The organism is Idiomarina sp., assembly GCF_048260185.1.
Classification (GTDB): Bacteria; Pseudomonadota; Gammaproteobacteria; order Enterobacterales; family Alteromonadaceae; genus Idiomarina.
On record NZ_JBLXHB010000006.1, the window covers coordinates 1 to 48543 of the forward strand.

Annotated in this window: 36 protein-coding genes and 1 riboswitch; of the genes, 31 read left to right on the forward strand and 5 right to left on the reverse strand. The window is 45.8% G+C overall.

Annotated features, from left to right (window positions below):
- The first annotated feature begins 188 nt into the window (after positions 1-188).
- The 11 genes from ACN0RF_RS12505 (at position 189) to ACN0RF_RS12555 (ending at position 17487) form a co-directional block, all read left to right on the forward strand.
- Complete coding sequence (locus ACN0RF_RS12505; protein ID WP_417439283.1) at positions 189-455, forward strand: DUF4212 domain-containing protein; 267 nt, start codon at positions 189-191, stop codon at positions 453-455.
- Between the two features lie 6 nt (positions 456-461).
- Entirely contained in the window at positions 462-2177 is a 1716-nt protein-coding gene (locus tag ACN0RF_RS12510; protein WP_417439284.1) for a sodium:solute symporter family protein, read from the forward strand.
- A gap of 106 nt (positions 2178-2283) precedes the next feature.
- Entirely contained in the window at positions 2284-4116 is a 1833-nt protein-coding gene (locus tag ACN0RF_RS12515) for a DUF294 nucleotidyltransferase-like domain-containing protein (RefSeq protein WP_417439285.1), read from the forward strand.
- Between the two features lie 2 nt (positions 4117-4118).
- Positions 4119-4766: an exonuclease domain-containing protein gene (locus ACN0RF_RS12520; RefSeq protein WP_417439286.1), complete on the forward strand. Its 648-nt coding sequence runs from the start codon at positions 4119-4121 to the stop codon at positions 4764-4766.
- Between the two features lie 146 nt (positions 4767-4912).
- Positions 4913-7816 (forward strand): TonB-dependent receptor domain-containing protein, encoded by a 2904-nt coding sequence (locus tag ACN0RF_RS12525; protein ID WP_417439287.1) that lies wholly within the window; start codon positions 4913-4915, stop codon positions 7814-7816.
- A gap of 310 nt (positions 7817-8126) precedes the next feature.
- Positions 8127-10865: a TonB-dependent receptor domain-containing protein gene (locus tag ACN0RF_RS12530; RefSeq protein ID WP_417439288.1), complete on the forward strand. Its 2739-nt coding sequence runs from the start codon at positions 8127-8129 to the stop codon at positions 10863-10865.
- Positions 10866-10935: 70 nt separating this feature from the next.
- Positions 10936-12240, forward strand: coding sequence for a 2OG-Fe(II) oxygenase family protein (locus tag ACN0RF_RS12535; RefSeq protein WP_417439289.1), 1305 nt, complete (start codon positions 10936-10938; stop codon positions 12238-12240).
- Positions 12241-12252: 12 nt separating this feature from the next.
- Complete coding sequence (locus ACN0RF_RS12540) at positions 12253-13170, forward strand: SAM-dependent methyltransferase (protein ID WP_417439290.1); 918 nt, start codon at positions 12253-12255, stop codon at positions 13168-13170.
- A gap of 150 nt (positions 13171-13320) precedes the next feature.
- On the forward strand, positions 13321-16191 hold the full coding sequence (locus tag ACN0RF_RS12545) for a TonB-dependent receptor domain-containing protein (RefSeq protein WP_417439291.1): 2871 nt from the start codon (positions 13321-13323) through the stop codon (positions 16189-16191).
- Between the two features lie 121 nt (positions 16192-16312).
- Complete coding sequence (locus ACN0RF_RS12550) at positions 16313-16879, forward strand: FlgO family outer membrane protein (protein WP_417439292.1); 567 nt, start codon at positions 16313-16315, stop codon at positions 16877-16879.
- Positions 16880-16893: 14 nt separating this feature from the next.
- A complete protein-coding gene (locus ACN0RF_RS12555) occupies positions 16894-17487 on the forward strand; it encodes a FlgO family outer membrane protein (RefSeq protein WP_286822710.1) in 594 nt (197 codons plus the stop codon).
- A gap of 70 nt (positions 17488-17557) precedes the next feature.
- On the opposite strand, the gene ACN0RF_RS12560 is transcribed toward ACN0RF_RS12555, so the two are convergent.
- The 5 genes from ACN0RF_RS12560 to ACN0RF_RS12580 all read right to left on the reverse strand — a co-directional run bounded on the left by ACN0RF_RS12560 (position 17558) and on the right by ACN0RF_RS12580 (position 21222).
- The gene (locus ACN0RF_RS12560; protein WP_417439293.1) at positions 17558-18280 is read right to left on the reverse strand and encodes a DUF1499 domain-containing protein; all 723 of its coding nucleotides are present in this window, start codon (positions 18278-18280) and stop codon (positions 17558-17560) included.
- An 83-nt stretch (positions 18281-18363) separates the two neighbouring features.
- A complete protein-coding gene (locus tag ACN0RF_RS12565) occupies positions 18364-19155 on the reverse strand; it encodes a DUF547 domain-containing protein (RefSeq protein ID WP_417439294.1) in 792 nt (263 codons plus the stop codon).
- A 12-nt stretch (positions 19156-19167) separates the two neighbouring features.
- A complete protein-coding gene (locus ACN0RF_RS12570) occupies positions 19168-19566 on the reverse strand; it encodes a hypothetical protein (protein WP_417439295.1) in 399 nt (132 codons plus the stop codon).
- Between the two features lie 51 nt (positions 19567-19617).
- A complete protein-coding gene (locus tag ACN0RF_RS12575; protein WP_417439296.1) occupies positions 19618-20157 on the reverse strand; it encodes a carboxymuconolactone decarboxylase family protein in 540 nt (179 codons plus the stop codon).
- Positions 20158-20298: 141 nt separating this feature from the next.
- Complete coding sequence (locus tag ACN0RF_RS12580; RefSeq protein WP_417439297.1) at positions 20299-21222, reverse strand: AraC family transcriptional regulator; 924 nt, start codon at positions 21220-21222, stop codon at positions 20299-20301.
- Between the two features lie 208 nt (positions 21223-21430).
- Here ACN0RF_RS12580 and ACN0RF_RS12585 point away from each other — a divergent pair, with 208 nt between their 5' ends.
- The 20 genes from ACN0RF_RS12585 to ACN0RF_RS12680 all read left to right on the forward strand — a co-directional run bounded on the left by ACN0RF_RS12585 (position 21431) and on the right by ACN0RF_RS12680 (position 48457).
- Positions 21431-23740 (forward strand): TonB-dependent receptor, encoded by a 2310-nt coding sequence (locus tag ACN0RF_RS12585; RefSeq protein ID WP_417439298.1) that lies wholly within the window; start codon positions 21431-21433, stop codon positions 23738-23740.
- Positions 23741-23802: 62 nt separating this feature from the next.
- A complete protein-coding gene (locus ACN0RF_RS12590; RefSeq protein ID WP_082815442.1) occupies positions 23803-24057 on the forward strand; it encodes a type II toxin-antitoxin system Phd/YefM family antitoxin in 255 nt (84 codons plus the stop codon).
- Entirely contained in the window at positions 24047-24334 is a 288-nt protein-coding gene (locus ACN0RF_RS12595) for a type II toxin-antitoxin system RelE family toxin (protein ID WP_034819583.1), read from the forward strand. The genes ACN0RF_RS12590 and ACN0RF_RS12595 overlap by 11 nt, the downstream gene beginning before the upstream one ends.
- A 5-nt stretch (positions 24335-24339) precedes the next feature.
- Positions 24340-26532, forward strand: coding sequence for an FAD-dependent oxidoreductase (locus ACN0RF_RS12600; RefSeq protein ID WP_417439299.1), 2193 nt, complete (start codon positions 24340-24342; stop codon positions 26530-26532).
- Between the two features lies 1 nt (position 26533).
- A complete protein-coding gene (locus tag ACN0RF_RS12605) occupies positions 26534-27601 on the forward strand; it encodes an ABC transporter substrate-binding protein (protein ID WP_417439300.1) in 1068 nt (355 codons plus the stop codon).
- Complete coding sequence (locus tag ACN0RF_RS12610; protein ID WP_417439301.1) at positions 27580-29181, forward strand: ABC transporter permease subunit; 1602 nt, start codon at positions 27580-27582, stop codon at positions 29179-29181. Before ACN0RF_RS12605 ends, ACN0RF_RS12610 begins: the two co-directional genes overlap by 22 nt.
- Entirely contained in the window at positions 29165-29833 is a 669-nt protein-coding gene (locus ACN0RF_RS12615; protein WP_417439302.1) for an ATP-binding cassette domain-containing protein, read from the forward strand. Before ACN0RF_RS12610 ends, ACN0RF_RS12615 begins: the two co-directional genes overlap by 17 nt.
- The gene (locus tag ACN0RF_RS12620) at positions 29826-30464 is read left to right on the forward strand and encodes a CDP-alcohol phosphatidyltransferase family protein (RefSeq protein WP_417439303.1); all 639 of its coding nucleotides are present in this window, start codon (positions 29826-29828) and stop codon (positions 30462-30464) included. The genes ACN0RF_RS12615 and ACN0RF_RS12620 overlap by 8 nt, the downstream gene beginning before the upstream one ends.
- Positions 30457-31260, forward strand: a complete 804-nt coding sequence (locus ACN0RF_RS12625) for a sterol desaturase family protein (RefSeq protein ID WP_417439304.1) — start codon at positions 30457-30459, stop codon at positions 31258-31260. Before ACN0RF_RS12620 ends, ACN0RF_RS12625 begins: the two co-directional genes overlap by 8 nt.
- A 68-nt stretch (positions 31261-31328) precedes the next feature.
- Positions 31329-32138: an alpha/beta fold hydrolase gene (locus ACN0RF_RS12630; protein ID WP_417439305.1), complete on the forward strand. Its 810-nt coding sequence runs from the start codon at positions 31329-31331 to the stop codon at positions 32136-32138.
- Between the two features lie 3 nt (positions 32139-32141).
- Entirely contained in the window at positions 32142-33377 is a 1236-nt protein-coding gene (locus ACN0RF_RS12635; RefSeq protein ID WP_417439306.1) for a sensor histidine kinase, read from the forward strand.
- Positions 33367-35052 carry a sensor histidine kinase gene (locus tag ACN0RF_RS12640; protein ID WP_417439307.1) on the forward strand — a complete coding sequence of 562 codons (1686 nt, stop codon included), beginning with the start codon at positions 33367-33369 and terminating at the stop codon, positions 35050-35052. Before ACN0RF_RS12635 ends, ACN0RF_RS12640 begins: the two co-directional genes overlap by 11 nt.
- Entirely contained in the window at positions 35049-37499 is a 2451-nt protein-coding gene (locus tag ACN0RF_RS12645) for an EAL domain-containing protein (protein WP_417439308.1), read from the forward strand. The genes ACN0RF_RS12640 and ACN0RF_RS12645 overlap by 4 nt, the downstream gene beginning before the upstream one ends.
- Positions 37500-37628: 129 nt before the next feature.
- Positions 37629-37724: riboswitch (cyclic di-GMP riboswitch) on the forward strand.
- On the forward strand, positions 37704-45644 hold the full coding sequence (locus tag ACN0RF_RS12650; RefSeq protein WP_417439309.1) for a hemagglutinin repeat-containing protein: 7941 nt from the start codon (positions 37704-37706) through the stop codon (positions 45642-45644). (Overlaps the previous riboswitch by 21 nt.)
- A 2-nt stretch (positions 45645-45646) precedes the next feature.
- Complete coding sequence (locus tag ACN0RF_RS12655) at positions 45647-46021, forward strand: hypothetical protein (protein ID WP_417439310.1); 375 nt, start codon at positions 45647-45649, stop codon at positions 46019-46021.
- 385 nt (positions 46022-46406) lie between these two features.
- Positions 46407-46730, forward strand: coding sequence for a hypothetical protein (locus tag ACN0RF_RS12660; RefSeq protein ID WP_417439311.1), 324 nt, complete (start codon positions 46407-46409; stop codon positions 46728-46730).
- A complete protein-coding gene (locus tag ACN0RF_RS12665) occupies positions 46720-47022 on the forward strand; it encodes a hypothetical protein (RefSeq protein WP_417439312.1) in 303 nt (100 codons plus the stop codon). The genes ACN0RF_RS12660 and ACN0RF_RS12665 overlap by 11 nt, the downstream gene beginning before the upstream one ends.
- Positions 47006-47329: a hypothetical protein gene (locus ACN0RF_RS12670; RefSeq protein WP_417439313.1), complete on the forward strand. Its 324-nt coding sequence runs from the start codon at positions 47006-47008 to the stop codon at positions 47327-47329. The genes ACN0RF_RS12665 and ACN0RF_RS12670 overlap by 17 nt, the downstream gene beginning before the upstream one ends.
- 113 nt (positions 47330-47442) lie before the next feature.
- Positions 47443-47859 carry a hypothetical protein gene (locus ACN0RF_RS12675; RefSeq protein ID WP_417439314.1) on the forward strand — a complete coding sequence of 139 codons (417 nt, stop codon included), beginning with the start codon at positions 47443-47445 and terminating at the stop codon, positions 47857-47859.
- Positions 47860-47977: 118 nt separating this feature from the next.
- The gene (locus ACN0RF_RS12680; protein ID WP_417439315.1) at positions 47978-48457 is read left to right on the forward strand and encodes a hypothetical protein; all 480 of its coding nucleotides are present in this window, start codon (positions 47978-47980) and stop codon (positions 48455-48457) included.
- The last annotated feature ends 86 nt before the right edge of the window (positions 48458-48543 follow it).

Here is a 48543-nt window from a genome sequence, read left to right on the forward strand (position 1 = left end):
CCCATGCGAGAGTAGGTCACCGCCAGACTACTAATAAAACAGCCCTTCGCTTATGCGAGGGGCTTTTTTTATGTCTGAAATTCTCCTTTCAATCAGCTACGACCAAAGTCCAATTCCCCTTGTTAACAATTGCACTTACATTTGTTAGCGATCAAAAACAATAATGTTGAACAACTGGAGGGAACGTTATGGCATTCGAAAGTGAATCCCATGCCAAAGCGTATTGGAAAGAAAACCTCAGCTTGATGCTCAAGCTGCTAATTGTATGGTTTGTCGTTTCCTATGGCTTTGGAATTATATTGGTGGATGTGCTTAACGAAATCACTTTCTTCGGCTTCAAGCTGGGATTCTGGTTCGCACAGCAAGGCTCCATTCTGACTTTCATCGTGCTTATCTTCATTTATGTGAGAGGCATGGCCGCGTTAGATAACAAATACAGTGTACACGAGGACTAAGGCGCTATGGATATTCAAACGCTCACCTTTATAATCGTCGGCCTGACTTTCGCGCTATACATAGGTATTGCGATTTGGTCACGTGCCGGCTCAACTAATGACTTTTATGTAGCAAGCGGCGGGGTTAATCCTATTGCCAATGGTATGGCAACGGCCGCAGACTGGATGTCAGCTGCTTCTTTTATTTCAATGGCGGGTATCGTAGCCTTTGCCGGTTATGATGGCTCTGTTTACCTAATGGGGTGGACTGGTGGCTATGTACTTCTGGCTATGTGTCTTGCTCCTTACTTACGTAAGTTTGGCAAATTCACCGTGCCTGATTTCATTGGGGACCGCTACTATTCTCAAACGGCACGTACCATTGCAGTTATCTGTGCCATCTTAATCTGTTTTACTTACATTGCAGGTCAAATGCGAGGTGTTGGTGTCGTATTTTCCCGCTTCCTGGAAGTTGACATCGCAACTGGTGTTATCATCGGTGCCATAATTGTTTTCTTTTATACCGTACTGGGTGGCATGAAAGGGATAACCTACACTCAGGTAGCACAGTACATTGTGTTGATGTTCGCTTACATTGTGCCTGCGGTATTCTTGTCGTTAATGATGACCGGTCATGTACTGCCTCAAACGGGTTTTGGTGGCACTATAGCCGATGGCGTTCCCGGTTCCGGACAGTTCTTACTGGAACGACTGGATGGATTATCGACCGAGCTAGGTTTTGCTGAATATACCGAAGGTGTACGTAGTAAAGTCGATGTGTTCTTCATTACTGCAGCATTGATGGTAGGCACCGCTGGTTTGCCTCACGTTATTGTGCGTTTCTTTACAGTACCGAAAGTACGTGATGCACGCCGTTCAGCTTTCTGGGCTCTGACTTTCATTTCAGTAGTTTACTTAACAGCTCCAACTATTGCTTCGTTTGCTAAAGTAAATATTTTCAACACCATCAATGGCCCGGATCTACAAGGTGTTGAATACGATAATGCGCCAAGCTGGATTAAAAACTGGGAAAAAACCGGTCTTATCACGTGGGAAGACAACAACAACGACGGCAAGATGTTCTACTCAGGTGATGAACGCAATGAAATGACCATTGACCGTGACATCATGGTACTGGCGAATCCGGAAATTGGCGAATTGCCGGCCTGGGTTGTCGCTTTGGTTGCAGCAGGTGGTGTTGCCGCAGCACTTTCCACTTCGGCAGGTCTGCTACTCGTTATATCAACCTCCGTTTCGCACGACTTACTGAAACGAAATTTGGCGCCGAATATAACGGATAAACAAGAGTTGTTCTACGCCAGGGTTGCAGCTGCGACGGCAATTGTCATCTCAGTCTACTTTGGTATATATCCGCCCGGCTTCGTGGCGCAGGTGGTCGCCTTTGCCTTCGGCTTAGCCGCAGCAAGCTTCTTCCCTGCGATAATCATGGGTGTGTTCCATAAACGTATGAACAGCACAGGTGCGATAGCTGGTATGGTTGTTGGTATACTATTTACCTTCTGCTATATCGTGTACTTCAAATTCGTTGCTCCTGAGCTGAATACTGAGGAAAACTGGTTGTTTGGAATTTCTCCTGAGGGTATTGGTACCTTAGGCATGATCATCAACTTTGTTGTTGCAGTTGTCGTGCATAAGTTTACTGGTGACGCTCCGGAAGAAATTCAGGAACTGGTTGAGTCTATACGGTATCCAAAAGGATCCGGTGAAGCTCAGTCTCACTAACGAGATATATCTCAATTGAAGCCCAGCCCCGCGCTGGGCTTTTTATTGACTAACTCAAGTTAATACACAAGACTGAAATCAGCTTTTCTATAAATTAGGATTAGCCATGGAAGTTAATTCATTTCTACAAGACTGCCCTCCTTTTGACACGTTACCTGAAGAGCAAAGAAGCTGGGTCGTATCTCAGTTGCAGTCCGTTTATATGAATGATCAGAACTGCAACGATATATTAAAAGATATGAGACCGGCGCTGTTTATCGTGCGTTCAGGTGTGTTTGATTTACGAGGAGCCGACGGACGACTGATAGAGCGTTTGGAAAGCGGCGATTTGTTTGGTTACCCATCTTTGCTATCAGGCCGTGAAGTGGTTAATAAATTGCAGGCGATAGAAGACGGTATTGTTTATGTGTTGCCACAGTCGGCGTTTGATCGGCTTCGTAACGCATCAAAACCTTTCGAACAATACTTTATAAGAGCTCATGGCCAACGTTTATTAACAGAACAAAAAAGTGATGATGGCACCGATAGTGACTGGAGTGAGCAGACGGTAGGTAGTGTTGTGTCCATGCCTCCGGTCAGTTTATCCAGTAGCACATCGGTGCAAGAAGCCGCTAAGTTAATGGCTAGCCATGGAATATCGTCTGTTTTGGTCGTTGATGACACCCAGTTGGTCGGCATTTTAACGGACAGAGACTTAAGAAACCGGGTAGTGGCTGAAGGCTTACCGCTGGATGTGCGCGTTTCTGCGGTAATGACACAGTTGCCTGAATCGGTTTACGAAAATCGCTCGTTAATGGATGCGTTAACCACTATGACCTCCAGTAATATTCATCACTTACCGGTGGTTAATGACCAGAACCAACCCGTAGGGATGGTAACGGCAACCGACTTAATTCGTCAGCAACGCAGCGATCCAGTCTTTCTTATTAGTGCCATTCGTAAGGCAAGTAGTAAGTCTCAATTAATAGAAGAAGCGCAGAAGCTTCCGGAATATCTACAGACCTTTGCCAGCCGCGTAAAGCAAACATCTGTTTTAGGTCGGCTTATGGCATCGGTTACTGACGGCATGACACGTCAGCTAATACAGCTGTATGAGCAGGAAAACGGCGCCGCACCAGCCGCTTATAGCTGGTTAGCATTTGGCTCACAGGGCAGAGAAGATCAAACTTTAAGTTCAGATCAGGACAACGGTCTTTTGCTTAGCAATGGTTTGTCCGATAAGCAAAAAGACTGGTTTGCAGGTTTAGGAAATTACGTCTGCGAAGGGTTGAATGAATGTGGTATCCCATCTTGTCCGGGGAATATTATGGCATCCAATCCGGAGTGTCGGGGGACTATAGACCAATGGAAGGAACGTTTCCGGAACTGGATTGAAAGCCCGACACCAAAAGCACTTATGTATTGTCAGATATTTTTTGACAGCAGGCCGGTTGTTGGCCCGGAGAAATTTTATCAAGAATACCGCGAACAGATTGCGAACTTAGCGAAGAACGAAATGTTCCTGGGAAATTTAGCCATTCTGGTTAACCGCATAGCCGTACCTTTAGGGTTGTTTAACCGCTTACGCACAGAGGATACCGATGACGGCGATACCATAGATATTAAACGTTACGGCATTGCATTAATTAATGACATAGCACGTATTTACTCATTGCAGGCCGGAATTACGTCACCAGGCACTGCTGCACGCTTAAACGCACTAAAAGGTAGCCGTTTGTTAAATCGTCGCGATAACCAGTCACTGCTGGAAGCCTGGGAGTTTTTGACGCAGCTCAGGTTGAACCATCAGTTAAAAGAATGGGGCAGCGACAAACCAAAGAATGCCATAGACCCTGATGAACTGAGCACGCTTTCAAGGCGCCAGTTAAAAACCGCTTTTAAAATTATAAAAGAAGCACAGCAGGGCGTAGGTCTGAAGTTTAGCCGGCAAGGTTACTAATTATGTCTCAGTGGCTGCAAAAACTGGCTCATTGGTACGACCGGCGACAGAAATTAAAACAGCCGTGGCAAAGCCTGCGATACGTAGCACTCGACATTGAGAGCACTGGGCTAGATCCGAAAAAGCATCAGATTTTATCTATTGCCTGGATGAGCATTCATCCCCCGGTGATGCACCTGGGTAATGCTCAGTATCATGTTTTCGCTCACGGGCAAGAGCTTGAACTAGGCCAGAGCCCGACCATTCATGGTTTAACCAGGCAAGATTTTTTGCACAGTTCTGAACCTAAACAAACCTTTGCTATGTTAAGCCGAGCTTTGAATGATGCCGTGTTAGTTTGTCACCACAAAGGTATGGACTGGCGTTTCCTGAAACACATAGAAGCGCAGTTTGGCATTCCCTTTAAACCTTTGGCTATTTTCGACACTTTAGCGTTCGAAAAGCATAAGCTTGAGCGCAACCCTCATCAACCTGTTCACGGCGGCCAGCTTACCCTTAGCGCCTGTCGTAAACGCTACAACTTACCTGATTACAATTCCCATCATGCACTGACCGATACCGTTGCTTGTGCAGAGCTTTTTTTGGCGCAGTGCTGTCAGGGTACTGATTTAAATGCCTCCCTATTATCTTTGTTAATATTTCGAGATTGATTAACATATTTTCAAAGAATGGTTACATCAACTAAATCAACATATTAAATACAATTAGTTTACATAAAGTTAACTTGTTGGTAGATTATGAACTGTTGGAGGTCGATCTCTAACCAATAATAATAAATCTCCGGGGGATTTAACTTATGAATAACACTAAGTTTCGCAAAAGTTTAATTGCGGCTGCAGTAGCAGGAACAATCAGTTTTCCTGTTTTGGCGCAAGATCAGGAATCTACAGATGTAGAAGTGGAAGAATCGGTTGAGCGTATTCAGGTAACGGGCTCTCGTATTCCACAATCAGCTAACGTAGTTAGCTCAAGCCCAATTTCTCAGGTTACATCAGAAGAATTTGAATTTAGCGGTAACGTTCGTGCAGAGGACTTGGTAAATGACTTACCACAGGTTTTCCCTGGCCAAACGTCAACTGACTCAAACGGTGCCACGGGTACAGCGACGGTTTCGTTACGTGGTTTAGAGCCTCAACGGACTCTGGTTCTAATGAACGGCCGCCGTTTGGTTATGGGATCACCTCTCGTTGGTGGTATTTCTCCCGACTTAAACCAAATTCCAAGTGCTCTGGTTGAGAATGTGGAGCTATTAACGGGTGGTGCGTCGGCGACTTACGGTTCAGACGCGGTTGCTGGTGTCGTCAACTTTATTATGAAGGATGACTTCGAAGGCGTTAAGCTTGATTATCAGCATAGCTTTTATCAATACAATAACGATAATGATAATGGCGTTGCACAAGCCGCCGAAGAAGCAGGTTTTCCTTTAGCGCCGGGTTCTGGTCGTGATGGTCATATGAATGATTTCTCGATCACTATTGGTGCAAACTCTGATGATGGCAAAGGAAACATAACAGCTTACGCGACAGTTCGTAACATTGAAGCTATTACGCAGGATAATCGTGATTACAGTATTTGTGCTTATGACCGCGATGCTGATACGGGTGAATATTTTTGTGGTGGCTCAGGCACGATTCCAGATGGCCGTTTAACGGACTTTGAGGCTGGTGGCTATGATTATTATATTGGTGATGGCACATTTGAGGAATACGATGGGCGTCTTTATAACTTTGGACCTGTGAACTATTACCAACGCCCTGATGAACGCATTACCTTGGGCGCATTCGGTAAGTATGAACTGAATGACCATGTTGAGTTCTTTACTGAACTTGGCTATGTGAAAGACCGCAGTGTTTCACAAATTGCTGAATCAGGTGCGTTCTTTCCACAAGTTGACTTAAGTTGCGACAACCCTCTTTTCTCTGCTCAACAACGAGATACAATTTGTGGTGCTGACGGCCCTGCGCAAGCCGAGGGCGACCCGAATGTGTGGGAAGGTGCCTATATTGGTAAACGAAACGTTGAAGGTGGTCCTCGTCAACAAGACTTACAGCATCTTTCATATCGTGGTGTCTTCGGTATTCGTGGTTTTATTGACGATACCTGGAGTTATGACTTATCCGCTAACTTTGGCAACGTAACACTAAGCTCTGTTTATGAAAACGACTTCAGTATTACTAATATTGGTCGTGCATTGGATGTAACTACTGATCCGGATACTGGAGAAGCGGTTTGTAGTGCAGCATTGAGTGGAGTTGACCCAGATTGCGTTCCTTGGGATATTTTTGGTCCTGATGTTTCGCAAGAAGCATTGGATTATCTAACTCTACCACTGTACGCAACGGGTGAAACTAACTTACGTGACGTAACGGGTTATGTTATCGGTAATTTAGGTGATTATGGCATTAAAACACCATGGTCTTATGGTGGTGTTGAGCTATTAGCCGGTATTACAAGTCGTAAAGAAAAACTGGTTTTCCGTCCCGATAGTAACTTTGAATCAGGTGACGGTGCTGGTCAGGGTGGACCAACAATTGGTACAGAGGGTTCTCTCGGTGTTGAAGAGTTCTTCAGCGAAGCGAAAATTTACGTCGTAGACGGTGCCGATTGGGCTGATAGCCTTGTTGTTGATTTAGGCTATCGCTATTCAGATTACACCACAGATCAATCAACAGACACTTATAAGATCGCTGTAGGTTGGGATGTTAATCAAACAGTGAAATTACGTGGTAGTTTCCAGCGCGCGGCGCGTCATGCCAACATTCGTGAGCTTTTTGATCCGCAAAGCTTAGGTTTGTACGATATGGATAGTGATCCATGTGCTGGCGCAAACCCTGAAGCGAGCTTGGAAGCTTGTCAAAATTCAGGGGTAACAGCAGGTCAGTATGGCAATATCCCTCAGAGCCCGGCAAGCCAGTACAACGCAATTTTTGGCGGTAACCCTGACTTAGATCCTGAAACTTCTGATACGATTTCAGCTGGCTTTGTATATCGTTCTATGGATGGTAACTTCGATGTGTCAGTCGATTATTTTGACATCAAAGTTGAAGATGCTATTGGAACGGTTCCATCAGAGACTACACTTGATCTTTGTTTAGAGACAGGTGATCCAACTTTCTGCGACCAAATTAGCCGAGGTGAAAACAGCGGTTCACTATGGTTAGGTGAAGATAGCATTGTTGAGACTAACGTGAACATTGGTTTTGAACAACGTACAGGTTTCGACATTAACTCTACTTTCACTCAAGAGCTTAATAATGACTGGGGTCGTCTTAAGTTCAACCTAGTGGGTACTTACTTTACTAAGTTTGACACTCAGCCTGTCGTTGGTCTTGCAGTGACAGAGTGTGCTGGTAAATGGGGCGGAACTTGTGAGTCACCCAGACCAGAATGGCAACACAACTTGCGTGCAACCTGGATGAACAACGATGGTGTATCTGTGTCGGCGAATTGGCGTGCACTGGGTGCTGTTGATCACCTGACTGGTACTTCACGGGGTATTGATGCCGAAAACTACCTAGATTTAACTGGTCGTTACCAGTTTGCTGAAGGTGCAACGTTTAGTGTTGGTGTTAATAACATCTTAGCCAACGATCCTCCTTACCTGACAGGAGCTAACGGCAGCAATGGTAACACTTATCCAGGTTACTTTGATGCATTAGGTCGTTATGTATTCGCAAGTGTTTCTTACGAATTCATGTAATCGTTTTACTTAAATATTGATGTGTAAAAGCCAGCTGTTTACAGCTGGCTTTTTGTTTGTTTTTTTATTAACAATAGTTGACTTAATTAACTTTTCGGCTTTAAAAGTGACCTATATGGTTGTTTTTTGAACGCATGCGCGCGTTCATTAGTAAAAGAGTCCGCTTAGCACTTGAAATTTTAATCCTGGGGCGTTAAAAGGTTGTTACCGAAAACGGGCAGTTAAACAATAAATAGTCAAACTGCCATCGGTTTCAGGTTGCTTTCGCCAATCAAGCAACTAAAAAATAATGTTCCAGGGAGTAATTTCTATGAATAGCAACACCTTCCGTAAAAGCTTAACAGCTATTGCTGTTACAGCCACGTTAGGCTTTCCAGCGTTGGTCGCAGCCCAAGATAGCGGCGCGGACAACGTTGAACGTATCCAGGTTACTGGTTCGCGTATCAAACGTACTGATATGGAAACAGCAAGCCCGATCACTGTATTTGACTCTGAAGCTATTGAATCATCAGGCTTCACGACGATGGAAAAATTTGTACATAACATTCCATCAATGAACGGTGGTTACAACGGTTCTAACACCAATAACGGCTCCGGCGGTTATGCGTCTGCTAACTTGCGTGGACTGGGTTCTGATAGAACCTTGATTCTTTTAAACGGCCGTCGTTATGCTTCTGGCGATTTAAACTCAATTCCTATGGCATACATTGAGCGCGTTGAAGTTTTGCGTGATGGCGCATCAACCATTTATGGCTCAGATGCAATTGCCGGCGTTATCAACTTCATTACGAAAAAAGATTTTGAAGGTGCTGAATTCTCAGCTCAATACGACTTGACCGGTGAAGGTGATGGTGAAACCACTAAACTTTCAGGTGTTATCGGCGCATCTAGCGGCAAAGGCAATGTTGTATTAGCTCTTGAGTATCAAAACCGTAACCCAATTTGGCAAGGTGATCGTGATTTTTCACGAATTCCGCTAAGTGAAGAAGGTGGCCAAATAGTTCAAGGTGGTTCAACAACGATTCCATACAGCACCTGGTCTGCCGCGGCTGAAAACTCACCGTATAACTCATCAGTAGCTGACACCAGCTTTGTTGTAGATCCTGAGACGGGTGAAGTTCGTCCGTATAATGGTCAGCAAGATGCCTATAACTTCGCACCTGCAAGTTATATGGTAACGCCGCAGGATATCTTCACTATTAACGCATCAGCGAATTATGAGTTGACGCGCGACTTAAACGTGTTCATGGAAGCGGGTTATACTAACCGTCAGTCGGATCAGTTAATGGCGTCTGAAGGTACTTTCTGGGGACCAACTGTTGCTGGTAACCATCCTGACAACCCAATTGGCGAAGACGTTTATATTTATCGTCGTTTAGAAGAAACTGGTGGACGCTCGTTCACTCAGGATTTCTCTGATTACCGTATGGTATTCGGTTTCGAAGGCTATCTGGATAACGGTTGGTCTTGGGATGTATCATACAACTACTCGCGTTTCGTTGATGCGAGCGTTGACTATGGTCGTGCAAACCCTGAGCGTTTCGCAACCGTTTTAGACCCGGACCTGTGTGATGCAGAAGAAGCATGTCCTGGTCTTTGGAACCCGTTCGAAGCTGGTACTTTAAGTCAAGAATTAATGGACTATGTTTTAGTACCAAACTCTCCTGTTGAGCGCGGCACAACTAAACAGTTGATGGCTAACTTAACCGGTGATACTGGTAGTTTTACTCTGCCAGCTGGGCCTGTAGCTTGGGCTGTCGGCGTTGAAAAACGTTGGGAAGAATATCAGAACCAGCCAGATGGCGGCGCTATCCTTGGTCAAATTTACAGCGTTGCAGCAGAACCAACTGAAGGTTCTTATGACGTTGAAGAAGCTTACTTAGAGCTTAACGTTCCATTATTGCGTGACCTGCCAGGCGTTCAGTCCTTAGACTTGTCTGCAGCGGTTCGTTATTCAGAGTATGATTTCCTCGATGGTGAAACCACGACGAAATTTGGTTTAGAATACGTGCCTATGGACGGCTTACTGGTTCGTGCAACTGTTGCTGAAGGTTTCCGTGCTCCAGGTATTAGCGACCTTTATTCACCACAGGAAGAATCCAATATTTCTTACACAGACCCTTGTGTAGAATATGGCGACAGCAGTAACCAAAACGTTATCGATAACTGTTCAGGCGAAGGTTTTGCGCCGGACTTTACTTTAGATAACAACCAGTCTTCTACATTAGTTGGTGGTAACGAAGATCTGCAGCCAGAAACTTCTGACAGTTTCACTATGGGCGTGGTTTACCAACCAGAATTCGTAGAGAACTTGAGCATTGCTGTCGATTATTATGACATTGAAATTGAGAACGGTATTGGTGCGCCAAGCACAAGTGCAATCGTTGCTCAATGTTATGGTAGCGAAAACTTCTCCAATGAAGCCTGTGGCCTTATCTTAGGAGCCGATGCGGTTGACAGACCTTCCTGGTCAGGTTCTGACTACCGTGATTCAAACGGTTATATTGCTGGCGTACTAGCTTACACTCAAAATATTTCAGTATTTGAAACCTCAGGTATTGATTTTGATGTGAACTGGAGCCGTGATTTGGCTGGCGGCCAATTGACCATGCGCTTAGACGGTACTTACCTGAAAGATTATACTTACGTAGCTCAGGCTGGTGCCAGTGCTCTTGAGTTAGCTGGTAAGTTCGGTGCTGATACAAACTTTGGTGGTCGTGTTGCGGCATTCCCTGAGTTACGTACTAACTTAACGGCAGGTTATAAAATTGGTGATGCTGATGTTAGCTGGACAGCTCGCTACCAGTCAGGCACTGACGATATTAACTACGACTCAAAAGACGTGAGTAGCTCAACAGGCTCTTATATTTATCATGACATGCAAGCGAACTATTACTATGGTGAACGTACAACGTTTACTTTGGGTATTCGTAACTTGTTTGATAAACAACCTCCATACGTAACAAACAATAACGACATGAACACTTTGAACTCATCTTATGACACAGCAGGCCAATACTGGTATGCTCGTGTTGGTATGAAGTTCTAAGGTTTACCAACGTTAGTTGTTGATAAAACCCAGCTTCGGCTGGGTTTTTTTATGGCTGAAGGTAATTATTGTGTCGAAATCGCTTTATATTAAACATTATAATTTTGCTATCGAACTGGTTAAAAGTAACCGTTTTAAAGAGGCGGAGCAGGAGCTGACCTCAGCGTTAGGTTACTTCCCGAATGCTGAAAAAGCGTATTTACTGAAGGCTCAGTGTTTAGCGAGTATGGGAAAACGTCAGTTTATACAACAAGCCTCTCAGATGGTTGAGCGTTTTTTAAAAACGAATCTTAATCATCGTCGGGCTCAGAGAATTTGGGCCGAGGTGAATTGGCGCTTAGATAACCCCGATTGGACAGCCTTTTATAACAAGGCACTTAGCGAAAAACGTCCTCAGTTACCCTTAGTTTATGATTATGCACGTTTACTATTGCAAGCTGAAGACTACTCAAGTGTAATCAGTTTACTAGAAAAGTTTGATCCGAATGAAAGCGTCAATGAGTTTGCTATTATGCGAGCGCATGTTCAGTTTAAAACTAAAAACTATGAACAAGCGCTAAAAAGTATAGAAAAAGTGATAGCTTCCGGTAACAAATCCGCTGCAACATTACGAACAAAAGCTAAGTGTGAACTTGCGTTAAAACTATATCAGCAGGCGTTGCATAGTGCTCGTCAATTAATTGCTATTAGTAAAAAACCTGAACAAGGAGATTGGGCATTACTTGCTTCGGTCTTTAAAGCTGCAGAGTTGAGTGACAGTTACCAAGAGCTGTACGACTTTGAGCGTTTTGTTAGTGCGAGTTATCTTCCTGTACCATCGGGGTTTTCAACAAGGAGAAGCTTTCATCAGGAGCTTTCTTTTAAACTTGAAAAACTTCATGGCAGCTCTCAGCATCCTTTAGAGCAATCTCTTCGTAATGGTAGCCAGACTGACGGGCATTTGTTTTCAAATTGCAGTGGAGCAACTCAACATTTAGCGACGGCGATTAAAGAATATGTTGCACAATGGAGTGATAGCTTGAAATGGGAGCAGTCCCACCCATTTTTACAGCATAGCGGTAAAAGTTTTGACTTTACTGGTTCATGGTCGGTTAAATTACGTAACAACGGCTATCATAAAAGCCATTATCATAATGAAGGCTGGATAAGTGGTTGTTATTATGTTGCAGCAAATAAAGAATTAACAAATAAAGGGCAGGGGTGGCTTAAGCTCGGTGAAAGTGAGTTATTGGAAGAGGATTATGCAGATTACTTTATCCGTCCGGAGGAGGGGCTTATCGTGCTTTTCCCCTCTTATTTTTGGCACGGAACAACACCTTTTCAAAGTCGCGAAAACCGATTGACGGTTGCTTTTGATATTTATCCAGAAGAATAAAAAGGGAAAGAGATGACACAACGTAATCCGTGGACTTATTTTTGGCAAAAGGGCGCAAAAGCCAGCTTTCTAGATGACCGTTCGCGTTTACAAACCTACCAAATGCGAAAATTTTGGTTTGAGCGTATGGATGAAACCGATGTAAAGCAACCGGTTGTCGATGTTGGTACCGGTAACGGAATTGTTGTGCAGTGGTTGACTGAATACGCGGAAGAAAAAGGAAAAAAGCTCGATGTATCCGGAATTGATTCCGCGCAGATTAACCCACCGAATAAGAGTTTGAAGTTATCAGGAGAAACTGACTACGAGCAATTTAGCTTATCTGGTAAGAAGAAAGTAGGAGTCTTTGTCTCACACTTTGGCATTGAGTATGGGGATCTTGACTCTGGATTAAGAAATTTATCATCACAGTTAAAACGCGGTGGGTCGTTAGTTGCTCTGGTGCATTCTGAGGAGTCCGTTATCTACAAAAAGAGCTTAGAAGTTTATGAGCTTATTCCCTCTGTCATTAAGCAACTTAAAAAATCGGTGAGCGTATTGCAGGAGGCCTTATTTAAACAGGGGGAAGGTAGTTTACCGAGAGCAGCGCAAGAGGCTCAGCAACGGTTAAATCAATTTGCCCGCAAGCATCAGCAGCAATCGGCTTTTCATGCGATGAATTTTGTTCCTGCGACTAAGCATCTCTTGCAAGCAGCAGCGGCAGGGAAAAAAGCGGAATCACAAAAGATATTTGACGATTACCTAGCTAATGTAACCGAGCACCGAGCCCGGCTTACCACTTTGCTAAAAGCCACCGATAGTTTAGGGGAACCTTCTGACTTGAAAAGGCGCATCGAAGATGTTGGTTTTAAGCAGGTTCGAATTCAACAAGTGCAGTTTCCGGAAACCGGAGTTGTAGGGAATTGTGTACAGGCGGTTAAAAGCTCTTAATATTAGGGGCTTTAGCTCCTTTTTACTTCAACCCAGATCCCTGAAACAAAATTAACACTAAAAGTTTACAATCTTTTAACTTCCTGATAAATTCCTTAACACTTCATATAAGAAGTAAAATAATAAAAACGTTCCAGGGAGTTTTTACTCATGAAAAATATGACATTCCGAAAAAGCTTAACGGCTGCAGCAGTTGCTGCGTCTTTAGGCTTTCCTGCGTTAGCAGTAGCGCAAGATGCTCAGCAGAGCACAGAAACAGAACAAGCCGAAGAGCAAATGGAGCGAATCGTTACCACAGGTTCACGAATTGCTCGTCCTGAGCTGTCTCAAGCCGCACCAATTTTGTCTCTTGGTGAAGAGGATATCGAAAAATTCGGTTCTCCAGACTTAGGGCAAATCTTAGCTGAATTACCTGCTGTAGGTGCTACTAATACTCTAATAGGTAACCGTGAGAGTAATGCGAGTGCCGGTGTTAGTTCTGCTGATTTACGTCGTTTAGGTGCAAACCGTACTTTGGTGCTGGTTGATGGCAAGCGTCACGTTGCAGGCTCTCCTGGCTCTGCGTCAGTTGATTTATCAACTATTCCTTCAGGCATGATCGAGCGTATCGAAATCATGACTGGTGGTGCGTCAGCTATTTATGGTTCAGATGCTGTTTCAGGTGTTATTAACGTTATTCTGAAAAAGAACTATGAAGGTTTTGAGATTAGCGGACAGGCAGCTGGATCAACTGAAGGCGTTGGTGCTCGCACACACGAATTCACTTTCTTAGGTGGCGGTGATTTTATGAACGGCCGTGGTAACGCGACGTTCTATGCCGGTATGAACCGTATTCAAGAAACGATGGCAAATGATGTTCGCCAGTTTAATAGTTGGGGAACAATATTGAACCCTGAAGATACTGGGCGTTTGGATGGAATCCCGGATCGTATCTATGCCGAAGGTATAGCTTCAGAGTATATTTCAGGCGGCGGTGTTCTATTAGCTGATGATTTTTACGGTTTTTTCCCAGACGGTTCATGGCAAAGACAGCCTGCTCGTGACGGTACAAACTCAGCATTGTTTGGCCAATACTCAGAGCGCTGTGAAACATGTTTGTATACTGAAGACTATGTAAACCTTCAGCCTAACGTTAATCGCGTAAACGTTGGTTCTTCCTTAAGCTTTGAAATGAGCGACTCAGCGCGTTTTTATTCTGATTTCAAATATACTCAAGCTGATATTGAACAGCAGTTTCAGCCATCCTTTAGTCAGGCGATGGTGATTAATGTCGAAGATAATCCCTATTTAGATGAAGAATTAAGAACCAACCTTCTTGATGCAGGCATTCAACAAGCTGATTTTTGGAAGTTCTTTGAAGACTGGGGTAACCGTACAGCGGATAACCGTCGAGAATTGTTCCGCTTTAATGGTGGTGTTGATGGAGCCTTAGAGCTTGGCGGAAGCTATTTACAATATGATTTCTACTATGGTTATGGTGAGACGCGCAACCGCCGTCAAACTTTACGTTCGCAAATCCCAGACAACGTTTTAGCTGCTGTTGATACAATTGAAGATGCTGATGGCAACATTGTCTGCCGTGATCCTGATGCAGGTTCTGTAAATAACGGTGGGGAATGTGTTCCTTATAACCCATTTGGTGACCAAGCTACTCAATCTGCAATTGACTTCATGAGCGCAGATGTTACTCGCGATGATAAAATTACGCAGGAATATGCCGGTGCTTCATTTGTTACAGATACAGCTAACTTTTTCTCGTTACAAGGTGGGCCTGTTGACATCGCGGTTGGTTTTGAGTGGCGCGAAGAAACATCAGAGACTATTACCGACGAATTTACTCGTAGAGGCTTAACTGCTAACGCTGCAACACCTAATGAATATGGTGAGTATGATGTAACAGAAGGTTTCGTAGAGTTAAACCTTCCAATTCTGGCTGGATTGGACTTTGCTGAAGAACTAACTTTGGACATGGCTTATCGTAGCGCTGATTACTCTCATGCAGGTACTGCTGATGCGTGGAAGTTAGGCTTTATGTACGCTCCAATTAAAGATATTCGTTTCCGTGGTACTGTCGGTGTAGCTGTTCGTGCACCTAATATCACGGAAGCATTCAGCCCTCGGTCTCCTGGGTTTACTAATGTAACCGACCCTTGTGATCAAACTAGGATAGATAATGATCCAAACCGTGCTGCAAACTGTGCTGCGTTGGGTGTTCCGGAGAATTTCGAATCAGTTACAAACGCTAGTATTGATCTTATCTCTGGAGGTAATCCAAATCTAGAGGCGGAAGAGTCAGATTCGACAACTTTTGGCGTTGTTTGGACTCCTAGCTTTATTGAAAACTTCTCGGTTACTCTAGATTACTATGATATTGAAATTGAAGATGCTATCACGTTTATAGATCCTCAAGACGTAATCAATAACTGCGTAGACTCATCGAGTGGTATTGATAATACATTCTGTGGTCAAGTTACTCGCGGTGACGATAATCAGTTGACAGCCGTTGAGTCGGGTTACTTAAATGCTGCCGCTATTCAAACCTCTGGCTATGAAATGGAACTTAATTATCAAACTGAGTTAGGCCAGTTTGATTTACCTGGCTCTCTTTCAACTTCATTGTTTATCAACCATTTAAAAGAGTTTGTTGAATATCCATTCCAAGACCAACCAACTCAAGATCAGGTTGAAACTGGGGAAGTTGGAGATCCAGAATGGCAGTTCCGTTTTTCTGCAAACTATCGTCTGGACGACTTGAATGTTTCGTGGACAACTCGTTTCCTAGACCGTTCAGCACTGTTTGACGTAACTCCTCGAGTTGAAGCATACGAGAATGTTGGACCGGCGTATGTAGGGTCAATTATGACGCACGACATCGCTGTTGGTTATCATTTTACGGATGAATTGCGAGTAACTGGCGGTATACGTAATATGTTCGATAAAGTTCCTCCAGGTTATGTAGAAAACGCATTGTATGACCTAACGGGTCGCCGTGCTTATGTAAACTTTACTTATAGCTTCTAATCGTTAGCTTACGAGCAATATAAGTACTGAAGCCCTCTTTTTAAGAGGGCTTTTTATTCCCTAAACCTTCCCCAAAACCTGCCGATAACAACACATAAGCTCTATCATTAAAGGTCAGGCTATGTTTTATCGGGTGCTCATTCTTTGTTTCTTACTACCGTTTTTGCTGTTCTCAGGCTCAGCAGCGGCCCATGCTAACAACCCCCACGAAGCTATCGGCGACGACTTAGCGGAGCAGCTCGCGAGTCAGCTCTCGTACGACAATCAGTCTCACTATGGGTCTAACATTGGCGTAACTCGCTGGGTATTAGCTGAAACGCTTGAGCAGCCGCAAGCGGGCGACTCATTAAGCGAGTTAAGCCATCAGTTGAGCGAAAGTATTTATGCGCATCTTAAAGAGCGCAATTTAAGCTTGGTTGAATTTCGTGCCCAATCTTACATTTCTGTAGCAGAAGAGGGAGCAACGCTGCTTTCTCGTGACGTAGATGAGCTTGAACAACATCCTGAAATTGACTGGGTTCTGGTGGGAACTCTGTCTCGTAAAGATGCCGGAACTATGGTTAATTTGCGTATTGTCGACCGTCGTAATCAGGAGGTTTTGGCTGCGGCTAACCGTTATGTTCCTAAGCATTTGTATTGGTCAAATAAACAAACTGAGCTAGTTAACGGTCGTTTACAGCGTAATTAGAAAGAGGCACTGCCATGAAGTTATCCATTTTTGTAAGTTTTACTGCGTTGTTTCTGGGAGCCTGCACTGTGTTGCCGGCTAAGCAGGAGGTCTCGCAAGCTAAAGTAAACGCCGAAGAGAAGGCAGAAGAGATTTATACTCAGCCGTACAGTGCCCGGTATAGCGCCGAACTTGCTAAGCAATTGGTCGAGAATGCCAGCATTCGGTTAAATAGTGCAAAGGTGGGTATAACCAATTTAGTTGGGGTAACTGGTCAATATGATCAAAGCTCGCCGTTAAGCATGGTGCTGTCAGAGCAATTGGTGCAGGAACTGCACAGTCGTGAACTAAGCGTTCTCGACTTTAAAGCGACTGACTTTATCCGGGTCACTCCAAAAGGTGACTTTGCGTTAACTCGTGACTATCTGGAACTCGATGAGATTATGCCAATTACTCATGTATTGGTCGGTACTTTGTCTCATCACCGGGATGGCGTTATGGCTAACGCCCGACTAGTGAATATCAATACCAAAGAAGTAGCCAGTGTGGCTCAGGTATTTATTCCGGAGTCGGCGGTTAGACAGCTGGACGAAAACTATGGGCAACCGGTACTTCGCAAGGCTCCATAAATAGAAAGGGCCTGACGCTTTGTGTCAGGCCCAATACTTTCCAACGTAATACTTTCTATCGTAACTTTTATTAACGTAATTCGGGCTTCAATAAAGACATAAACTCACGAATGCGCTCAGCATTTTTGCCCACATCGCTGCGGCCCACACGTGACTTACTGCGAATATCTAATTGGCTACCATCTGCTGTACTGCGAACTCTTATCACTACGTCGTCTTTAAAACCAAACCAGGTAGTGGTTGCTGTCGCTTCAATTCTGCCTTCTGCTTCTGAGCTTTCTACTAACTCCCAGCCCATTTTATCTACGGCTAATAAAGCAGCCGAGAAAAGTTCATTCGGTGATTCCAGTGACTCGTAAGTTCTTAACTCAGGATAAGCCTGACGCTGTTGTTTCGCTGTTTCTTCTCCAGCATATTCAACCGAGTTGGATGCATCTGCACGTAGCGGGGCTATGGCAACAAACTCAGGCGGGTTTTGTGTGTCAGTTGTTATGTCGTGAATGGCAGGCACATTCTGTGCTTTCAGGTACTGACTGAAAGGCATATAAAAAGCAAAGCCTCCGGCAATAATGGCTAAACCACTAAGCCCGGCAACCAGCCCTTGTGGGCGACGAATAAAGTACCAGATAATGTTAAGCACGAAGGTTGCCGCACCAATATAAGCAGCCCAGCGCAGCAATAAGAATGCTGTGCCTAACTCAGCCGTTCCGCTTTTGTATAAAGGCCCTGATATAGCAAGCAGCACGACAGATAATAAACCCAGAAGAATAAATAAACCGTGTAACGCTTTCATAAAGACACCCTTAAAGTAATGTTGCCTGCTATTACGTCACTACATTGGGTTTGGGTCAACGGGAATTTAACAGTTTAACGCTTTTAGCGATTTTCTAAATTATTTAATTTCCAGTTATAGTCAACAAAACGAATATCTAAATACTGAAAGTTCATATTATCGCCACTACCAGAATCACCGGAAAGGGCCCTTGAATAGGCTCTTAGATAGTCTCGAAGCCCGTCAAAATCCTCACGATACCAGTCAAAAATTTTCGACAGATAAATGCCTTTATCATCAATACCGTTTTTATCGCGGTCACTTAAAAAAGTGATCATCTGATCTTCTAGCTGAGTCTCCAGACTTTCACCGGTAAAGGCTTCCGCGCGCAGCTTAGGGCAGCTTACTGCTGCGCAGACTAAAGCGGCATGTATGCGGGGCTCGTCAAAGTCGCCCCGAATTTTTTCGTGCTCAACCCAATCCAAAGTACGTTTTTCACCTAGTAGCGTAAAAAACGACTTCTCCCATGGGCTGGAAAATACCCCGCCTAAATCGCGAATAGAATCAGCCTCGCCGGACTCAAATTTATCGATATTGTCGATAATAAGCTGCAGGGTGAAACCGTTGTATGCATTGATTAAAAAGCCCAGTTGCTGCTCATGAGTCCAGCTTTCATACTGTCCGGGCTCAACTGCAGACAGCGATGCGAGATACTTGTCCAGCGCCTTTCTGTTTTGAGCTAACTCAGGGTAATTAACCGCAGACTTTAAACCGTCGTCATAGACCTCAACATGATCATTCAGAACATCAGTAAAAGCGGTATGAGACAGGTCAAATGACTGCGCGGATGCAGCCATTTGCCAGCTCATAGCCAGAACAAAAAATATGACTCGCATAGTCGCTCCATCTTAAAGGCTCAGCTTGGTATCATACTCGCGTAGCATAAAGAGTGCGATGCAAGCGGCTAACATTGGCCATGCCGCAAAAAACAGAAGGTTGTTAAAGGCGTCTAGGTATTGTGGGAATGACGAAAAAGTCGACGCTGCGTGCATAATCAATATTAAACCGTAGGTTATCGTTTTCCATAACCCGGCAATAAATGCCAGGCAAAGAGCGACCTGAAGTACTCCCAATACAGCAGCTAAAGTCGAAGACAAACCATTTATTCCATAAAAGCCTTCGAACACTGCGGCGGTATGTCCCGGGTTCACAAACTTATCCAGCGCCCATACAAACATAACAATGAAAATACCGACCCGCAGCGCTAACAGTGCCCACGGAAGTTTTTGTTCTAGTGACTGACTCATAGTTGTTTCCGTTGTTGATTTTGGGATTTCACCTGGTGCCATCACATCCGGCTAGGCGAACTTTTTAAATGGTTCATCTATAGGTGTATTTGCAATATGGTTTGTAAAGTTGCTCATTGCTTTCTGAGCAATTCCCAAAATAACCTCTAATGCCTGACGCTGTCCGTAACCAGCTTTATAAAAAGACTCAAGCTCACTTCCGTCGGCGTTACCGCGCTTTTCAAGCATGACCAAAGTAAACTGTCGTAGCGCTTCCAATTTGTCATCGCCTAGGGGCTTACCGGCTTTAATGTTGTCAGTAATTGAGTCATCAGCGCCCATACTTTTTGCGATAGCAGTATGAGCAGGAATGCAGTAATGGCATTCGTTGAAAACATTGATGGTTTGCCAGACAACCGTTAACTCGTTTTTGTCAAAGCTACTATTCACGAAAAGCTCGTGCACCTGTTGGTAAGCCTCCAGAATGCCGGGTGCTTCAGCCATGACAGCGTGCAAATTGGGGATCATACCGAAAGCTTTTTCAGAGCCTTCTAGTAACTTCCTGCTTTCCTCGGGAGCCGATTCTTTGTCATGTAGTTTAAAGTCACTCATATTTTACTCCTGCGCTTTTAAGTTGTATTTAATATTGTGAGTATGAATATAGAATAAAAGCTCAAAAATAAAAGCAGACTAAACCAATTCCCGCTGTTTTAGTCATGAAGACAGGTGTTTTTGCGTGCTAAGACGAATTAGCTACGAGTGAGTTTGGTGGCGGTACTCTGCTGGGGAGAGGCCCGCATACTTTTTGAAAAAGCGGCTGAAGGCGGTTGCCGATTGATAGCCAAGTTGCTCTGCAATCACGTCCATCGATAGCTGCGAGCTACTTAGCATTATGCGTGCCCGTTGTAACCTGAGTTGGTCGACGAGTTTTTTCGGAGTTACGCCAGTTTTCTTTATACACCTTTCTGCAAACGCACTGACTGATAAATAAGCGAGGTCTGCCAGTCGTTCTACAGTCCAGTCCGCGCCCGGCTCGTTAATCACGGCCATAATGACTGTACGCAACTGGCGATCACTCAGAGCAGCTAAAGGGCCGCGAAGAGACTTACCCTCATCAATAACTTGCCGCAGCAAATTCAGAGAAAGAACGTCACTTAGCCGACTAATCACGGTTTGATATCCGGGAGACTGATTAATTGCCTCAGCTCTGATTAACTCAATAATATGTGATAGCTGCTGATGCTGGTCTGCTTGTTTTAGAATGAGCCAGGGTGGGAGTAGTTGAAATAGAGTATCATTTGCTCCCGGAGCGGAGTTAACGTCATAACAAACAACACCAGATTGTTCGTGGTCGCGCTGACAATACTTGGGAATATCGGATTCGTTTATGTCAGATGGAATTTGAGTCTTACTCAGAAAGTGAGAAACGCCTTTATTAACAAAAATAATGTCTGAGGCATTTAGTTTGATTGGTTCGACCGAAGAACCCGGTAAACCAAACCAGCAGTCTCCATTTGTGACAACATGAAACGCGACTTTTCCCGGCTCTTTGGCCATTAAGGTCCAGTGGCCGCAAAGGCCTGATTCAAAGTGCAGTTCGGTACCCCGGGCAACTTGCTCTAGTAGTTCGTTAAGAGCTTCCGTTGTTTGAGTTGGGTTTCCTGTTGTTTTTGTCATTCCGCTATAGGCTTAAGTAGTGAATACTGACTATTATGCGTGATGCGTTTCAAGAGTAAAGGTTTTGAGCCTTTGCCATTGATTTCTGAAGGTTAATATCTTCAGAAGAACGATCTTATTTCTGGTGATAAACGTAACTGACTGGCGCAACAGATAACGCTTTTAGTTTCGTTTAGTAAGTCATTTGGTTTAATAAGGGAATACAAAAATGAAAAAGTGGTGGTGGCTAGGGTTCTTGCCGTTAACGGCGGTGGCACAAGAAAAACCAATGGAAGTTATTGAGGTTATTGGTCGCGATGACGGAAGTGTCGTGCTGCCATCGGAAGAAACAACCGAAGGTCTGTTTGGTTTAGCGGAAAGCCTGCAGGAAATTCCCCGCGCTGCCACGGCTATTAGTGCGTCGTTAATGGAAGAAGCTGCCATTAATGACTTACATGATATTGCGCGCTTTGCGCCTAACAGCTTTGCCGCGGCGGGGTTTGGTAACCCATCATTACCTACCGTTCGCGGGCAGCTGGGCGAGTTATTTGAAGCGGGCATGCGCCGTCAGGCCGGTAATAATGGGCTTGGTATTCCCATGTCGTTTAACGCCATTGAAGGTATCGCTGTTGTTAAAGGCGCGCCGCCGGTCATGCTGGGCACTACTCAACGCGTGGGTGGCTTTGTCAATTTGCAGCCCAAAACCGCTCGTCTGACTGAGTCGGACTCTACCTTGAAAGCCCAATTGGGTGAGTGGGAGCAGTATCGTTTGCAGCTTGACCATAACTGGGTGCTAAAAAAGGGCGAGCAAGGCCTGCGAGTAAGCGCCGAATATGTGGATGAAGATAGCTTTTACGACTTTCATCAGCACCGCAGTAATGACCTTTTGCTGGCGTATAAGTTTGCACCTAACGACGACACGCTGCTGGATGTATCCCTAGAGTATTACGATGTTGACTGGACAGACAATGCAGGCATTAACCGGCCAACGCAAAACCTGATAGACCATAATTTGTATATTACCGGACAGGGTATTCAGCCAAATGGTTCGCGGGTTCCGGGAGCAGGGGCTGTTGTTAGCCCAACCGGAGAGGTTCGAATTGACCGCAGTACCACGTTAACTGACCCGCTCGACACCAATACCGCTGAAACCACTTTGTTGCACGCAAAGCTTCAGCACTGGCTGAACGATGACATGGTGTTGGTTAACCGCACGTATTATCAGTATTTAACCCGCGAAGGCATTAACCAGAACAGTTTTGTTGAAATTATTGATGACGCTCACACCTTTGAAAACCGCACCGAGCTGCACATAAATAAGAAAACGGTAGTAGGTGTTAACTTACGAATTAACGATGTACTGGGTTACAGCCAGTTCTCAACCGAGGCGGATAATCCTATTGATTTGACAGGCCCACTCAGTAACCGCCGCATTCCATTAACTAGTGAGCAGAAAGCCAGTTTAATCGAGCTGCGCCCGGGTCTCTGGGTATCGCCGGGCAGCCAGTACGATATTGACGGCGATGGTACGGGCGATTTTATTACGTCAGACACCACCGACTCAAAAAGCTACCAGTGGGGTGTTTTCGCTCAACACGAGCTGAATATTACGGACAAATGGCGAGTCACCGGTGGCGTAAGAGCGGACTATTATGACGTAGATGCGAAAGATCCCATTCCACCACAGGGTGTTCAAGCTGCAAGCGATACCTACAGTGACTGGCTAACCGCGGTAAGTTTATCAACTCAGTATAACTGGACACCCGATCTGACATTCTATGCAACCGCCTATGAGAGCGACTCTACGTCGAACGCGATGGCGGGTGGTACGGTATTAAATGCCGCCGGTGAAATTGATTCGCAAAACTTTGCGACAGAGAACTCGCTTTATGAACTGGGGGTGAAATACGCGCCAAGTGATGCCCGCTGGTACGCGGACGCTGTGGTCTTTGACCAAAAGCGAAGCTTACGCAACCGTGATGGCTCTAACAGCGGTATTCGCACCGAGGGTTTCGAAACTCAGTGGCACTACAGCCATGAAGCCGGTTACTGGCTAACTCTTGCAGCTAGCTATATTGATGCGCACTATGACAACTCAACAGCGTCGCAGGGTACAGGTCAGGTGGCCGATGTGTTTGATGATTCACGCCCCGATATTATTGAAGGTACAGGTGTTGGCTCGCCTAACTTCACCGCGTTTCCTGCGTCAAACCAACAATTACAGGGCATTCCCGAAGTACAGGCGTCAGCGGTTGCTGGTTGGCAGATAACCCCTGAATGGTCGGTCGGTGGTGATTTAAGTTATACCAAGCACTACCCGCTAGATTATCTGCAAACGGTGTTTATACGTGACCAGCACACGCTAAACCTGAACGCACGTTATCGCTTTGACGAGCAGTTAAGTGCCCGTATTGATGTGTTCAATGCTACCGATCAGGACAACTGGTCACCGGTATTTGAAGGCGGTTACTTTGGTGCAACCCTGGCTTTTCCATCGCAGCCAAGACACGCGCGTTTGAGTGTTGATTACAAGTTTTAAAACTGGAAAAGCAGATTAAATGACCTATAATAAGACCTGTTAAAAGTCTTTTGGGAGGTCGTATGAAATCAGTTAGACCCATTTATGCACGCAACTCAACTAGCATTAGTGAGTTGAAAAAGAACCCAATGGCGGTTGTTGAAGAGAGTCACGGTGAGCCGGTGGCTGTATTGAACCGGAATCAGCCCGCATTTTATTGCATTCCGGCAGCAACCTATGAAGCGTTAATGGAAGAGCTGGAAGACAGGGATTTACTGGAGTTAGTTAAAAAACGCCAGCATGAAGATGAAGTCGAGGTGAACATCGATGATTTATAAGCTGACGTTTAAACGTTCAGCTTATAAAGAATGGAAAAAGTTGAACAAGGATGTTCAGGCGCAATTTAAAGCCAGGCTCAAGCAAAGGCTTGAATCACCTCATGTCCCGGCGTCTCGCTTAAAGGGAATGGATAACTGTTACAAAGTGAAATTGCGAAAACTGGGTTATAGATTGGTTTATCAAGTAAGAGATTCAGAGCTTGTGGTTACTGTTGTAGCTGTGGGGAAACGAGACAAAAACAGAGTGTATATTAGCGCTCACAAGAGATTGGATTAATCTTTATGTCATTAAAAAAGCTGTTGTTGCTGTTGATTATTGTTGCGTTATTTATCAGCGCTTTTGTGTTTGATTTAACGCAGTATCTGTCTCTGGATGTACTAAAAGAAAAGCAGCAACAGCTTAACCAGCTTTTTATTGATTACCCATTTCAGGTCTTCGCCATCTATTTTGTTGTTTATGTTGCGGCCACAGCGTTATCACTGCCCGGCGCGACTATTTTAACTCTGGGTTCTGGTGCCATATTTGGCCTTGGTTGGGGCCTTTTACTGGCCAGCTTCGCCAGCTCATTTGGCGCATTCCTCGCTTTTTTAAGTGCCCGCTTTATTCTGCACGACTGGGTGCAGGAAAAGTTCGGTGAGCGCTTAACCGCCATTAATCGCGGAATGGAGCGTGACGGCGCGTTTTACTTGCTCAGCCTACGGTTGGTTCCGCTGTTCCCGTTCTTTGTTATTAACCTGGTTATGGGTCTGACTAAAATAAAGGTCTGGACCTTTTACTGGGTAAGCCAGCTAGGCATGCTGCTGGGCACCGCTGTATACGTTAACGCAGGAACCCAGTTAGCACAGATATCCAGCTTAGGTGATGTGGTTTCAGCAGATTTAATTGGTGCTTTTGTTTTATTGGGCATATTCCCGTTAATTGCCAAAGCGGTACTGGCCTTTATGAAACGTCGTAAAGCCTTTAAAGGCTATAAAAAGCCTAAGTCTTTTGACAATAATCTGGTGGTTATTGGCGCCGGTTCAGCAGGGTTAGTCAGTGCTTACATAGCGGCCACAGTAAAAGCAAAGGTTACCTTAATTGAAAAGCACAAAATGGGTGGTGACTGCCTGAATACCGGTTGTGTACCTTCAAAAGCTTTACTTCATGTGGCCGAACTTGCTCATAATGCGCGTAACGCCTCAAGTGCGGGGGTTCACGTTGGTGAGGTCTCGGTTGATTTCAAGCAGGTTATGCAACAGGTGAAGTCAGTTATAAAAGACATTGAGCCGCACGACTCGGTTGAGCGCTACACCAAATTGGGAGTAGACGTTGAGCAAGGCGATGCGCGCATTGTTTCACCCTGGGAAGTTGAAGTGACCTGCAATGTCGAAGGTAAGAGTGAAACCAAACGCATAACCACTCGCAGTATTATTATCGCGACTGGCGCTAAGCCTCTGGTACCAAACTTTGAGGGGTTGGATAAGGTTGACTATTTAACCTCAGACACTCTCTGGGAGTTAGATGAACTGCCTAAACGCTTATTGGTATTGGGCGGCGGGCCTATTGGTTGTGAGTTATCTCAGGCGTTTCAGCGTTTAGGTTCACAAGTTACTCAGGTGGAAATGGCTGAGCGGCTTATGGGCCCGGAAGACGCCGACACAGTAGAACTGCTAACGCAGCGTTTAACGGCAGAAGGCATTGATATTAAAATGAACCACAAGGCCTTGCGCTTCGAGCAACACAATGGCGAGTCCGTGCTTATTGCTGAGCAGACGGTTGATAACGAAAGTGTTGATAACCAGAATGTCGACCAAAGCAAAGAAGTTGAGATACCCTTCGACAAGGTGTTAATTGCGCTGGGGCGGCAACCCAATATATCGGGCTTTGGTCTGGAAGAGCTTGGCGTGCAAACCAATAAAACAGTCAGTACCAATGAGTTTTTGCAAACCAACTATCCGAACATTTACGCCTGTGGTGATGTTGCCGGGCCTTATCAGCTCACTCATGTGGCCTCGCATCAGGCCTGGTATGCCTCGGTGAATGCCTTGTTTGATCCTTTCAAAACCTTCCGGGCGGACTACTCTGTTATTCCCTGGGTCACTTATACCTCGCCGCAGGTAGCAAATGTGGGTTTAACCGAGCAGCAGGCGAAAAAAGCCGATAAACCGTACGAAGTAACCGAGTACGACATTGGTGAACTGGATCGTGCCATTGCCGATGACAGCGCCTATGGGAGGGTGAAAGTGCTGACCAAACCGGGTAAAGACGAATTGCTGGGTGTGAATATTGTTGGCCCGCAGGCCGGCGAACTACTGGCAGAATATGTGCTGGCGATGAAACACGGCATTGGCCTGAATAAAATACTGGGCACCATACACAGTTATCCGACTCTGGCAGAGGCGAATAAATACGTGGCCGGTGAATGGAAACGAGCCAATGCGCCGCAGAAGCTGCTAACATGGGTTGAGAAATTTCATCGCTGGCGCCGGAGTTAAAATGCGTTTTACTGCTGCCATCAGTTTATTGCTAGTGACACTTTTTGCCGCCTTACCTTTAAAGGCCGAAGTGGTTAACTTTTATGCTTGGGGTGGCTCGCCGGAAGTAAACAGTTACTTACGCTGGGCGCAAAAGGAACTGCAAGGGCAGGGCATTCAGTTTCGCCATAATAAAGTGGCGGATGCCTCCGAGGTGGTTAAGCAAATTATAGACGGTCATTCCAATGCGGATATTATCTGGATAAACGGTGAAAACTTCCATGCACTGAAAGAGGCTGGTGCTCTGCGTTCCATTGCCGATGAAATTAAGGCAATGAACAACATTAACCAGGACCTTAACTGGCAAACCGATTTCGGTGAATCGGTGGATGGGCTGGAAGTGCCCTGGGGAGTAGGGCAATTTAACCTGATTAGCCGACCCGGGCTTTTCGACCAGAAAACAGTGACTGCAGAAAGCCTGCTCAACGCCGTCCGGGAAAATAAAGGTCGCATCAGCTACCCTAAACCGCCGGACTTTCATGGCACCACTTTTTTAAAGTCGCTGTTGTTATCGATACATCCGCAACAACGCGAGGTATTTCAGCAGCCCGCAAACAGTGTTAATGCAAATGAGCTGACAGAGCCTTTATGGAGCTATTTAGACAAACTGCACCCGCTGTTATGGCAGCAGGGCAAAAATTTCCCTTCCTCGGCTGGTGAGCAGATTTCATACCTGGCAAATGGGCAGTTACTGATGGCGGTCAGCTTTAATCCCAATGATTATAAAGCCCTGGTGAATCAGGGGCGGTTGCCTGCGGGCGTTAAGCGTCATACGTTGTCAGACAAAGCCATAACCAATAATCATTATTTGGCGGTGCCGAGCAGTTCCAATAACTCCGAAGCTGCGAAAGCGGTTATCGAATTTTTATTGTCTGAAAAAGCACAGCAACGAAAAGCCGATATAAATCGCTGGGGTGATCCTTCCGTTCTTAAAAGTGCGCAAGGCTCTTCGCTGCTGGAACCCACCGACGACTTTCATGCAAGTTGGCAGGAGTATCTGGAGCGGGAATGGTCCGCACGTTATCAATAGTTGTCTGGTTATTGCTCATTATTCTGCCGGTTGGCAGTGGTGTGTTTTTTTTGATGGTTACGTCATTTGACCCTGAAACCGGCGTCAGCTTAGCAACCTTAACTGAGCTGCTCGCAGATTACGACTCAATAACTTCGAGCTTTATACTCGCCGTAGCCGCACCATTAGCTGCTTGCTATTTGGCGTTATGGATGGCACCTGCGCTGTTAAAACACACCCGCCTGCAGCAATTACTCTCTCCACTTTTGTCCATTCCGCATGTGGCCTTTGCGGTCGGCCTTATGTTGTTAATGAGCCCGTCCGGCTGGCTCATACGTTTAGTGGAAAGCGTCAGCGGAGTGTTCCCGGCACCACCGGCAAGCTGGCCATTATCCGAAAAGTCGTTAGTGACGGTTATAGTGGTTCTAGTTTTAAAAGAGCTGCCATTTTTACTACTAATGATATCGGCTCAGTTAAAACAATTGCCCGTTAATTCGTGGGTGACCCAGGCACAGAGCTATGGTTACAGCGAACGGCAAGCCTGGTGGCGCATTGTTACGCCGGAACTTTTAAGACGTTTAACGCTGCCTATGGCGGCTGTCATTATTTACTCGCTGTCAGTGGTCGATATTCCGCTGCTAGTGGGCAGTAACACGCCGGGTGTGCTGGCGCAGCGCGTGTATGAATGGAGCTTTCAGTTCTCTTCCAGCAGCCAGATTAAGGCAATAACTGGAGCATGGGTTTTACTGGCTATGGCTTTAATACTGCTATTAATAAATGTCCGGCATTATGCTCTGTTTCGCCGCTTCGTGCTGGGTAAAAAAGTAACCCACCCCGTAAAACCCAACACACATAAAGCTAGCCGTTATGCCTGGATTCTTCTGGGGGTACTGTCGTTGGGGGTTATTGTCGTTTTAGCCTTGCAGAGCTTAGCGACACATTGGTTTTATCCAAACTTGTGGCCGGCAGAGTTGACCCTTGAGCGCTGGCAAAGCGAGTGGGCTTACTTAGCAGAGCCAACAGTGAATAGCCTATGGCTGGCGCTGCTCAGTGCATTAGTAGGTACTGTAGCCGCAATTGCTCTGCTACAACGGCAACGACAGAAAGCCGCCGCTTCGTTTTACTGGCCTGTACTTGTAGCGTTGTTTATTCCGCAGGTGCCTTTGGTACTTGGTTGGCAACGGCTAGTTGGCTGGCAAGCCTGGTGGGTGCTCTGGTCTCATGCCGTATATACTCTGCCTTACGCCTACCTGGTTTTGCATGGGGCTTACACCCGCTTTAACGAGCAGTGGCTAACCCGGGCTCAAAGTTTGGGTTATAGCTATCGGGCCGCCTGGTGGCGAATTATGCTACCCATGCTAAAGCAGCCCATAGCCGTTGCTTTTGCGGTCGCCTTTTCGGTTAGTATTGCTCAGTACCTGCCAACTCAATGGCTGGGGAAAGGCTTAACGCCCACTTTAACCACCGAAGCCGTTAGCGTTGCCAGCGGCGGGGACTGGCGTATTGGCAGCCTTTATGCGCTGTTACAAATGCTACTGCCACTGGTGGTGTTTATTGCTGTCGGACTCATCAGGACAAAAAGTTATGCTGAACATTCGTAACCTTGAAATAAAAAGGCGCACAAAAAATGGCTCTGAGCCTTTATTCAGCCTGAATGAACTGACGGTTGAAAAAGGTGAAATTGTCACGCTGATGGGCCCCAGTGGGGTGGGGAAGTCGACCTTGCTGCGCTGGGTGCTTGGTGAGCACTTGCCTAACTTTCATATTCAGGGCGAGTTAAGGTTAAACGGCGAAGATATCAGCGAGCGCTCAATTGCCGCGCGCCAACTGGGCATGATGTTTCAAAAAGGCGGTTTGTTTCCGCACTTAACGGTTGAAGAAAACTGCTATTTTGCGCAAAAGCCACGTTCATCACTAAATCGTCAGCAGCAAAAAGACAAAGCTCTGGCGATGCTGAACAATATGGGGTTAACGGACAAGTGGACGGTCTACCCTGACAGCTTAAGCGGCGGACAATACGCGCGAATCGTATTAATCTGTTCATTATTGGCAGAGCCGCAGGCCATGTTACTGGACGAACCGTTTTCGTCATTAGATGCCAGCTTACGAGAAGAGGTCAGGCAGTGGACTTTTGCACAACTCAAAGACAAACAAATGCCGACCTTATTAGTTACTCACGACAGTGCAGATGCCTGTGGCCGTGTGCTTGAAATACAGGGCACAGAAGTAAAAGGAGAAGTCGCTAATGTTTGACCCTAAGCTACTTCCGGCAACCCGAAAAATTCTCGACCTCCCTGCGCGCTTACTTGTCCGTGTCGGCGTCAGTGCTGATCAGGTCACCATAACGGGTTTTATTATCGGTTTGCTGGCGGTGCCATTTTTAGCCTTTGAGCTTTATGAGTTCGCGCTGGCTGCTATTTTACTAAACCGGCTGTGCGACGGTCTGGACGGTGCGGTGGCGCGGCGCACTCAGCTAACCGACGCCGGTGGCTTTCTTGATATTGTGCTGGATTTCATTTTTTACAGTGCTGTGGTATTTGGTTTTTTGCTAGCCGCGCCCGAGCAGAACGCGATTGCTGCAGGCCTGTTGTTAGTCACTTTTATGGGTACTGGCTCTACCTTTCTGGCCTTTGCCTGCATTGCCGGAAAGCGCGGTATTGAAAACCCGGAGTATCCGAATAAGTCACTGCATTATATGGGTGGTCTAACCGAAGGCTTTGAAACCATTCTGTTTTTTGTGGCGTTTTGTTTGTGGCCACAGCACTTTCCGGTACTGGCCTATCTATTCGCTGCCGCCTGCTGGCTTACCGCAATAACCCGCATTGTTGCCGGTTACCGCGCACTGAAACAGCCAACGGCAAAGCCGGAGGATATCAATGTCTGAAACGGCCTGGCGCTTAAGTATTTTCCTTGGCGTATTGCTTATTATGGTGTTGTGGGAATTTTTCTCGCCTAAGCGCAAGCCCCGCTATAGCCGTAAACAGCGCTGGCCGGCAAACCTCGCCATAGTTGCCGTTGATACTATATTGCTGAGAGTTATTGCGCCCGTTGGCCTGACTGGAGCGGCGCTTCTGGCATCAGAAAACGGCTGGGGGCTTTTCCATTACTTGAGCCAGGCGGGCACAGAAATACCCTTTTGGTTGGCGATGCTAGCCAGCATTGTCGCACTGGATATCGTTATTTACTGGCAGCACCGATTGTTCCACCGCATTCCTCTTTTATGGCGAATGCACCGGGTGCACCATGCCGATCCGGACTTTGATGTCACCACCGGGTTGCGCTTTCACCCGGCCGAAATTGTGCTGAGTTTTTTCATAAAAGCAGCCGCCATTCTTGCTTTGGGCGCTCCGGCACTAGCCGTAATTGTATTTGAGATTATTCTTAACGCCTGCTCCTTGTTTAACCACGGCAATGTGGCACTGCCCAAACCTGTGGAAAAGCTCGTGCGCAAAGTGCTCATTACCCAGGAGCTGCACCGCATTCACCACAGTACAGAAAAAGAAGAAACCAACAGTAACTACGGTTTCAGTGTCAGTTGGTGGGATCACCTCTTTCGTAGCTTCACCGCAAAGCCAAAGGCGGGTTCCGACAGTGTAGATATTGGTCTGCAAGAATACCGCGACGCAAAACTCACCACTAAACTTTGGGGGTTATTGACAATTCCTTTGAAAAAGCGGTAACGACAACTTGCAACGGCTTCTACACTTTGTTACCAACCGTTAATTATTTGTTAAGAAGGTTGTCAGCTATGAATAGGCACCAAATCGCCATTCGCAATAATATCCATGTTCGGGGAAAAGGTAATGAAGCATTACTTTTTGCGCACGGCTTTGGTTGCGATCAAACTATTTGGAATGCTGTTATAGAGGCGTTACCTGATAGTTATTGTATTATTACTTTTGATTATGTCGGTTCTGGCAATTCAGACTTCAGCAGCTACAATGACGAGCGGTATAAAACGCTTGATGGCTATGCGCGCGACCTTGCTGAAGTCGTTGATACTCTCGATATTGAGTCTTTAACCCTTATTGCTCACTCTGTTAGTGGTAGTATTGCAAGTCTTGCCTACCCTTTAATAAAGCATAAAGTGAAGCAAATGGTTATGCTGAATCCGTCGCCACGTTATATTCACGATCTACCCGAATATCAAAGTGGTTTTAGTAGAGATGATATGGACGAGTTGATGGTGATTATGGAGCAGAATTTTTTTAGCTGGGCTCAATATATGAGCCCTCGTGTGCTAGGAAATCATGATCAGCCAAGGATGATAAAGCAGTTGCAGGACTACTTTACGGCTGGTAATGCTGAATTAACTCGTAATTTTGCCAGGGCAACGTTTTACTCGGACATAAGGGAATCTTTGCGGGAGGTCGGATGCTTAGTACTTATTTTGCAAGCTAAAGCTGACATTGTTGTGCCGTTGAGTGTTTCTGAATATATGACGAATAGACTGCCGAAAGCAGAGCTACATATTCTTGAGGCGAAAGGGCACTATCCTCAATTGAGCGCGCCTGAACTGGTAGCAGAACAAATTTGCCGATTAGTAAGAGAAAAGTGAGTGATGCGCCCAAGTAAAACGGACTGGCCTTTGTTGGCTATTGAGTTTGATCTTCTCGATCTTTCAGTAACGGAAGTAACACACCGGTTATGTTTGAAGCTTCAGCTCGTTCCCGATGATATTTTAAAACTAACAGTTGATACGATATTGTCCCCGGCCTCTCGTCTGTACTTCTTTTCTGTCATTGAGCCAAAACTAAAACAGGGTATTGACTGCGAGCAGGTGACGCTGTATTTAAAAAGTAAGCAAGAAACAGTGATGTGCCTTGTCAATGCCATGTGTCAGCCAGAAAACAAAGTTGCTTTAATAGTCATGTTGGCTGATAAGCACTTGTTGTTAGAGCGGCAGTTAATTAATGAACGGAATGAAGTTACTGAAATTAATGATGTTCTTAAACGTCGACAACTGGAACTTATTCAACAAAAGGAGCAAAAGGCACAGTTATTGGAGAAGATTGCCGGCATTAATGCCGAGATGCTACAAACTGAAAAGCTCGCCGCTTTAGGGCAAATGGCGGCGGGAATAGCGCATGAAATTAATAACCCTGTGGGTTATATTCGTTCAAATTTAAATACCCTAAGCCAGTACACTCAGAAACTACTTCACTTAATACATAATAGCGGAATAACCGAGCAAAAAAGAGAAGAAGCCGACTTCGACTTTCTCGAGTCTGATATTTTGTCACTGCTGAATGAAACTCAGGAAGGGGTGCAGAGAATTACCCAAACCACGCATTCATTAACCCAGTTTACACGAAGTCCTGGGTTATCTGAATGGTGCGATATTCACCACCAAATTGATACCACGTTAAAAGTTATGCGAAATGAGTTACGCGATAAAGTGGACATACGCAAGCGCTGTAGTGAAATACCCGAGGTTTATTGTGACCCGGCACAGGTGAATCAGGTACTACTTAACGTCTTTCTTAATGCTGCTCAGTCTATAACACGTTTTGGCTTTATAGAGATAACAACGCAATTGGTTAAAGATAGAGTTCAACTAACAGTTGAAGATACCGGATGTGGAATGTCAGAGGAAGTTTTAGCAAGAGCTATCGAGCCTTTCTATACGACCAAACCTGAGGGGCAAGGTACCGGCCTGGGTTTATCTATAAGTTACAATATTATGCGCACATTAGGTGGAGCCCTGAGTATCAGCAGTGCTCCAGATAAAGGAACTCGTGTCATATTGAGTTTCCCGGTTGCGGTTAAACAGGAAGGAGCCAAAGGTGGCAACTAGCTGGTTGAGTATTGTTGCGCGAAGTTACTGGCACTCATTAACACTAGCGTGTTTTGTCTGGGGTGGACTCGGATTATTTGCGCTGACTCTGGGGTTGGTCAGTATTGGTTTCAGAATGCCTCTTCAGGACAGCTTATTAGCTCTTTTTGTGGGAAGCGTAGGGTATGGTCTGTCCAGGTGGAGTTCTGTTCGACAGATGTTGAGTCGGCATGCTGCTTACGTGTGGCTGGCAGCCTTTGTTTTTATCGCTATTGGCGCCTGGGAATTATTGTTCGCGTTTCAGCATAATCTTTATATATTCCGCGGAGTATTGTTTGTACTTCTCGGTATTGGCGTATATTTCTTGTCCTTTTATACCGATAAAGCCCGCCTTTTCAGCGAAGGAAGCAACTGGTTGTGGATAATGCTGTTGCTTTATTTTTCGGCCGGCATTTGGTGGCTTTATGCGCTGAATCAGCCGTTAAATGAAAAGAATGACTTACAAAATTCAGTACCCGCCGTTATTTTGGTGGGACATTTTGCTCTTTTAACCATGTTGTCGGTTTGCTTTGAGCTTGTTCTGCAATTCTATCAAATTGAGCGTGAGCGTAATGAGGCGCTGGAGAAGTTAAACTGTTCGCAACGATATTTTCAGTCATTATTTGACCACAACCCAAGTGCCGCTTTTTCGCTGGATTTATCCGGGCGTTTTACTGACTTAAACGCAGCGGGAGAAGACTATTTACAAGTAAAAAAAGCCGACGCAATTGGAATGCATTATGAATATATACTTGCGCCGTCCGAAGTCACAAAAGTGAGTTCCATTTTTCAACAGGCTCTCCAGGGCGAACCGGTTCACTATGAAACTAATATTGTACGAAAATCGGGTGAGAAGATCGCGCTAAGTGTCAGTAACATTCCAATGTTAGAGGGAGAGCGTGTCGTTGGTGTATTCGGTATTGCTCAGGACATTACGCACATCAAACAAACTTATACTGAATTAAAACAGGTAAATAGCGAGTTACGGAATTTCGCCGCGGTGGCTTCGCATGATTTACAAGAGCCACTGCGTAAAATTGTTCGCTTTGGAGAGCTTCTTCAGGAAACTGAGCTCCAAGGCCAGGAGAAAGATTATCTTGAGCGGATGATTTCAGCATCACGCCGGATGCAGCAGCTTATTCAAGAAATTCTTGAATTGGCCCGGCTTGGAAAAGATTCAGTGGAGGTTCATACCGTTAGTTTATTCTCGATTGTCCAGACGGTGCTTAATGAACATGAAGCGAATCTAACATCAGCGGGAGCTGAATTAGAGGTTAATCTTAAGCATGAAATTGTCGCTGATCCTAAATTGATTAAACGGATGTTCGAAAATTTAGTAACAAATTCAATAAAATATAGGCGAAAAGATAAACAGCTGAAAATTTATATTCATTCCAGAAGAGAATTGGACGATAGCATAACCGTATGCTTTTCTGACAACGGTATTGGTATCGATCCGGCACACCATCAGTCGGTATTCAAACCTTTTAAACGGCTACATTCGCGCAGCGACATTCCGGGGACAGGAATGGGGCTGGCAATTGTAAAAAAAATAATTGATTTGCATCGTGGTGATGTTGTATTAAGCAGCCAGTTTGGCGATGGAACAACGGCTAAGCTCACTTTGCCGAGTCGAAATAATCAGGAAATACTATGAATTTATCCGTTACTGAGGCACTGAGTATTCTGCTCATAGAAGATGATGCAGATGACTATGTGTTAGCTCGAGACTTATTAGTTAAAAGCGCACCTGAATATCAGTTGAGCTGGGCTAAGTCTAAAGAGGAAGCGTTGGAAAGGCTGAGAAGCCAAGATTACGATATTATCTTGTGCGACTTCCATCTGGGAGCTGATGATGGTGAAGATGTCATCAGAATGCTAAGGGAAAAACACATAGAAACTCCGGTGATTTTTTTGACCGGTCAGGGAACTGATGAGCTAAGTAACAAAGCCATTCAGTTGGGAGCGGAAGACTATTTGGAAAAGTCTGAAGTAACTCCTTTGGCTTTGAAGAAAAGTATTTACTATACCCTCGAGCGTCGAAGGTATCAGATTGACTTACTGGATAGTCAACTTTCTTTTGAGTACTTACTGGAAGACAGTCCGCAGTCAATTATTCTGGTGGATAGTAAGCACTCTATTATTTATGCAAACCCATCTGCTGAGAGATTATTGCTACAAACGAATACCGAACTGAAAGGACGAAAATTACCTATCGAGTATGATGATAGCCGCTCCTTTAGTCGCGATGCGACTTTGCACCTGTCTAATGGAAAGAAAAAGCGAATTCGGCATTACAGCATACAAACTCAATGGCAGGGTGAGCCGGTACGGCTCGTTCATTTTGATGATATTACGAATCAGATCGAACTTGAGCAGAAAGTCCTATTTTTTGCCAATCACGATAGCTTGACCTGTTTGCCAAACAGAGTGTTACTGACAGACAGATTGCAACAAAGCCTAATGTTATGTAAGAGAAATGATGTTCAGTTAGGTGTCGTTTTCATCGGCGTTGATGGCTTTAAAGCTGTTAATGACACTATGGGTCATAAGGTCGGAGATCGTTTATTAGTGGCGGCAGCAGAACGTTTAAATTCTTGCTTACGCCCTGGAGACACATTAGCTCGTATGGAAGGAGATGAGTTTGTAGCTGTGCTTCCTGAGCTTAGTCATCAAAGCGACGCTGCACTAATTGCTGAACGTTTAATGGAGGCAATGCAAAAGCCTTTTCATGTGGAAGAGGGTGAGTTTCATTTGTCGGCAAGCGCCGGCATAACATTTGCCGAGGGTTATGACGATGACCCTTTAAAATTGGTGCAGCAGGCGGATATTGCAATGTACGAGGCAAAACGTATGGGGCATGGTAACTATCAGTGGTTTAATCAGCAACTTAATCAGGAATTGTCTAAAAAACTTCGTATTCGCAACTCTTTACAAAATGGTATAGATAATCAAGAGTTTACTCTGCACTACCAACCACAGTTTTATCTGAATAATAATGAAGTGACCGGCGTTGAAGCTTTAATTCGTTGGCACCACCCCGAACTGGGCGTTATTCCGCCTAACGAGTTCATCGAAGTCGCCGAGAACACCGGACAGATTGTTCCTTTAAGTCGTTGGATCTTAATGCGAGCGTGTCGGGATTTTCTAGTGCTTTCAGCCGAGCGCGACAGCCTAACTTCAGTATCTGTCAATATTTCAACTATTCATATATTACGGTCTGAATTTGTCACTACAATACGAGAGGTAATTGAAGAAACCGGAATTAACCCCGCGCAACTGGTTCTCGAAATTACCGAATCAGTATTTATGCGGCATCCTGAGCTGGCCATAAGTAAACTACATGAGCTTCGTAATATTGGAGTTAAGGTTGCGTTAGATGACTTTGGCACAGGCTACTCTAGTTTAAGTTATCTTAAAAACTTACCGGTAAACTTATTGAAAATTGATCGTAGTTTTGTACGAGATTTAGTCTCTAACCGTCATGATTCAGCCATTATAGAAGGTATTATTTCTATGGCTCATCATTTGGAGTTAGAAGTGCTTGCTGAGGGAGTAGAAACTACAGCTCAGCAAGAATACTTACGGCGATGTCACTGCGATGCAATTCAGGGCTTTTTACTCGCAAAGCCAATGTCAAAAGGAAAGCTCATTGAGTTTCTACGTGATTACAAAAGTCGCGATGTTAATGTCGCAGCAGAAGAATCAACGGGTCAGTCTGTTCTCATAGTAGACGATGAAGAGAACATTCTGAAGTCTTTAAAACGCCTATTGAGACGCGATGGTTATAAGATTTATACCGCAACGAGTGGTGATGAGGGGTTCAGTGTATTGGCGCATAACCCGGTGGACGTAATTATTTCGGACCAACGTATGCGTAACATGCAAGGACTGGAGTTTTTATCTAACGTGCGTTCTATGTATCCAAATGCGGCACGAATTGTATTGACCGCTTATCGTAACGAAGCAAATTTGACTCAGGCAATTAATGAAAGCGAAGTGTACCGATTTTTAGATAAGCCCTGGGATGATGAAGTGCTTAGACAAACAGTAAGAAATAGCTTGCGTCAGCGACTGGACTCGAATTGGCGACCGCTTATTTAGGCAGTGAAAGCTCTTTGTAGTGACATCTATGTTATAGAAAAGTTAAAAGAGCTTGTTTATTTGTAAAGATTTGTATATTGTTTGCGCGCTCAGCTTGTAGCAAGTTCTCAATATGTTTTACAGGCTAAGAAAATTAAAAGGCAAACTGCGCCGAAAGGGCAGGACGCAAAGCCGCTGGTCTAACAACTTTTCAATGAAAAGTGGATGATGGCAGTAGCTGCATTACAAGGGCAGAATCTAGACCTGACCGCAGGCGTGCTAAACAACAATGCTGGTGTTATTACGTCGACAGGCAATAGTAATGCCGAAATTAATGCAGCCAGGCTAAGTAACAGCGGTGGGGTGATCCAGTCAACCAATGACAATTTCACCATAACCACCCGCAGTGGTGAGCTGAATAACAGCAACGGGAAAATCAGCCATAATGGTAACAACCTCACACTGAACAGTGGCTCGCATATAAACCAGCAGTCGGGCGTTGTGCAAAGCACGGGGCAGTTGGCGGTGAACGCTGAGGGTAACCTTAATAATACGGGCGGCGTATTAACCGGCAGCCAGTATCAGTTAAACAGCAGTGGTACTCTTCAAAATAATAGTGGCCGTATTGTCGGCTCCGGCAGTGGTGCCAGCAGTATTAAAAGTGGGGCTTTGCTTAACCGCAGCGGTTACATAGCAGCTAACGGTAATAACCTGACACTGGATACGGCGGCGCTGGATAACAATGCGGGCAGTATTTTGCTGGCTGGAACCGGTAACCTGGATATTACTGCGACCTCAGTCTCTAGTGACGCTAGCAGTTCCCGTATTATCAGTAACGGTGCTATTAACCTTAATGGTGGCACCGAACTGAAAAATGCCGGACAAATATCGTCAGCCAAACAGCTGAGCTTGAATGCGAAAACTATTGGCAATAGTGGCACTCTGGCAAGTCGTGCCGGGAAAGTGGACATTGACAGCACCGGCACCCTGACCAACAGCGGTACGGTGTCAGGCGCTACAGCGGTTGATCTGGATGTGCGTACGTTGAATAACCGTAATGGCAAGGTGCAGTCTGACGGCTCGGTTGCCATTAATGTAAACAGCCTGAATGTCGGCCAAATTCAGGCCCGCAATATTACGCTGGACAGTAATAACAGCATAGCCCTGCAAAGCAATGAGTCCATCAGTGCCGGTGGCAATATTGACCTGGATACGAATGCCAACATCAACAACAGTGGCACCATTGTCGCTAGCGGTACGCTTACAGCCGACGCTAAAGAGCTGTCGAATAAAGCCAGCGGGCTTATACGCTCTGGTGGCAATGCCATATTGGATGCCAATAAGCTAACCAATAATGGCACGGTGAGCAGTAACGCAGTATTAAGGCTGGACATAGCCAATACGAGCAACACAGGTACCCTTGCCGCAGGAACGCAATTAGATATAAACGGGAACATCAACAACAGTAACCTGCTGTTCGCCAGCAACCTGCTCACTATTGACGGCAATGTCAGTAATACCGGTAACATCTATTCCAATCGTGACGCGTCTATTGCCGGTTCTACGGTAACCAATACTGGTGGCTCTATTGCGGCTGCGCGTGATATGAGTATCAGCGGGAAAATTGTTAATACTTATACGGGCGACTTTTCTTACACCAGCGGTAAATCTGAAACAGATACAGACACTATTTCACGTTCCGGTACCAGCTATAGTGGAAAAGTGCAAACTTGGACAGAAAAAAAAGAAAAGAAAGTAAGCACGATCTACCAGGCAAACTTAAAAGGGAAAGCGGGGGTAATAGTCGCGGGAAGAAATCTAGGACTAAGCGGCGATATAACTAATGATTTTTCCACGATATCAGCTGTCGGTAACTTAACGCTATCAGGCAGCAACGTGAAGAATAATTCAGCAAAAAGCAGGAAGGTCACAGAGGTTACAGTTATACGTGAAACTTGGAAGAGTATCTGTATGCAGGAGAACCGGAATGGGTCTTCGTTTGGGTGCGCGGAACCAGGGGAAAAGAAAAAAGTCGAGGAAACCGTAGAAAACACCTACGACGAAACCACCTATATCGAAGGCGAAAACTACGGCACCATTGCCGCCGGTAACATCAGCGGTAACTTGTCCGGCTCGATAGAATTAAACGATGTTACCCCTTCAGATGTTAATGGAAGCAATGTAAATACCAAGGCTAGCGGCTCTCGCGGTAGTGCGTCGCGGGGTAGTAGTGCCAGCAATAATAACGACACAAAAGTCGTCGTTCTCCGCACAAACGGCAAAAGCGAGAATATCACCGAAGCTGAGCGTCTGGCGGACGCCGGTAACGCCACAATGCCTGCAGACAATGCGGAGCTTATAAAGACCTCCTCCCCCAATAAGTTAGGAGCGAACAGCTCAGGCTTTGGCGTGCAGGGCGTGGGCTTTATGACACCGGATATGGCCGACAGTCTGCGCATGTCGCAAGGCGTTGCAACGGAAGCTTCGGGCGTACAACAAGGTGTGGGTACAGTTGATAATGACAATATTACTAACGACTACAACCCCGATTTAATTATTAAAGGCCTGGTGGATGACCAGAAGGGTACCCTTAGTCAGCAGAAAGAGAGCCTTCAGCAACAGGAAAACATCCAGCAGCAGAAAAACGCTCAGCAGCAAGTCGCCGGGCAGCGCGCCGGTCAAAATGTGTTTATGACCGACGAGCAAATGCGCGTACTAACCGAGGACTTAGGCTTTGACGCCGACGCCATTAACCAGGGACAGGAAGGCCTTTACAGCGCCATTAGCCAAAACGACTTACTGGAAGACGGTGTCACTCTAAGTGCGACCGGCATCATAGACATTACCGCCGACGCGGGTCTGGACATTGACAGCGGCATTGCCGCGGGTGAAGGCTTGATCCTGCGTAGTGAAGGCGGCCTGAACATGGGCGACTACGGTCATTTTGACAGCGACAACTTACTGGGTCTGCAACTGGGTGGCGACTTTACCAACGACATGTCACTGGAAAGCGACACTCTGTGGTTAGACATTGGCGGTGACTTCACCAACCAGGGCGATTTAACCGGTAACGATGTGTTAAGCATCAATGCCGGTGACGACCTTATCAACCAGAACCTGTTAAGCGGCGGCAACGTTGTGCTGAATGCGGGCGGCGATATTGTGAACCGCACCGAGTTTACTCAGTATACGAACGAGCGAAGCAACGGTAATAGCCGCACCTATACCAGAGTGGGTGACAGCCCTGAAATTATCTCCGGCGAGAGTCTGAGTATGAATGCCGGCAATAACCTGGACTTACAGGGCAGCCAACTGGGCGCCGCGGGCGATATCAGCCTGCACGCCGGTAACGACGTATTACTGAACGCGGTAGAAAAAGTGAACGGTCACGAGAAGTACTTTAAAGGCGGCTACGATATCGAGCTGGATCGCACCTACGACGTGGTCAGCCTGGAAGCCGGCGGTAACTTAAGTGTGGTAGCGGGCAATAACCTGGAATCTGAGGGGGCTCAGTTTGTTGGAGGCGGTAACGTTGAGCTTGCCGCGGGTAACGAAATGAATCTTCTGGGTGTGGTGGAGTATCACGAAGACCGTGATAAGCGCACAAAGAAGAGCATGTTTAAGAAAAAAGTGTATATCGATGAGACCTACAGTGCAGAGCACCATGGTTCAGTGGTTGCTGCCGGAGGCAATGTCAGTCTGAATGCACAACAAACAGCCGACGGCCTGCAGTTGTTTAATTCGGGCGACGTGTTACTGGAAGGTACTTATCTTCAGGCCGGCGGTGACGTAATGGCCTACAGCGGAGGCCAGCTGGATATGGTCTCCGGCGAAGAATGGCAGGCTGAAAAACATATCAAGAAAAAAAGCATGTTCGGCGGCTTGTTTGGCTCGACTAAAATCAGCGAAACCGATGTACAGTATCTTGGTCATGCGGAGTTAAATGCGGGCGGGGATATCGCCTTATTAGCAGAAAACGACATTAACGTACTAGCCGGACGTATGAATGCCGAGAATATCACTGCGCAGGCAGGCTTTGGCAATGAAGATGCGCAAACGGCAGACATTAATATTCTGGGTGACACTGAAACCAGTTCATTGTATCAGGAAACCCGACGTAATGGCCTTGCCTTGGGCTTTAGCGACAATTTCTTATCGGTAGCGAAAGAAACCGCAAACGAGAACCGCATTACCCAGACCGATTATATCGGTAGTGCGTTCACCGCAAGAGACAATATGGCGTTGTCAGCGAGCCGTGACGTTAATGTGGTGGGCTCAGAGCTGTATGCCGGTAATAACTTACAGGTAGATGCCGGACGCGATATTAATGTAATGACCGGTCAGGGCAGTGGTAGCAGTTATAGCCGCGAAACTGAAACCAAAACCGGTATTGCGATAAGTGCTGACAGCGATACTCTGAGTGTATTTGCCGGTGACGATACGCAAAAAGACGCCTTAACCAGTGACAGTGTTACCCAAACAGGCAGCACCTTAACTGCGGGTAATAACGTACAACTGAATGCGGGCAATGATCTGCTGATATCAGGCAGCGACATTGTGGCCGGGCAAGATGCGAATCTGAGCGCAGTCAATGATATCAACATAGTGACCGCACAAGAGTTGTTTAACCAGACAACTGAGCATAGCAGTATCCGTGACGGTTTAACGGTCAGTGCGAACTACAATGTTGGTAAAACGGTAGACGCTATCAGTAACCTGGGTCAGGGAGATGATGCGGTCAGTGTTGCCAGCTCGGTGATGCAGGCGGCTGATACCTTAAATAACGCAGGCCCCAGTATAGGCGGGCATTTAGGTCAGACCACAGAAACCACGACCGACAACGTGCAGCAGAGCCAGGCCAAAACCAGCAGTTTAACGGCCGGACGAGATGTCACAATAAGTGCCGGTGGTGATGCGTTGCTTGAAGGGGTCAGTGCGAACGCAGGGCGTGACATTGGTATTAATGCCGAGAATGTCAGCGTTGTTGCGGCGCAAAACAGCAGTGACAGTCAGCATAATACAGAGTACCTGCAGGTTGGGTTAAACCTTAATGCAAGCACGAGTAATGTAAGCTTAACGGCTGGTTTCAGCCAGTCTGATAGTGAGTTAGACAACCAGAATACCAGTGTGGTCGGCAGTAGCCTGAATGCCGGTGGTAATGTCGATGTCAACGCCCGTAACGACTTAGCTGTTGTCGGCAGTGATATTGATGGCGATGATAATGTTGTACTAACCGCCGGTAACAATATTGTTATTGAAGCCGCGGAAAGCCAGTACAGCAGCGACAGCGAGGACAGCCATTTAAGCGCCGGAGCAGGTATTAACTTTGGCTCTGACGGCATCGGCTTTACGGCCAATATGGCCATGGGAGAAGGTGAATTAGACCGCGAGGGCACCACTTACAGCAACAGCCACATTACGGCCGGAAATAACCTGAGCGTCACCAGCGGCAACGACACCGTGATTGAAGGCGGCAACCTGGCCGGTACGGACGTGGCGATGGATGTTGGTGGTGACTTAAAGGTCGCCTCGGTGCAGGACACCGGACAGGTGAAAGGCGACCGCTGGGACGTCAGCGCCAATATCACCGTTGGCATGGGAGTGAGTGGCGGCGCCAGTGCCGGCTACGGCGAAACCGACGGCTCCAGCGCCTGGGTGAATGAGCAAAGCAGCATTACCGGCAGCGGCTCGGTGGATATACGCACCGAAGGCCACACGCAGATAGACGGCGCGGTTATTGCGAATATCGATGAAGAAGGCAACGACGGCGGTAACTTAAGTCTTAACACCGGCACGCTCGCCTACAGCGATATTGAAGACCACGACCAGGAAAAAAGCACCTACCTGAACGTTGGCTTCACCATGGGTGATGACAACAGCACCAACCAGACGGAAAGCGGCACCAACTATACTGCCAGCGGCCATTACAACAACCACGACAAGGAGCAAATCAACCGCGCCACCGTGGGTGAGGGCACCATAACGGTCAGAGACAGCACTGAGCAGGACCTCAGCGACTTAAACCGCGATACCGACCTTGCACAGGAAACCACCAAAGACGACAGCCAAAGCACCAACCTGTACGCCAGCACCACGGCCACAGACAGCCTGACAAACCTAGCTGAAAACCCAGGGCAGCAGCTTAACCAGTGGAAGGACAATGTTGCCAGTGTGTTTAGTACCGATGCGTGGGGACAAGTGGGAGAGAATACCACCGATGCGCTGGAAGATACCTACAATGCCGGCTCGGCGGTTGCTACCAACAAAGACCTGGGCGTGGGTAACTTCTGGGTCTCGCTGGACAGTACCCACAAAATGACGCAGCTGAAAAATGACCTGACGCGCACCGCCGAAGGTCAGGCGTTACTGGCACGACTGACCAGTGACGACCCGGACCAGCGTTTAGCGGCCGAAGCCGAGCTGGGCCATATGGCGCAGGAAAAGTTCGGTATTGACCCGAGCGACATTCACTTCTATCAGGGCAGTGAAACCACCAGCGAGTCTTTGGCCGATACCGTGCTGTCCGGTGTTAATAAGGGCGCGACGGTAACCGAAGAAGGCCATAGCGAATACGGCAATATTCTGGTGAATGTCGACAACGCCACCGACGGCAAGGACATGACCAACACCGTTGGCCATGAAGTGTATGAAACCGTAACCCTGCAAACTGGTGGCGAAAACGACGCTTCACAGGAAGCCATCGCCAATCTGGTCGGCGGTCAGCTGGCCAACCGCATTGACCAGGCCACGGGCGGTGAGCTCGCCAATGTGGGTACTGATGACTTAGCGGGCAGCAATACGGTACGGCAGGGCACACAACACGCCAATGCCGTGGGCAATGCGCAGGTGGATTATCGTCAGCTGCAGTCAAAGGAAATGCAGGCCATTAAGAAAATGGCTCCGCTGATGGCAAAGAAAGAGGGGATAACCGAAGAAGCCGCAGAAAAACGCATGGCCGAAGAGCTGCTCAGCCATCTGGATGCCAGCTGGAGCAGTACTTTTGAAGCACAAGGCCGTGAGGGCGATGAGACCGCGCTGGATTATCTGGCGGCAGCGTTGGTGGAGCAGGGTAGTGCCTATGCGGAATATTCCGACAGTGATGTGCCTGAATCCCCCGATGCCAGCCCAAAAACCTACACGAAAGAAGCGGTGAAGCAGAGCCTTATTGCTTATAAGGACGAGCGCGCCTCCGAGTACAATGACCGCACCCGGGAGGGTGAGGGCTTAACCAATCAGTACTCAGAGCAATGGCAGTTCTACGATAAGAATCTAGCGGCCGATAAGTCTCTGTCCGATTATGGGGATACCGCCTTAGGTGCCTTTGCCGGCTTCATGGATACCGGCGGTGGTATGGTGCAGGGAGTGGTTGATATATTTTCAGATCCGGCTGGCACTGCGCAAAACATGTCGCTGGGAATGCAGCAGATGCTGAATGAACCTGAAGGCACAGTCTCCAGCATTTTCGAGCAGCGGGAAGAAGGCCAGATAAACGCTGCGCTGGATAACCTGCAGGGCGATTATTTCAGCGGTGCCCGTACCGGAATGAGTACGGACTTAGGCTTTGCTCTGGATATGGGGCTGTTGCCAGTTGGTCGGGTTGGTGGAATAGGTAAACTTTCTCCTGATAAAAAATTAACTCCGAATAATGGGGAGATTGATGTTTCGTTTGATCAAACAGGGGAAGGTGACTTTTATGCTGGAACTAATATTTATGGCGTAACGGGAGACTTTTACAAGCAGATTGATAATAAGGTTGACTTTGAAACAACAAGTGGCATGGAGTTGGTTGCTAACCCTGATGCGACTACTACGATTCTAGGAAACTACGGATCTGATATGCGACATATTATTGATGACTTGAGTTATCCTTCAACAATGAATTTTGAAGCTAAAGATGGCTCGTTTAATATTTTGACCGCTCCTCCCGACTATTATCAAACTCCAGAGCAATTTTGGAAAGAAGTTAATCAACCATTTTTGGACAAAGCGATAAGTCGCGGGGATGATATCGTGCTTGCTACAGATCCTACTCCGAGTGTGTTAAATCGTGAGCTTGAAGATGGAACCGTTGAAAGGACAGGTTTTGGTCGAGAGTATTATTACTTAATCGAAAGTGGTTATGAATATGATCCAGTTACTAAAAAAATGGTTAAGAAAGAGGGTTAGAAATGATTCCAGCTTACCAAGAGCATTTAAAGTTACTGTTAAAACGCTTACCTAAATTGGGGTTTCAGTTGACGAAAGACAATGATTACACTGCCGAATTTTTGGGAAACGATGGTTGGAAAATCATATTTGAAGGAGAGAGATATAATCATTCTCTCTATGGTTTGTGGTTAGTTCATACCGATTCTGAAGGTCACACTCATGAGTATGTCTTGTGGTTGTTATCCAGAGCTTTTCAAAAAATCGGGTATGAAGGTTATTCCGATGCAACGCTTGATGGGCGATTAGATTGGCTAGAGGAAAACACGGATAAAATATTTACTAGCGATAGGATTTACTGGCAGGCTTACAACGAATTAAACAAGGTTAAAAATTGAACTGCTGACTGGTTTAATGGAGACTGTAAAAGATTTTGTGTAAATGGTTGATTGCACGGTTAAATCCGATCTTGGTGAGGGTGTTCAATATTCTGTGTCAGCTTAGTTTTCATTGGTCCATATGATCATCTATCCGGCTTTCGAAGCGGATGGTCGGTTGCGACAGGGTCAGGTTCCAGTTTGGCACCGGATGCGACCATCGCTCAGACGCCTTTAACATATTCGCGCAGAGCACCTTGAGCAAGCTGTTATCGATAGTATTATTTGACTCTATCGTTAGTAGAGCAGGGTAGTGCCTATGCGGAGTATTCCGACAGTGATGTGCCTGAATCCCCCGATGCCGCCCCCAAAAGCTACACGAAAGAAGAGGTGAAGCAGAGCCTTATTGCTTATTCAATTAGTGCAAGGAGGGAAATATCGACCCGGGCAAACCGTTCTGGCGGCGCAAGGGGCTTTGTTTGGGGCTGCAGGAGCCGGCGATGGTACCTACTTTGGTGATTTGGTTTCAAAGCAATTAAAAGATATGCCTTCCTATGTTGTCATTCCTTATTTCCAAACGCCTGCAACAATTACAGTAACGTTACCATCCGCGGGTGTCGTTGGTAATAATGTGGATACAGTGATTCAGAACGTTCCTGCATTTGTTCCATCGCCCGAGATAGAATCTATAATCGACGAGAATAAAGAGGAGGCAGGTAATGGCGAGTAATAAATATACCTGGAAGGCGTTTTGGATAAGGCAAATAAAAATGTGTTTTCCATTGATATTTCTTGTCTATTTCTTTTGGTACGGAGTTGATATTGGTCGAGTAATACATGAATACTTGGGCTGGACATTTGAAGGGTATGGCCCTCCACAGCAACGCTGGTATAGAGTTATTGCCAGTGGTTTCATTCTGCTGGGATTATTTGGAACCTTTATTGATGCCATCAATACATGGCACTACTTAAAGAATCCTCACGAAATTCCTGAAAACGATGCTGATGATGAAAGCAAGTGATCTTATTTGGCCCGATAAATGGATTCCTTTTAGGGTTCGGGTTTCAGTGGTTATTGTTGCCTGGATTTTATGGTTCATTGTGTCTTACTTGAAGTACTTTGTTTTTCGTGTGGATGGAGTGCTTCAATTGATTTCTATTTATCCAATAATAATTATTTGGACTTATCTTTTTGATAAGACGATTCCTATGGCTCCTGGGAGTGCGTATTTCGAAGCAGATGATCCCGGGGTTCAGGCGGTTCGTTGTTTAGCTTTTGGAACTGCTGTTGTTGCTTTTTTCGGCATGCTTTTTATTGGTGATTGGTAATTGAGGTGAGAAGCTTGGGTTGGAAGCTATCGCACTTTTTCCCACCCGATAATCTTCATTATACCGAGGTAAGTAATAACCGAAAAGGGCCTTAAGAAGAAGGGCGTGTAGTTATGATGATACAAATCAGTGGAGATTACGGTTGTCCTAGAGCTGATGGTCAATTTTGGCCTTTACAGAAGAGGTTCAATGATTGTTTTGGAAAGCATATAAACGGTGTTTACTTCAGCTCCTTGGCGATGTTTTCAATAGTATTTCGGGTGTCCGGAAAAGTTCATGATTTTGGTTCGAAAGAGCCCGAACGCATGAAATATATCAAGAAGGATTCTGAGATTACCATTGATTTGGTTTTCGCTGAGGAGAATTGGCGTGATGTGGATAAAGACACTCTGAAACATGACATTGCGGAGAAGGTACAAGAGTGCCTTCGATTGATGCTTGATAAGGCTAAATCACTAGATGAAATAAACGATGCAAATGGTTTCAATAGTGATGTCAAGAGGGCTGTTTCAGAGTTTTTAGGTAATTAAATGTTACAGTTAAAGCAGATAGTGTCTGATGGTGCATTTAGAGGGAGATCACTAATGACGGCTCAGCTAAGATTGGTCACCAGCACCACGATGTTGGCAAGGCTATTAAGGGTGGTTTATGATTTTTAAACAAAAGGATTTCTTACATAGTGATAGCTTTGCTGACTTTGATTTTTCAGCTATCACTTTTCATCTGTGTGATAACCAAGAAAAAGGCTTCAAATGGATTATTAAGTCGGCTTTTTTAGAGGCTTTAAAAAAGTATCGATGTTACTGCTTTTTCTTAATTGGCCATGTTAACACCAGTAGAATAGAGAAACGTAAAAATGAAATAAGGCTGGCAAATATCGTTAACGGCGCTGAGGTTGGGTACTTAAAAATGGATGACGGAGTTTTTGCGTGTTTTGAAGTTGATTTATCTAATTTCGAGACAGTCTATGGAGACATGTATAAATTTATTTTTAGTCAACAGACTGATTTTATATCTTCAGTTTCTTACGACTTAGAGTCATCTTCTTACGATGCTTTTGTTCGTCTTTTTCTGAGCTTAAGTCACCCAAATAATCTTTGTAGTGGCAAACTAAATTTGGCCACCTAATTAGAGGTGCTATCATGCACCAAGAGACAATTAGGTGACAAGATGACGAAGAGACCAAAACGTAATTTCAGTCCTCAATTTCGACT

Bases quoted from the DNA above. Each gene is read 5' to 3' on its own strand.
- ACN0RF_RS12505 (WP_417439283.1), top strand. From the start codon at position 189: ATGGCATTCGAAAGTGAATCCCATGCCAAAGCGTATTGGAAAGAAAAC.
- ACN0RF_RS12510 (WP_417439284.1), top strand. From the start codon at position 462: ATGGATATTCAAACGCTCACCTTTATAATCGTCGGCCTGACTTTCGCG.
- ACN0RF_RS12515 (WP_417439285.1), top strand. From the start codon at position 2,284: ATGGAAGTTAATTCATTTCTACAAGACTGCCCTCCTTTTGACACGTTA.
- ACN0RF_RS12520 (WP_417439286.1), top strand. From the start codon at position 4,119: ATGTCTCAGTGGCTGCAAAAACTGGCTCATTGGTACGACCGGCGACAG.
- ACN0RF_RS12525 (WP_417439287.1), top strand. From the start codon at position 4,913: ATGAATAACACTAAGTTTCGCAAAAGTTTAATTGCGGCTGCAGTAGCA.
- ACN0RF_RS12530 (WP_417439288.1), top strand. From the start codon at position 8,127: ATGAATAGCAACACCTTCCGTAAAAGCTTAACAGCTATTGCTGTTACA.
- ACN0RF_RS12540 (WP_417439290.1), top strand. From the start codon at position 12,253: ATGACACAACGTAATCCGTGGACTTATTTTTGGCAAAAGGGCGCAAAA.
- ACN0RF_RS12545 (WP_417439291.1), top strand. From the start codon at position 13,321: ATGAAAAATATGACATTCCGAAAAAGCTTAACGGCTGCAGCAGTTGCT.
- ACN0RF_RS12550 (WP_417439292.1), top strand. From the start codon at position 16,313: ATGTTTTATCGGGTGCTCATTCTTTGTTTCTTACTACCGTTTTTGCTG.
- ACN0RF_RS12555 (WP_286822710.1), top strand. From the start codon at position 16,894: ATGAAGTTATCCATTTTTGTAAGTTTTACTGCGTTGTTTCTGGGAGCC.
- ACN0RF_RS12560 (WP_417439293.1), bottom strand. From the start codon at position 18,280: ATGAAAGCGTTACACGGTTTATTTATTCTTCTGGGTTTATTATCTGTC.
- ACN0RF_RS12565 (WP_417439294.1), bottom strand. From the start codon at position 19,155: ATGCGAGTCATATTTTTTGTTCTGGCTATGAGCTGGCAAATGGCTGCA.
- ACN0RF_RS12570 (WP_417439295.1), bottom strand. From the start codon at position 19,566: ATGAGTCAGTCACTAGAACAAAAACTTCCGTGGGCACTGTTAGCGCTG.
- ACN0RF_RS12575 (WP_417439296.1), bottom strand. From the start codon at position 20,157: ATGAGTGACTTTAAACTACATGACAAAGAATCGGCTCCCGAGGAAAGC.
- ACN0RF_RS12580 (WP_417439297.1), bottom strand. From the start codon at position 21,222: ATGACAAAAACAACAGGAAACCCAACTCAAACAACGGAAGCTCTTAAC.
- ACN0RF_RS12585 (WP_417439298.1), top strand. From the start codon at position 21,431: ATGAAAAAGTGGTGGTGGCTAGGGTTCTTGCCGTTAACGGCGGTGGCA.
- ACN0RF_RS12590 (WP_082815442.1), top strand. From the start codon at position 23,803: ATGAAATCAGTTAGACCCATTTATGCACGCAACTCAACTAGCATTAGT.
- ACN0RF_RS12595 (WP_034819583.1), top strand. From the start codon at position 24,047: ATGATTTATAAGCTGACGTTTAAACGTTCAGCTTATAAAGAATGGAAA.
- ACN0RF_RS12600 (WP_417439299.1), top strand. From the start codon at position 24,340: ATGTCATTAAAAAAGCTGTTGTTGCTGTTGATTATTGTTGCGTTATTT.
- ACN0RF_RS12605 (WP_417439300.1), top strand. From the start codon at position 26,534: ATGCGTTTTACTGCTGCCATCAGTTTATTGCTAGTGACACTTTTTGCC.
- ACN0RF_RS12610 (WP_417439301.1), top strand. From the start codon at position 27,580: ATGGTCCGCACGTTATCAATAGTTGTCTGGTTATTGCTCATTATTCTG.
- ACN0RF_RS12615 (WP_417439302.1), top strand. From the start codon at position 29,165: ATGCTGAACATTCGTAACCTTGAAATAAAAAGGCGCACAAAAAATGGC.
- ACN0RF_RS12620 (WP_417439303.1), top strand. From the start codon at position 29,826: ATGTTTGACCCTAAGCTACTTCCGGCAACCCGAAAAATTCTCGACCTC.
- ACN0RF_RS12625 (WP_417439304.1), top strand. From the start codon at position 30,457: ATGTCTGAAACGGCCTGGCGCTTAAGTATTTTCCTTGGCGTATTGCTT.
- ACN0RF_RS12630 (WP_417439305.1), top strand. From the start codon at position 31,329: ATGAATAGGCACCAAATCGCCATTCGCAATAATATCCATGTTCGGGGA.
- ACN0RF_RS12635 (WP_417439306.1), top strand. From the start codon at position 32,142: ATGCGCCCAAGTAAAACGGACTGGCCTTTGTTGGCTATTGAGTTTGAT.
- ACN0RF_RS12645 (WP_417439308.1), top strand. From the start codon at position 35,049: ATGAATTTATCCGTTACTGAGGCACTGAGTATTCTGCTCATAGAAGAT.
- ACN0RF_RS12650 (WP_417439309.1), top strand. From the start codon at position 37,704: ATGATGGCAGTAGCTGCATTACAAGGGCAGAATCTAGACCTGACCGCA.
- ACN0RF_RS12655 (WP_417439310.1), top strand. From the start codon at position 45,647: ATGATTCCAGCTTACCAAGAGCATTTAAAGTTACTGTTAAAACGCTTA.
- ACN0RF_RS12665 (WP_417439312.1), top strand. From the start codon at position 46,720: ATGGCGAGTAATAAATATACCTGGAAGGCGTTTTGGATAAGGCAAATA.
- ACN0RF_RS12670 (WP_417439313.1), top strand. From the start codon at position 47,006: ATGATGAAAGCAAGTGATCTTATTTGGCCCGATAAATGGATTCCTTTT.
- ACN0RF_RS12675 (WP_417439314.1), top strand. From the start codon at position 47,443: ATGATGATACAAATCAGTGGAGATTACGGTTGTCCTAGAGCTGATGGT.
- ACN0RF_RS12680 (WP_417439315.1), top strand. From the start codon at position 47,978: ATGATTTTTAAACAAAAGGATTTCTTACATAGTGATAGCTTTGCTGAC.